We start from the raw sequence: 57,671 nt of genomic DNA, 5'->3' as shown, positions 1-57,671 counted from the left end.
ATCGGTTCCAGCAACAGTTGATCGAATGGAACGCCCGGTGCATAAGCGGCAATGCTGGCGCGCATCTTCTCCAGTGCAGCGCTTACCGCTGCGCCATCCTTGAGATTGAGCGCCACGGCGCCGGCCTCGGTCTTGTGCGGTAGCTGTGCGCTTACCGCTTTCAATACCAGCGGATAGCCCAGTGATTCGGCGTCCTTCAGGGCTTGGCTCGGGGTGCTCAATACGCCGTTTGGCGTCGGCAGACAGAAAGCTCTCAAGGCCTGCTTGGAGTCCCATTCATTGAGCAAACGTCCCTCACCTTCCAGCGCTTGCGGGCACAATGGCACCAACGCCGATTCGCCCAGCGCCAGCAAGGCCTGGCGATTGCACTGATAACCGGCGATGCGGCCCCACGCGGCCAACCCGTCTTCAACGCCCTGCAACGCCGCAACACCTTGCGCGTGCAGACGCTCACGGGCATGGGCCGGCAGCAACTCCGGGAAGGCCGAGGTGACGAAGCCGGTCTTGCCGTGGCGTTGCAGTGCCGCGCAGTACAACTCCAGCAGCAGGTCGCATTCCTTGCGCTCGCCGGTGAACTCCGACGGGTAGTCGAGCACCAGCATCGCCGCGTCGGCTTCGGTGCGCAGCGCGCTGTCGAGCATGCGGTTCAAGGCTTCGCCGTCGCCCCAGATCGCCGTGGTGAAATCCAGCGGATTGACCAGGTTGGCGTAGCTCGGCAGCACTTGCGCGAGTTCGCCGACCTGTCCTTGATCGAGTTTCGGCAGGCCCAGGTCGTTGCGTTCGGCGTAGTCGGCAATCAGCCCGGCATCGCCACCGGAACAGGCCAGCGCGATCAGGCTGTTGCCCGCCGGCAGGTTGCCGCAGGCGGCGGCCTTGAGGGTTTCGACAAAACTCACCGGGCCGCTGACGCGAATCACCCCGAGACGGTCGAACAGCGCGTCGTACAGCGCATCGGAGCCGGAAAGCGAACTGGTGTGACTCAGGGCCAGTTCGGCGCCGATCTGCGACACGCCGGTTTTCAGGGCAATGATCGGGATGCCCTTCTCCAGCGCCTTGTGCGCGGCGCGGGCAAAACCCGGCACGTTCTTCAGGCCTTCGAGGTGCAGTCCGATGGCGGTGACGCGCGGCTCGTCGAGCAACACGTCCATCAGCTCAGCCACGCACAGTTGCGCCTGATTGCCCACCGAAGCCATGTAGGCCACCGGCAGCGAGCGGTCGCTCATGGACAGGTTGTAGGCGAAGTTGCCGCTCTGGGTCAGCACCGCCACGCCCTTCTCCACCGCTTTGCCGCCATGGGCCACCGGCCACAGCGCGGAGCTGTGCAGGTAGTCGAGCAGGCCGTAGCAGTTGGGGCCGAGCAAGGCCATGTCGCCTGCGGCTTCCAGCAGTTTTTGTTGCAGTGCCTGCCCCTCGGCGCCGGTCTCGGCGAAACCTGATGCGTAGCAGATCGCGCCGCCCGCGCCGATGGCGGCCAGTTCGGCGACGCAGGTCAGGGTCAGTTCGCGGTTGGTGGCGATGAATACCGCGTCCGGGCCGCAAGGCAGCTCGGCAACGCTGCGCACGCACGGCACACCTTCAAGGCTGTCGTGCTGCGGATTGACCAGCCACATTTGCCCTTGGTAGCCGCCCTTGGCACAGCGCTTGAGGGCGCGGGCCATGCTGCGGCCGCCGACGAACGCCACGTGTTGCGGCGCGAGCATGCGTTTGAGGTTGTCACGAATGGTTTTGGACATGGGAATTCTCCGGGCCGATCAGCGCAACAGTGGCCGCAGCAGCTCGCGGGAAATGATGTGGCGCTGGATTTCCGAAGTGCCTTCCCAGATCCGTTCGATCCGCGCATTACGCCAGATGCGCTCCACCGGACCTTCGTCCATCAGGCCCATGCCGCCGAAAATCTGCACTGCTTCATCGGCGGTACGGCCGAGCACTTCACTGGCGAACAGCTTGGCCATGCCAGCCTCGCCATCGGTCATGGTGCCCTGGTCCATTTTCCAGGCGGTGTGCAGGGTCAGCAGTTCGGCAGCGCGGATTTGCGTGGCCATGTCGGCCAATTTGAACGACACGCCCTGGTAAGTGCCGATCGGCTGGCCGAATTGCTTGCGGTCCGCCGCCCATTGCAGCGACACGTCCAGTGCGCGCTGGGCCTGACCGACGCAGTTGGCCGCGACCATCACCCGGCCGGCGGTCAGCCAGGCGTTGGCCACGTCCCAACCCTTGCCGACTTCGCCCAGCACTTTGCTGGCCGGCACGCGGCAGTCGTCGAAGAACATTTCAAAGGTGTGATAACCCCGGTTGCTCACGCACTTGGGCCCACGGCGGATGGTCATGCCCGGGGTGTTGCGGTCGACCAGGAACGAGGTCACGGCGTTACGCTTTTTGCCGTTGTGTTCGTAGGTGTCGGTCACGGCGAAGACGATGGCGAAATCGGCATGGCCGGCGTGGCTGATGAAATGCTTGCTGCCGTTCAGGATGAAGTCGTCGCCTTCACGCACGGCGCGGGTCTTGATCGCATTGGCGTCGGAGCCGGCCCCCGGCTCGGTCAGGGCAAAGCAGTCGATCTTTTCACCCTGGATGCACGGCAACAGGTAGTCGTTGATCTGGTCGCCGGTGCAGGCCATGAGGATTTTCGACGGCCGCGCGACGAACACGTGCAGCGCCCAGGACACCTTGGACAGCTCACGTTCGATCAGCGCCTGGGACAGGTAGTCCAGACCGCCACCGCCCACCTCTTCGGGCATGTTGAAGGCGTAGAACCCGGCGGCAATCGCCTTGCCGCGAATCTGTGCCGCCAGTTCCGGGGAAACCTCGTCGGCGCGGTCGACTTGCTCTTCATAGGGCAGCAGTTCCTTCTCGACGAAGCTGCGTACCGAGTCCACCAACATTTCTTGTTCTTGGGTCAGTTGGAAATTCATGCTGCTACCTGTTGTTCGTGTTCTGGGAGATGGAGAGGAATCAACGACCGATGAAGCGTGCCGGGCGTTTTTCCATGGCGGCGCGCAGGGCTTCGTTGCCGTCTTCGCTGCGACCGCAGAGCAGGCCGGCGGCGAGTTCGGCTTGCAGCTGTTCCGGCAGGCTGCGTTCTGCGCCTTCACGCATGAGTTTTTTGGTCTGGGCGAAGGCAAAGGTCGGGCCGGCGGCCAGGCGTGCGGCCAATTCGCTGGTGACCGTCAGCAGTTGATCGTCGGCACAGACATCGCCGACCAGACCGGCGTCGAGTGCACGGTCAGCACTCCACAGTTCATCGAGGAACAGCAGGCGCTTGGCCTGTTCGCTGCCGATCAAACGCGGCAGGTGCCAACTGGCGCCGGCATCCGGCGAATACGCCATGCTGGTGTAGCCGGCCTTGAAGCGCGCCGATTGCCCGGCGATGCGCAGGTCGCAGCACAGGGTCAGGTCCATCCCGGCGCCGACGGCGGTGCCATTGATGGCGGCGATGGTGGGTTTTTCCAGGCTGTGCAGGCGGGTCATCAGGGCGTGGGCTGTTTCGGTCCAGCCATAGGTTTCCAAGGCGCCCCGGGCTTCGGCATCGGCCCATTCATCGAGGTCGGCGCCGGCGCAGAAACTGCGGCCGCTGCCGGTGAGCACCACCACACGCACCGCTGGATCGGCGTTGAAACCGTCGAGCAAGGCATGCAGGTTTTTCAGCGTCGGAATGTCCAGCGCATTGCGCTGGGCAGTGCGATTGAGGGTGATCCAGGCAACGCCTGCTTCGACCTGGCTGAGCAGCGACGATTGAGTGGTCATGGGAATCCTCGAATTATTGTGATTGGTCTGAGGTGATGCGACTTGAGGCCATACTAAACGAGTGTTCAGTAAGGCGGCAATCGGCGGAGAAATGGGCTGTAACAAGCTCAAAAATCATGTAACACATTGGTTTTATTGAATTATTTATAAATGGGCGAGCGTAAGCCATTGGCGCTGTTACAACTTCGAACAACTGGCGACACGTGGTATGTCGCAGCTTTCACATCCACCACAAAACAACTGTGGGAGCGGGCTTGCTCGCGAAGAGGCCCTGTCAGTCAACATTGATGGTGACTGACACTCCGCTTTCGCGAGCAAGCCCGCTCCCACAAGGGGGATGGTGTTTAGTTCAAGGGATCAGGCAGTCGGCAAGCTCGGCGCCAACACGCCCTGACGCTTGCGATGGATCAGGAAGTACGCGCCATAGCACAGGGCAATGAAGCCAAAGCCCCAATACAGCGACGGACGCTGGGTTTCATCCAGGGCCAGGAACACGAACAGCGAGCAGCACAGCGTGATGCACATCAGCGGCAATACCGGGAACCACGGCGCGCGGTATTTCAGATCGCTGAGTTTGCCGCCGTCACGCAAGTACGCCTTGCGGAACTTGTACTGCGCCAGCGCGATGACAATCCAGGTCACGGTGCCGGACATGCCGCTCACCGCCATCAGCACCATGAACAAGGTGTCGGCGGCGACGAAGCTGGTCATCAGCGACACCAGCGCGAAGCACAGGGTGATGCTCAAGGCGCGCAGCGGCACGCCGCGCTTGCTCAAAGGAGACAGGCTTTTCGGCGCCATGCCGGTTTTCGACATCGCCCACAGGATGCGCGTCGAGGCGTACAGGCCGGAGTTGCCCACCGACAGGATCGCGGTGAGGATCACGAAATTCATCAGGTCGGCGGCGTAGGGAATGCCGACCATGTCGAACACCTGCACGAACGGGCTTTCCATCAGGCCCGCCTGCTGCCACGGCACGATGGCCGACAGCACGATAATCGCAAGCACATAGAAGATCAGCACGCGGAACACCACGTTGCGTACGGCGCGGGGAATGCTCTTTTCCGGCTGATCGGTTTCACCGGCGGCCACGCCCATGATCTCGCAACCCTGGAACGCGTAGACCACGGTCATCATCACCGCGAACACCGCCGACAGACCGTTGGGGAACAACGAATCGCCGATCAGGTTGGTCGCCATCGGTGCCGGTGCGCCACTGCTCAGGGGCATCACGCCGAAGATCACCAGCACGCCGACCACGATGAAACCGAGAATCGCCGCGACCTTGATCCCCGAGAACCAGTATTCGGCTTCACCAAAGGCACGGGTCGCCATGGCATTGATAGCGAACAGCACCACCACGAACAGCGCCGACCAGTACCAGATCGGCACGGTCGGGAACCAGCGGGTCATCAGCATACCGGCGGCGGTGAACTCCAGGCCCACGGTGGTGGCCCAGCTCATCCAGTACACCCAGCCGATCATGAACCCGGTGGCCGGACCGATGAATTTGGTGGCGTGGGTCTGGAACGAACCGGACACCGGCATTTGCACCGACAGTTCGCCCAGGCAGACCATCACCAGGTACATCAGGAAACCCGCGACCAGGTAAGCCAGGATCGCCCCCACCGGGCCGCCCTGATTGATGGTCACGCCGGAGCCCATGAACAACCCGGTGCCGATGACGCCGCCCAGGGACAGCATGAAGATGTGCCGGCTCTTCAGGGCGCGGGTCAGCTGTATGCCTTTACGATCAGTATTTTCGTTCATGTCGGCACCTCAGCAGTCAGTGAGGTGTACAGCGCGCGACAGGACGTCACGGCGCAGGGAGGGATCAGCTTTACGGCAATTCATTATTATTATCTCCATTAAGCTTCGAAGACCGCGCTGCGGCGGTTGCGTCGATTATTGGAAAGCCATGTAAGTTCGCGTTGACCGTAAAGATCGAAGTTGTACAAAGTCGTAACAAACTTGTACGTCAGCTCTGCAACAGGCCTTCGAGGGTGTCGAGTGAGTGCTGCAATTGCTCATCGAGCGCGGGGCTCATGCGCTGGATCGCCGACTCATCGTTTGCCAGCGCCAAGGTCTCCAGCGCCCTCAAGGTGCTGGCCAAGGCCCGAAAACCCAGGGAATCGCAGCTACCGGCCAGGCGGTGAGCCAGTTGCGCGACCTCTGTGCAGTCGTCGGCGTCCATGGCTTCATGCAGCGCGTCACGGTGTTGCAGGATCGAGTCACGTAGCACCGCCAGCAGGCCCTGGACCTTTTGCGCGCCGAGCAGGCTGCGATGGGTCTGCAACAGCGGCCAGTCCATTGCCTCATCGCTCGGCAGCGACTCGGCCACAGGCGCATGCCCTTCCAGCACCTGGCGCAGGTTTTCCAGCTTCAAGGGCTTGGCCAGGACACCGTCCATCCCGGCCTCCAGATAACCGCGCAACAGTGCCGGTTGCACGCTGGCGGTCAGGGCGAAAATGCGCGTATGGCGGTTCGGCCCGTCGCTGTGGCGGATCTGCCGGCACAGCTCGACACCGCTGATGCCCGGCAGATGCACGTCCAGCAGCATCAGGTCGAACACCTGCGCCGCGCAGTGTTGCAGCGCCTGATCCGCTTCTTCGGCCAGCCACACCCGGTGGCCGTCCCGTTGCAGCAATCCTTTGGCCACTTCGCGATTGAGTTCAACGTCTTCGACCACCAGGATGTTCAGTGCCGGCCCCGCCGCGCGAACCGGCGCGACTTCAACCACAGCACTGGCCGGCTGCAAGGACAGCTCGAACCAGAAGCAACTTCCGCGCCCCTCTTCACTGTCCACGCCGATGCAGCCGCCCATCTGCTCCACCAGATGTTTGCAGATCGCCAACCCCAACCCCGTGCCACCAAAACGTTGCGCGACTTCTTCGCTGGCCTGGGTGAACCGCTCGAAAATCTTCGCCTGCATCGCCGGGGCAATGCCGATGCCGTCGTCCGTGACACTGACCCGCAGGCGCTGCCCGGTCTGTTCTCCGGTTTCGCTGAGCAGCGCCACCTCGACGCTGACTTCGCCGCCTTCGGTGAACTTGATCGCGTTGGCCAGCAGGTTGCTCAGCACCTGACGCAGGAACTGCTCGGCGCCGTGGTGATGCTCGGCAACCCGCTGATCGATGCGGCAACTGAGGATCGTGTCGTTGTTCAGCGCTCGCGGTTCCAACAGTGTCAGCACCTCGTCGAGCAACTGGCGCAACGAGAAATCTACCGGTTCGGGATGGCTGACGCCCTCCTCCAGCTTGGCGAAATACAGCACTTCGTTGAGGATCGTCAGCAAGCCTTCGCCGGCCTTGTGCAAGGCATCCAGGCGTTTGCCGTCCTGGGCATCCAGGCGCGCGCCGCGCAACAATTCGGCCATGCCGAGAATGCCATTGAGGGGCGTGCGCAGTTCGTGGCTCATGGTCGCCAGAAACCGCGACTTGGCAAGGTTGGCCGCTTCCGCCTCATCTTTGGCGCGCATCAGGCTGGCGGTGCGGCGCTCGACCATTTTCAGCAATTCGTCACGGTTGTCCTGCAGGGCCAGGCGATCGGTTTCCCGGCGTTCGATGTCCCGCAGGATCGCCCGACGCATATCGTCCAGCGCATGGGCCACGGTGTCGATTTCGTCACTGCCGCGACGCTTGTCCAGGTGCAGGGGCTCATGCCATTCACCGGCCGCGATGCGCCGGGCAAACTCGGCCATGACTTTCAGGTGCCGGGTCACCAGCCGATAAAACAGCCCCGACAAGGCAACGGCCAGACCGCAGAGGAACACCGCCATCCACAGCAGGCTGGTCAAACCGGTGGCATAGAGACGCTGGTACACCGCCCCCAGATCCGTGCTCACTTCCAGCTCGCCAAGGTGGCGCAACAGGCCGGACGGTGGCTGATAGTCCAGGGCAAAGCGCTCGATGCGCAGCGGTCCCGTGGGGTGCGGATTACCCTGTACCAGGTCGAAATCGGCGCTGCTCAAGTGCACCCGCGCGACGTCGGAGAAGTCCACCAGCCCGCGCAACTGCACGTTCAACTGTTCCTGGTTCAAGTCCCAGAGGCTGCGTTCCAGGCTGGCCAGGTAGCCAGCGCGGATCAGCTCCATGCGCGAATCTATGTCGCGCATTTCCCGTCGATACTCGATGTACAGTTGCACGCTGCTGGCCAGCACGGTGAAGCACAGGCTGAACAACAGGATGAACAGCAACAGGCGCCGCAACAGTCCACCGGGACGGGCGCGAATCATTGCGCATCCGCCGGCAGGTTGATCATGTCGCGGTAGGTCACTTCGCTTTCGTTGAGCCAGCGCTCGATGTCTCCGGCATCGACCATGCGCTGCAACTGCGCATTGATCTCGGGCATGCGAGCGGCCAAGGGCGAGCGCCGCGACACCGCAACCCGCAGATAATCCACGCTCAAGGCTTTGGGCAAGGCAACGATGTCCTGGCCGCCGGGCAGGTTTTCCACATACAACTGGCCGGTGCGCCGCTCCTGGGTGATGAAATCGATGCGCCCGCGAATCAGCTTGCCGAAGTTCTGGTGGCTGTCGGAAACCCATTCGATATTGTTGTTGCGCGCGACCATGCGATCGAACTCCACGCCGTAACTCTCGCCAAACAACAGGCCGCCACGGTAATGGGCCAAGTCGTCCAGTTGATCGAATTTCACCGGATGCTGGCGGTTGATGAACAATGCCACTTCTTCACGCAAGACCGGCACCGTCGAGAACAGCATGCTCTGCTCCCGTTGCGCGGTGCTGTAGGCCAGCACCACATCGACCCGGCCTTCAGCGGCGTCCAGCAGGCAGCGTTTCCAGTTGCCCAGCACAACCATCTCGACCTCGTAACCCAACTGGCCGAACAGGTTTTTAACCACGTTCGGTGCCAGGCCGCGCACTTGTTTGCCATCGCTCCAGGAGATCGGCGGATACACCGGGTAATCGCAATAGCGAACCTTGTCCGCCGCGACGGCATGGCCGGCCACCAGCACCGCCAGCAGGCAAAGCCATCGCGCCATCAGCTTCAGGCCGCCACGCTGGCGGTGAACAGGTAACCGGCGCCGTGAATGGTGATGATCAATTGGGGTTCGGCCGGATCGTCGTGCAACTTGCGGCGCAGGCGCCCGACCAGCACGTCGATGGAGCGGTCGTTGGGCACCCATTCGCGGTTGCGGATCTGGTCCATCAACTGATCGCGGCTGAGGGTGTGGCCGCTGTTGCGCAGGAACACGCTGAGCAATTGGTATTCGCCGTGGGTCAGCAGGGTTTCGCTGCCGGACGGGTCGATCAGACGACGGCGGTCGGTGTCCAGCGCCCAGTCGGCGAACTGCTTGACCGGCTTGGCCGCCGCGACGGCCGGCGCTGGCGTTTGCGCATGTCGTACCCGGCGAATCAGGTTTTTCGCCCGGGACACCAGTTCCCTTGGATTGAGGGGTTTGATCACGTAGTCATCGGCGCCGCATTCGAGGCCGACAATACGGTCGATCTCATCAAAGCGCCCGGTGATCAGGATGATCCCGACTTCCGAACGCACCCGCAGTTCGCGGGTCAGGGTCAGGCCGTCCTTGCCCGGCAGGCGGATGTCGAGCATCACCAGGTCGACGCTCTGGCTGGCGAGGAAGGTTTCCGCCAGTTCCGCCGTGGCGGCGCAATGGACGTCGTAGCCTTCCTGGGACAGGTAGGCGTGCAGCAGATCGCGAATCAGCGGATCGTCATCGACGATCAATACCCGAGGAGTCATCGCTTGGTGTCCGGCATAGGCCCTGAGGCCAGTTTCTTATTAGAGTGTTTTCCTGCATCGGCGCCAGAGAGTATCGATTGCTGAACGACTGATCAACAGTCGCTCGTCTGCACGCAGAAGCGCTGGCGTCCGCCGGCCTGCAAACCATCGACCCAGGCCTCGCAAATCTGGATGCCCTGCTCCGGGGTGAAGGTGCCGGGGTTCAGCCCGGACTCCAGCCACAAGCCGTCGAGCAAGGCGCTGAGGCTGATGGCGGCGAGGTCGGCGTCGAAGTTTTCCCAGCCTTCCTCCCGGGCCAGTTCCGCCAGCACCTTGCGCAGGATGCCGCGATACTCGCCATAGGAATGATCGTGGGCCTGGTTGATGGCCTCGGCGGTTTTCACCGCGCCCCAGAACGCCAGCCACGCATCGATCAGTTGCGGATCGAGCAGCTCGGCGGAAAACGATCCGCGGAAAAACGCCGACAAGCGCTCCCGGGCATTCGGCGCGGCTTGCTCCATCGCGTCGCGCAGCAGGGTCATGACCCGCCCAGTGATCGCCATGTAGGCCTCGGCCACCAGTTCATCCTTGCCGGAATAGTGATGGCTGATCAGCCCCACCGAGACTCCGGCCTCGGCGGATATCTTGCGGATCGACGCGCCCTGGAAGCCGTGACGCTTGAGGCACACCAGCGTCGCCTCGATCAGGTTGGCTTTGCGCAACTCCGGTTCCATGCGGGAAAAACGGGCTTCCTGGTTCATGGGCGACACGCTCCTTGGTTTAATCGTTTAAGCCCGCGCGGGTTAGCGGCGGGCTGAACGACTGTACAGCAAGAGCGGGCCATTTCTCCAGTCAGTTGCCAGTCTGGTAGACCGTGGTGCCTGCTTCGCGGGCAAGTCGAATCGTCGCACCGCCACTCCCACAGGTTTTTTTGTTGGTCACAGATTTTGCGTACACCTACCTCCCCCTGTGGGAGCGGGCTTGCTCGCGAAGGGGCCAGCTCAAACAACACAGAACCCGGATCAGTCCCGATACCCCGGCGCCACTCGATCCAGCATTCTCAACAACGCCGCCCAGGCCAGTTGCATGGCATCGGGATCACTCAGCTCCCCATCCTCCAACGGTCGCCCCGGATCATTGAACTGCCGCTCGGTATGCGCGCAGACCTCGTGCGACGGCAGCACAACTTCACCGGCGGCTTGGGCGGCCAACTGGATTTCACAGGCTTTTTCCAGGTAGTACATGCGCAGGAATGCCTGGCTCACGGTCTCGCCAACGGTGAGCAAACCATGGTTGCGCAGCATCAGTACCGATTTGTCGCCCAGGTCCGCCACCAAGCGTTGTTGCTCGCTCAGGTCCAGCGCCACGCCCTCGTAGTCGTGGTAGGCAACACGGCCATAAAACTCCATGGAAATCTGGTTCACCGGCAACAGCCCGCACTTCAACGCCGCCACCGCACAGCCGGATTTGGTATGGGTGTGCAGCACGCATTGCGCATCTTCACGGGCGCCATGAATGGCGCTGTGGATCACGAAACCGGCCGGATTCACCGGGTACGGCGACGGCTCCACGGCGTGGCCATCGAGGTCGATCTTGACCAGGTTGGACGCAGTGATTTCATCGAACATCAACCCGTAAGGGTTGATCAGAAAGTGATGCTCCAGCCCCGGAATGCGTACCGAGATGTGGGTGAAGATCAGATCGGTCATGCGAAAGTGCGCAATCAAGCGGTAACAGGCCGCCAGTTCCTCACGCAGGCGCTGCTCGGTGGCGCTGCGTTCAGGGGCCAGGTGGCTGGCGATGTTGTTCATTCTTGTGGTTCTCCAGGCTGATCGGCTGGGGCAGACAGTAAGGCTGGACGCTTGGACACGTCCAGCCGTCCGCGTTTATTTGCTGGCCCAGGCGTTGAAGCGCTCTTCGAGCTCTTCGCCATGATCGACCCAGAAACCGACGTTCATCGACAGCGCGTCCTTGAGGTTCTGCGGCGCCGTGGGCACCCATTGCGCCAGTTTGTCGTCCAGCCGTGCGGCGGCCTGGGTGTTGGTCGGGCCGTAGGGAATCTGCTGCACGTAGTTGATCTGGGCGTCCGGCTGGTTGGCGAAGGCGATAAAGCGCGTGGCCTGATCCACGTGCCGGGAGCCTTTGATGATCGCCCAGTAATCCATGCCGTACAGGCTGCCGGGCCAGACCAGGCCGAGGTGGCTGCCTTTCTGCGCGGCGTCGGCGATGCGTCCGCTGTAGGTCGAGGTCATCACCACATCGCCGGCGGTCAGCCATTGCGGCGGTTGTGCGCCCGCCTCCCACCACTGGATGTAAGGCTTGAGTTCAGTGAGTTTGGCGAATGCCCGGTCCACACCCTGCGGGGTGCCGAGTACCTTGTAGACGTCTTCGGTTTTCACCCCGTCCGCCAGCAAGGCGAACTCCAGGTTGTACACCGCGCGTTTACGCAGCCCACGCTTGCCGGGGGTTTTCTTCACGTCCCAAAAGTCTGCCCAAGAGGTCGGCGCTTGGGCCAGTTTGTCGGTGTCATAGGCAATCGCCACGCTCCACACCAACGCCGCAGACCCGCATTCCTGCGCCGCTTCGGGGATCAACTGGTCGGCGTGCCCCAGGCGGGCCCAGTCCAGGCGCTCGTACATGCCTTCTTCGCAGCCGCGCATCAGGTCCGGTCCTTCGATCTGCACCACGTCCCAGTCGACGTTGCCGGTGTCGACCATCACTTTGATCCTGGCCATTTCGCCGTTGTATTCGCTCTGGATCACCTTGCTTTGATCCACGGCGGCGAAGGGTTGAAAGAACGCCACGTCCTGGGCTTTTTGTCCGGCTCCGCCGTATCCGACCACCACCATGTCCGATGCTGCCTGGGCGCTGCCCAGGCCCATGGCCACGGACAACACCAAGGGATAAAAACCGTGCTTGAGCATGTGCGATTTCATCAGTGGTTCCTCTTGCAGGTGCCACCCGGACAGATGCCGATGCGGCCCTTTTTTATTGTTGTGAGGTTTGGCCCAGGAGCGGGCTCGAGACGAAACTACTGTAAGACACAGTAAAAAAACAAGTTGATTTTTTACTGATGGTAAATTTCTATAGGCAAATAATAACAACGCCGAAACCCGGCCTTTCGGCTTCAGCCTGTCAGGAGTACCCGCCCCATGCCGACCTCGACACCCGCCTTCGCGCACCTGTTCGAACCCCTGGAGATCCGTGGCAAGCGCCTGAAGAACCGCATCATGTCCAGCGGGCACGACACCTCGATGCCCACCGACAACCTGGTCAATGAACAATTGATCGCCTATCACCGGGCGCGTGCCGAAGGCGGTGCCGGGCTGATCGTGCTGCAAGTGGCCGGCGTGCATGACAGTGCGCGCTACACCTCCCACGTGCTGATGGCCACCGACGATGCGTGCATCGAGGGCTACCGCAAACTGGCGCAAACCTGCCACGCCCACGGCACCGTGGTGTTGTCCCAGGTGTTCCATCCGGGGCGGGAGATCATGGAGTCCAGCGATGGCCTGCTGGCGGTGGCCTACTCCGCCTCGTCGGTGCCCAACGAACGCTTCCGGGTGATGCCCCGTGCGCTGGACCAGGCCATGATCGACGAGATCGTCGCCGGTTATGCCGCTGCCGCCCGCCGTCTGCATCAGGCAGGCATCGACGGCGTCGAGGTCGTGGCCAGCCACGGTTACCTGCCAGCGCAATTCATCAACCCGCGGGTCAACCGGCGTACCGATGGCTACAACGGTGAGCTGGAACAGCGTTTGCGTTTTCTACGCGAGGTCATCAAAGCCGTGCGTGCGGCGACCGACGAGCAGTTCATCATCGGCCTGCGCATCTCTGCCGACGAGCGCGACCCTGAAGGCCTGACCGAGGACGAATCCCTGGCCGCCGTGCAGTCACTGCAAGCGCAGCTTGATTACGTGCACATCGTCGCCGGCACTTCGGCATCCCTGGGTGGCGCGGTGCATATCGTGCCGCCCATGGCGATCGAAGCGGCGTACCTGGCCAGGGAAGCCGGGACGTTCAAGGCCAGTCTGAACATTCCGTTGTTTGTCACCGGGCGCATCAACCAGCCCCAGGAAGCCGAGCTGATTCTGGCTCGCGGCCAGGCCGATGTGTGCGGCATGACCCGCGCGCTGATCTGCGATCCGCAAATGCCCAACAAGACCGACACCGGCCGCGTCGAAGACGTGCGGGCGTGCATTGCCTGCAACCAGGCCTGCATCGGCCACTTCCACAAAGGCTTGCCGATTTCCTGCATCCAGCACCCGGAAACCGGGCGCGAACTGATCTTCGGCGAACGCCGACAAGCGCCACAGCGCAAACGCATCATGATCGCCGGCGGTGGTCCGGCCGGGATGAAAGCCGCCACCGTCGCGGCCCAACGTGGCCATGAGGTGACGCTGTACGAAGCCAGTTCGCAACTGGGCGGTCAGGTGTTGCTCGCGCAACTGCTGCCTCGGCGCAGCGAGTTCGGCGGTGCCAGCACCAACCTGCAGCGGGAAATGGAGTTGGCCGGCGTGCGCGTGGTGCGCAATACCCGAGTCGACCGGGCACTGGTGGAGCAGGAAAAACCGGACATGGTGATCGTCGCTACCGGTGCCGAACCCTACTGGCCACCCTTCGAGCGCGGCGGTGAATTGCAGGTGGTGGACGCCTGGCAAGTGCTGCGCGATGAAGTACGGATCGGCCGTTCGGTGGTGGTGGTCGACTGGCGCTGCGACTGGATCGGCCCCGGCATCGCCGAACGTCTGGTCCGTGCCGGGCACCAGGTGCAATTGGCGGTCAACGGCACCCATTGCGGAGAAAACCTGCCGCTGTACGTGCGCGATCAACTGGCCGGCGAGCTGCACAAGCTGGGCGTGCCGATCACACCGTACGCGCGGCTGTATGGCTGCGATGACAACACGGTGTACTTGCAGCACACCGCCAGTGGCGAACCGATACTGATGGAGAACATCGACACCTTGGTGCTGTGTCAGGGCCATCAACCGGTGGATACCCTGGGCGCCGAACTGCAAGGGCTGGTGGAGTTTCGCCGCATCGGCGACTGCCTGGCGCCGCGTACCGCCGAAGAAGCGATTTATGAAGGCCTGAAAGTCGCGTGGGAGCTTTAAGGCTGTTTATACTCCGGGGCTTTTACGGTCCGCGTAACCTCCTGTGGGAGCGGGCTTGCTCGCGAACGCGGTGGATCAATCGCCATTGATGTTGAATGATTAACCGCTTTCGCGAGCAAGCCCGCTCCCACAGGGATTGTGGTCTTTGGCTCAGCCCCCGGTTCGGAATTTTCCATGAGCAACAACAGCAAGACCCCGCCCGCATCAGGCAGCGCCGAACCGCATTTTCTCGGCACGCGCATTCGCGGCCTGCGCAAGCGCCGGGGCATGACCCTGGCGGAACTGGCGCAACAGAGCGAACTCACCGCCGGCTACATCAGCCAGCTGGAACGCAACCTCGCCTACCCGTCGATTCCGGCGCTGTTCAACATTGCCCGCAGCCTCGGCGTCACCATCCAGTGGTTCTTCGCCAGTGAAGCGGTCACCGCGCCCGAAGACGATGGCGTCGTGGTGCGCAAGAACAGCCGCCTGAACGTGCATTACGAAGACGGCATCGTCGACCAGTTGCTGACGCCGCAAGCCAACCACCAACTGGAAATGCTCCACTCGCGTTTCCCGCCCGGCACCTACAGCCAGCAAAGCTACAGCCACGACGGTGAAGAAGCCGGCTACTTGCTCTCGGGGAGTTTCGAGTTGTGGGTCGGCGAGCGCCATTTCCAGCTCAATGAAGGCGACAGCTTCAGCTTTTCCAGCCAGGAACCGCACCGCTACGGCAACCCCGGCGATGTCGATGCGGTGGTGATCTGGGTGATTACGCCGCCGACGTTCTAACGTCGGCTGCGACCTGGGGACGGCGTGACACTCGCACGCTTGAGGGTGTCACTCGGCAGCTCGTTGAACAGCGCGCGGTAGCTGCTGGAAAACCGCCCCAGATGCCAGAACGACCAATGCATGGCGACTTCAGCCACGGTGGTTTGCGTGGGCGTGCGGCTCAGCAGTTCGCGGCGGGCGCTATTGAGTCGGCGCAGGCGCAGCCATTGGGTCGGCGACATGCCCGTGTAGGTCTTGAACGCATGCTGCAACTGGCGCAGTGAAACCCCGGCAACCTGGGACAACTCCAGCAGGTTGAGGTGTTCTTCCGGCGTGTCCGCCGCCCATTCCCCTACCCGCTTCATGATCGCCCGCTCCCCGGCCCGGCGCTGCAACGCACTCTGGTCGAGGCCGACACAGGCGTTGTCGAGGATGAACAGGCAATCTTCCAGCAACTGTTGGGTCAGCGCTTCGCGGCTCGGTGGATCGAAGGTCTGCGACAGCCGCGTCAAGGTCCCGCTGAGCCAACGGCAGAACAGCGCGTTCTGCTGGGAGTTCAGCGGCGCCATGAACAACCCTTCGAGCCTGGCGATGTCGAGGCTGTGGCGCTTTACAAACTCCGGCCCGAACACCACGGCGATTTCCTGGTAGTTCTCCGGGGTGATCCAGATGTTGCGGCTCTCGCCATTCAACACGTACAGCGCGTTGTCGCCACGATCGAAACAGAACGACAACGAGCCCTGGGGCGCGCTGAAATTCTGCTCGACCCGGGTGTTCATCGACTCTTCGTAAATCTCCACGCCCTGCAGATCCAGATAACGCACCAGCCCTGCGAAATGCCCCGGCGACATCTGCTGGTATTGCTGGACCCAGCCCGGCGTGGCGCGGATTTGCTCGGCGACATCGGCGGTGTTGAACGCTTGGACCTGGAGGGAATTGGAACCTGTCATGGGGCGACCTTACGCACTCTTTTGGTGCGCTTCGTGCTGCTTAAAGTGGATAGATGGAACCGCAAGGCTCGCACAAGATAGTCGTCAACGCGCTACAGGGGAAGTGTCCGGCGGATGAAACCGGTCTCTCCTGGCGTTAATAAAACCAATAACGAGGTCTTTATGAATGTCCCTTTCGATCAGCTGTTCACTTGGCTGAAAGATCACAAGATTACCGAAGTCGAGTGCGTCGTCAGCGATCTGACCGGCATTGCACGCGGCAAAATTGCACCGACCAACAAGTTCCTGCATGAGCGAGGCATGCGCCTGCCGGAAAGTGTCCTTCTGCAAACGGTAACCGGGGACTTTGTCGACGACGACATCTACTACGACCTGCTCGACCCGGCCGATATCGACATGGTCTGCAAGCCGGACGCCGACGCCGTCTACGTGGTGCCATGGGCCATCGAGCCGACCGCCATCGTGATCCACGACACGTTCGACAAGTTCGGCAACCCGATCGAACTGTCGCCGCGCAACGTGCTGAAGAAAGTCCTGCAGTTGTACACCGACAAGGGCTGGCGGCCGATTGTCGCGCCGGAAATGGAGTTCTACCTGACCCAGCGCTGCGAAGACCCGGACCTGCCGCTCAAGGCGCCGATGGGCCGTTCGGGCCGTGCCGAAAGCGGTCGTCAGTCGTTCTCCATCGACGCGGCCAACGAATTCGACCCGCTGTTCGAAGACGTCTACGACTGGTGCGAACTGCAAGGTCTGGACCTCGACACGCTGATCCACGAAGACGGCCCGGCGCAGATGGAAATCAACTTCCGTCACGGCAACGCCCTGGACCTGGCTGACCAGATCACCGTGTTCAAACGCACCATGCGTGAAGCGGCGCTCAAGCACAACGTGGCGGCAACCTTCATGGCCAAACCGGTCGGCGACGAGCCTGGCAGCGCCATGCACATTCACCAGAGCGTGGTGGACATCGCCACCGGCCAGCCGATCTTTGCCGATGCCGATGGCAACATGAGCGAGCTGTTCCTGCACCACATTGGGGGCCTGCAGAAGTACATCCCGAAAGTGCTGCCGATGTTCGCCCCGAACGTCAACTCGTTCCGCCGCTTCCTGCCGGACACCTCGGCACCGGTGAACGTCGAATGGGGCGAAGAAAACCGCACCGTCGGCCTGCGCGTGCCGACCTCAAGCCCCGACGCCATGCGCGTCGAGAACCGTCTGCCGGGCGCCGACGCCAACCCGTACCTGGCCATCGCTGCCAGCCTGTTGTGCGGTTACCTGGGCATGGTCGAGCGCATCGAGCCGAGCGCTGCGGTACAGGGCCGCGCCTATGAGCGTCGCAATCTGCGCCTGCCGATCACCATCGAGGACGCCCTGACCCAGATGGAAGAGTGCGACACCATCAGCCGCTACCTGGGCAGCAAGTTCGTGCGGGGCTATGTCGCGGTCAAACGCGCCGAGCACGAGAACTTCAAACGGGTGATCAGTTCGTGGGAGCGTGAGTTCCTGATGCTGAGCGTCTAAAAACCTCGCTCCCACAGGAGGACACAGAACACCAAAGATTTGCCTGAAGAATCCAATAATTCCAAGAGGTATCGATATGCGTCTTTTGAAATCCGTGGTCCCGGTCGCGCTGGCGGTCTTGTTCAGTGCCGTTGCCCAGGCCCAACCCCAGGTCAGCGTCTACAACTGGACCGACTACATCGGCGATACCACCCTCGTCGACTTCCAGGCCAAAACCGGGATCAAGGTGATCTACGACGTATTCGATTCCAACGAAACCCTGGAAGGCAAACTGCTTGCCGGTCGCACCGGGTATGACGTGGTGGTGCCGTCCAACCACTTCCTCGCCCGTCAGGTGAAGGCCGGCGCATTCCTCAAGCTCGATCGCGAGCAACTGCCGAGTTTCAAGAACCTTGACCCGAAACTGCTGACGCTGCTGGAGAAAAACGATCCGGGCAACTCGCACTCGGTGCCGTACCTGTGGGGCACCAACGGCATCGGCTATAACGTCGACAAGGTCAAGGCTGTGCTGGGCATCGACAAGATCGACTCCTGGGCCGTGCTGTTCGAACCGGAAAACATCAAGAAGCTCAGCGCCTGCGGCGTGTCGATGATGGACTCGGCGGACGAAGTGTTCCCGGCGATGCTCAATTACATGGGCATGGACCCACGCAGCGAAAGTATCGAGGACTACAAAAAGGCCGAAGCCAAGCTGCTGCAGATCCGCCCCTACATCACCTACTTCCACTCTTCCAAGTACGTCTCAGACTTGGCCAACGGCGACATCTGCGTGGCGTTCGGTTACTCGGGCGACGTGTTCCAGGCCGCCAACCGCGCCAAGGAAGCCAAGAACGGCGTGAACATCGCCTACGCCATTCCCAAGGAAGGCGCCAACCTGTGGTTCGACCTGCTGGCCATCCCCGCCGACGCCAGCAACCCGAAGGAAGCCCACGCCTTCATCAACTACCTGCTGGACCCGCAAGTGATTGCCAAGGTCAGCGCTTCGGTTGGCTACGCCAACCCGAACCCGGCCGCCAAGCAGTACATGGACCCTGAGCTGGTCAGCAACCCCGAGGTTTATCCGTCCCAGGAAGTCCTCGACAAACTCTACATTTCCACCACGCCGCCGCAGTCGATCATGCGCCTGATGACCCGTTCGTGGAGCAAAGTGAAGTCCAACAAATGAATCAGTACACCAAGGAACACACCCACTCCTATTACGCAGCGTCCGCCAAAGGCATGAGGCAGCGTCCCGCGCTGGCCTCGGACCTGGTGGCCGATGTCTGCGTGGTCGGCGCGGGTTTCACCGGCATCAACACCGCCATCGAACTGGCCCAGCGCGGGCTCTCGGTGGTCCTGCTGGAAGCCCGGCGAATTGGCTGGGGCGCCAGCGGGCGCAACGGTGGCCAGTTGATTCGTGGTATCGGCCATGACGTCAGTGGGTTCGCCAAGCACATCGGCGCCGATGGCGTGCAATACCTGGAACACGCCGGAACCGAATCGGTGCAAGTCGTGGCCAAGCGCGTCCGCGAGCACGGCATCGATTGCGACCTGAGCTGGGGCTTCTGCGAACTGGCCAATACCCCGGCCCAGTTCAAAGCGTTCAAGGCCGAGCAGGCGGAACTGATCGAGTCCGGTTATGCCTTTGAAACCCGACTGGTCGCGCCGGAGCAGATTCGTGAACAAGTAGTGAACTCTGGTGTGTATGCCGGTGGCCTGGTGGACATGGGCTCGGGGCATTTGCATCCGCTGAACCTGGTCCTTGGCGAAGCGCAAGTTGCCGAGTCCCTTGGGGTGCAAATTTTCGAGCAGAGCCCGGTGCTGGAGTTGATCCATGGCAGCACGGTGCAGGTCCGTTGCGCCGGTGGCACGGTGCGCGCCGGCACGTTGGTACTGGCCTGCAATGCGCACCTGGAAGAGCTGGAGCCGAAACTCAGCGGCAAGGTGCTCCCGGCGGGCAGCTACATCATCGCCACCGAACCCTTGTCGGAAGAGGCCGCTGCAAAACTGATCCCGCACAACGTCGCGCTGTGCGATCAGAAAGTCGGCCTGGATTACTACCGGCTCTCGGCTGAACGGCGTTTGCTGTTCGGCGGTGCCTGCCATTACTCCGGGCGCGATCCTTCGGACATCAGCGCCTACATGCGCCCGCAAATGCTCAAGGTGTTCCCGCAACTGGCCGATGTGCGCATCGATTATCAGTGGGGCGGTAAGATCGGCATCTCGGCCAACCGCTTTCCCCAGGTCGGGCGCCTGAGCCTGCACCCGAACGTGTTCTACGCCCAGGGTTACTCCGGTCATGGACTGAACGTGACCCACTGGTGCGCGAAGTTGTTGGGCGAAGCGATCCATGCCGGCCACAGCCAAGGCTTCGACGTGTTCAGCGCCGTGCCGCACATGACCTTCCCCGGCGGACGCGCCCTGCGTTCACCGTTGCTGGCCCTTGGCATGTTCTGGTATCGGATGCGGGAAGTGCTCGGTTGACCGGGTAGCCGTGGCGAGGGAGTTCCCCCGCCTGGCTGACAGAAATGCAGCGGTCTTGAGCAAGACCGCTGCCGCACCGCTAGTTAGGCACCGGGATATTGACGCCCTCCTTCTGCAAGCTTTCCCGAATCGACTGGAATTTCTGGTACTTGGACAATTCGATCGGCCCGTCGTAGCCCATGCTTTGCAGCTTGCGTGGCGGGTATTTGATGTAGGTCTGCATCAGCTTGTTGATCGCCTGACTGATCGGCACCATGGTCCAGGTGCGCTCGGTGACGTTACTCATGAAGATGTCGTAACGCTCCTGTGGATCTTGCAGCAAGTCAAAGACTTGCGGTACGACCGCCACGTACTTCGACTCACCTTTCCAGCCCAGGTTGGTGTCCACGGCCAGGCCACCGGTCGGCACACCGTTGTCGCCACGCAGGTTGAACACGGCCTTGTAGTTGCCTACGCGGGCCGCCCCCGGCGACAACTCGTTTTCGGTGAAATAGAACCACTCTTTACGTGGGTCGGGGCCAGTGCCGGTTATCACCGGGGTCATGTCGTAGCTGTCGAAATAGATCGGCTGACCTTCGCGGTCCTTCTCCGGCAGCTTGATGCCGGCCACCGAGGCGAAGGTCGCCATCAAGTCGAGCCCGCCGAGAATATCGTGGTTCTTGGCATTGGGCTTGATTTTTCCAGGCCAGGTCATGATCGCAGGGACCCGGTTACCGCCCTCGCGCACAGTGCCCTTGGTGCCACGAAATGGCGTGTAACCGGCGTCCGGATAAACGTCCTGCCAGGCGCCGTTGTCGGTGGTGTAAACCACCAGCGTGTTTTTATCCAGGCCCAGCGCCTTGAGCTTGTCCATGATATGGCCGATGCGCGTATCCAGTTCGACCACCGAGTCGGCGTACTTGGACTTGGAGATCGACTTGTGAACGAACTCCGGTGCCGGCAGGTTCGGCTGGTGCACTTTCATGAAGTTGACGTTGATGAAGAACGGCTTGTCGGATTTGGCCGCGGTGTCGAGGAATTCCAGTGCGGCTTTTTCGACATAACCGTCAAAGTAGGGGATCCCGACTACACCGGGTTTGCCATCGATGACCGGCGTATCAACATACTGGCCGTTGATCTTGAACTCTTCGACGGCCTTTTCTCCCGCCTTGCCCGAGAGTGCGCCCTTGGTCACCTTGGTAAACATTTCCCGGGTTTCCGGGTCCATGTCGGGGAACCATGTCGGGTCGGCGTAGGTATAGGCATTGAGGTGATAGAGGCCGACGTACTTCATCACGTCATACCCCTGAGCATTGGGCAACGCATAGTCGGCTTCACCCAGGTGCCACTTGCCGGTGAAGTAGGTCTCGTAACCGCCGGTCTTGAGCACCGAGGCCAGCGTCCACTCGGCGGCGGGCAAACCACCGCCCTGGCCCTGGAAGGCCACGGTGGTCATGCCGCTGCGATTGGGGATGCGCCCGGTCTGCATGGCGGCTCGCCCTGGCGTGCAGCTTGGTTGCGCGTAGAACGAGTAAAAGGTTGTGCCCTCAGCGGCCAGTTCGTCGATGCTGGGTGTCGGCATGCCCCGGCCGACACCGCCACCATACGGCCCCAGGTCGCCGTAGCCGGTATCGTCGGACACGATGAACAGGATATTGGTCTTTTCTGTTTGTGCAGCCTGGGCCATACCGTTAAGCGCTATCAGTAATGAACCTGCAATGTAGAACCTTGAGCGATGCGAGAGTCTTTTCATGGCGACCTTCCTTTATCGGGACGGATCCTTGTGGCCGGCTACTTGTTTTCAAGTAATCCGTGACCGGACCCTGGTGAGTTACCCCCAAACCATGCCTCTGGTTAGTTCCAGGCGTTCAACGACCCAAACAATGGAACTCCCGTTGCTACTCAAGGCACCCGAGTCAGCCTAGTACGGTTATTTTCAAAACGCGCATTGCAGGCAGTGGAATTCGAGGTCGTTCGTCGCTTGCTTCCCATGTAATTCCGTGGGTCGAGCCATCCCCCGGCGGCGGATAGTGTTCAGGTTGCGACTTTCGATTTGCTCAATTGCGAGTCACTTCTATATTGAGGGGGTGCTCTGAACTTCCTGCCTTCTGTTGAGCTTGACCCATGGCAACTACTGATCAACTGATCATCTGCGAGCACTGCGACAGCGTGTACCAGAAAGTAACGCTCGCCAAACATCAAAAAACCCTGTGTACGCGCTGCGGCGGCGTGCTTCAGCGCTATAACGGTCTCACGGTAGAACAGCGTCTTGCGTTGACCTTCACAGCGTTGATGCTGTGGCTGTTCGCCAATTTCTATCCGGTGATGAGCATCAGCTTCAAAGGCGTGAAGAACAGCGCAACGCTCTGGGACTCGGTGCTGGCCCTGAGCCTGGGGCCTATCACGTTCATCGCCATGGTGGCGGCAATCGCCATGATCATCGCGCCGATTTTCCAGCTGTTGCTGCTGATCTGGGTGCTGGGCTTCGCCCTCAGCGGGCGACGCTCGCCCGGATTCAAATTCTGCATGCGCTGGCTGGAAACCCTGAGGCCCTGGAGCATGCTCGAAGTCTGCTTACTGGGTGCCATGGTCGCTGTGATCAAGCTCGCCGGACTGCTCGATGTGCTGCCCGGCATAGGGTTGTTTGCCCTGGCTGCGCTGAGCCTGATGATGATCCGCATCGCCGGGCGCGATATCCGCGAACTATGGGACATAGTATGAGCACGCCTCCTTACGCCGACGAGCTCAACCTGTGCCTGTGTCACACCTGCGGGCTCGCCTGCGACATGACCTTCGAGCCCCACGAATGCGAGCGTTGCGGTGCACCGCTGCACCGGCGCAAAACCAATTCGCTGACCCGCACCTGGGCCTACATGATCGCGTCCCTGGTGTTTTACATCCCGGCCAACCTGTTGCCGGTGATGAACACCGAAATGGTCGGCCATGGCGCCGACAGCACGATCATGAGCGGCGTGCTGGAGTTCTGGGAAGCCGGCGCCTGGGACATCGCCCTGATCATTTTCATTGCCAGTATCGCGGTGCCGGGCATCAAGTTCGTCGCCATCACACTGCTGCTGGTCACCGTGCAACGCGACAGCGAGTGGGCACGTAAAGAACGGTCGACGCTGTACCGCTTCGTCGAGGTCATCGGTTACTGGTCGATGCTCGATGTGATCGTGGTCGCCCTGGTAGCCTCGCTGGTTAAATTCCAGGCCCTGGCCGATATCGAACCGCGCCCGGGCATTCTGTTTTTTGGTCTGGTGGTGGTGTTTACCATGCTGTCGGCAATGAGTTTCGATCCACGCATGATCTGGGATAAAGAACGGGAAAACCCACACAATGAGGAGGTCACGGATGAAGTCACAAGCCACTGACGGGCCGCAAGCCCCTGGGCTCGCGCCGATCAAGACCCGCCGCTTCAGCGTTTCGCTGGTCTGGATCGTCCCGATCGTCGCGGTGCTGGTGGGTATTTCGCTGGTGGTTCACAGCATGTTGCAGCAAGGCCCGACCATCGTTATCACGTTCAAGACCGGGGACGGCCTGACCGCGAATAAAACCGAGGTCAAATACCGCAATGTCGTGATTGGTCATGTCTCCGATGTGGAGCTGGCCAATGACCAGAAGAGCGTCAACGCCACCATCAAACTGGAAAAGCAGGCCGAAAGCTTTACCCGCGAAGATTCACAATTCTGGGTCGTGCGGCCGCGCATTGGCGCGGGCGGTGTGTCCGGTATCGATACACTGCTGTCGGGCGATTACATCGGTGCCGATATCGGCCAGGCCAACGGCCGGGCAAAAAACTTCACGGGGCTGGAGAACCCGCCGCCCATCACCTACGGCGAGCCGGGCAAGCGTTTCACCCTGTTCACCCAGGACCTGGGGTCGCTGGATATCGGCTCTCCGGTCTACTACCGCAAGATCCCGGTGGGCCAGGTGGTGGCCTACGCGCTGGACCCGGATGGAAAGGGTGTGAACATAGAACTGTTCATCCATGCACCCAATGACAAGTACGTCACGGAAAACACCCGTTTCTGGAACGCCAGCGGCATTGACGTGAACGTCGGCGCCAACGGTTTTGCGGTCAAGACCGAATCCTTGTCTGCCTTGCTGGTGGGCGGCATTGCCTTTCGCGCGCCAGACTACAGCCCCAACGATAAGCCTGCTGCCGCAGAGTACGCCTACGAACTGTTCGAAGACCAACAAACCGCCCTCGCCCCGCCAAACGGCAAGCCGCAGTACCTGGCCATGCGCTTCGACCAGGCACTGCGCGGGCTCAAGGTCGATGCCCCGGTGGAATTCCTCGGTGTGGAAATCGGCAAGGTGGTGGCGGTCAATCTGGATTACGACGAGAAAAAACGTTCCTTTCCAATCAACGTCGGCATCGTGATCTACCCGCAACGCCTGGGCCAGGCCCACATCAAAATGCTCAAGGCGCTCAATCATGACCCTAATAACGAAGCCGCTGGCGTACGCCTGATCGGCACCTTCATCGAAAACGGCCTGCGTGCCCAGGCCCGCACCGGCAACTTCCTGACCGGCCAGCTGTACATTGCCCTGGACTTTTACCCCAAGGCCGACAAAGTCGCCTTCGATGCAAACGCGCGCCCGGTCATGATCCCGACCATTGCGGGCAGCCTCGAGCAATTGCAGGAAAAACTCGAATCCATGGTCGACAAGATCAACAAACTGCCGATCGAGCGTATCGCCGGCAATCTCGATGGCAATCTCGTCGAACTGCGCAAAGGCATGATGCAATTCAACGGCAAGATTTTGCCTGTCGTGCAAACCACCTTGTCGGACGTCAGCAAGACGCTGGAAACGGCCAATTCGACCCTGCAATCCGCCAGTTCGACTTTGGCCGAGGATTCGCCGCAACGGGAAAAACTGGGGCAGACCCTGGATGAACTGGGACGCACGTCGAGATCCTTGCGTGATCTTTCGGATTACCTGGGACGGCATCCGGAATCGCTGCTTCGCGGCCGTCCGAACAATGCCGCACCCATGGATCTGCAAGGGCCACCGCGCAATTGAGCACAGGAGCAACACCCATGGCTTTTCCGCTGAAGTTCACATTGGTCACCACACTGTTGCTGCTCGCCGCTTGCCGCAGTGACCCGATTCAATTCCACACCCTGACCCCGGCCCAGGTGGGTGATCACTCCAGGACCACTACCGGGGTGATTCAGATCGAGAGTATCAGCGTGCCGCCCCAGGTCGATCGCGCGCAGATCGTCATTCGCCAGGGCAACAGTGGCCTGGCGATCCTGGAAACACATTGGTGGGGCGCGACCTTTGTGGATGAATTGCGCAGTGCGCTGGCCGATCAACTGAGCGACCATCCTGTACAAGGCAGGTATTCGGTGCGGGTCGATGTGCAGCGCTTTGACTCGGTCCCCGGTCAATACGCATTGATGGACGTGAAATGGCGCCTGCGCGGTGCCGGCGAAAGCGAACCTGCAAGGGTCATTTGCCGCAATACCTTGCAAACCCCTTCAGGCGCGAACATCGATGATCTGGTGCTTGCCCAGCAAAACAACATCAAGCGCCTGGCCGCGCTGATCAGCCAGGCTGCCGCCGGAACACGGGCTGGTTGCCCGTCCTCTTGACTTCGGATTCCCCCACCCCCGTCGATTCAACGGCGACAAGTTCGCCGTTGAATCCAGTCCCGTTAGCCGCGTTAGTTTCCCGCTGCCATTCCACGCAGGAACAAAGGATAATAATTCCCAATAACCAACTCATTACCCGACCGAACCTTCTCAGCAATTTTTTCACATTCCTTTCACCGCTCCGACACCTGCGCAGATTTACTTTGTGCAGCAGTAAATTCTCTGAACTTAGTCTCGGCGGAAATCTTTGTGCTGTTTCAGGTTTTTTTAACGGCACGTTCCCTGGCGCTCCAATTGGTGGACAAACTTGATCAACTCCGTCTCGCGTAAACCGTCGTCGCGACTCTTCAAATCGGTAATGGCCATGGGTGCCCTGACCGTTGCCGCAGTGGTCACCGGCCTTATCCTGTGGCCAAAATCCCCGCCCAATCTGGCCCATGAGGGCGCGCAAGCCCGGGCTCAATTACTACAACAATGGAGTGCCGGCGAGATTGCGGTACTGGTCCGTCATGCCGAGCGGTGCGACCGTTCCAGCAATCCTTGCCTGGGCCCGGCCGACGGCATTACCCGTGTCGGCAGTGAAGCGGCCGCCGGTGTCGGGCAAGGCCTGGCACGCCTGGGTCTGACGCAAACCGACATCCTCACCAGCCCGGTGACGCGCACCGTGCAGACCGCGCATTACATGTTCAACAGCGACCCTCGGACCCAGGAGTGGCTGGCTACGTGCGGCACGACCTTGCGTAACGATGTCGTGGCGCACAAGGTTGCCCAGCGCAACCTTGTGTTGGTGACCCATAGCGGTTGCATCGCGGATTTTGTAAAGCAGACCGGCATGAAGCATGCGGCGAAGGACGCGGAGTACGGCAGCGCGCTGTTTGTCCGCATCGATGGCAATGGGCAACTGCAAGTGCTCGGCATTGTGAATGCCGAAGACTGGAACACTCTGTTACAAGAAAAAAACTGAAGTCGCTACGGATCGAGAACTTTGGCACTAAGTTGTTTCAAACCGGACTGAATGAACCCTGAACAAAACGGGAGAAGTGTGATTGAACTTCTCTGCGTTCAATATCATTCCGGTTTTCTCTCTGACAAGTTGCATACCACTCTTCAAGCAGCCTTTCTCAGCGCAAGGTCGAGTCATGACGTCAAATCAGCCATTGCCAGATTTTGTTGGCCATTCTTCCCGCCTGCACGCCCCAACAGCACCGGCCAACGAGCGCTGGATGCTGTTCGCCCTGGTACTGGCGTTCATCGCGTTCTACTTGCTGCCGCTGATGAGCCACGGCCTGTGGATTCCCGATGAAACCCGTTATGCCCAGATCAGCCAGGAAATGCTGCAGGGCGGGAACTGGGTCTCGCCGCACTTCATGGGCCTGCGTTATTTCGAAAAACCGATTGCCGGGTACTGGATGATTACCATCGGCCAAGCGGTGTTTGGTGACAATCTGTTCGGGGTGCGCATCGCGTCAGCGCTGAGTACCGGGCTGAGCGTGTGGCTGACCTACCTGATTGCCCGCCGGTTCTGGGGCGATCCACGTAAAAGCTTCGCCTGCGCGCTGCTCTACATGAGCTTCGGGCTGATTGCCGGTCAGGCCGGGTACGCCAACCTCGATCCGCAGTTCACCCTCTGGGTCAACCTGAGCCTGGTTTCCCTGTGGTTTGCCATCGACTGCCGCACCACGCGTGCCCGGCTGGGTGCCTGGGTGGTCCTGGGCATCGCCTGTGGCATGGGCTTCATGACCAAGGGCTTTCTGGCCTGGCTGCTGCCGGCGGTGATCGCCCTGCCCTTCATGGTCTGGCAGCGTCGCATGGGCGAATTGTTGCAGTACGGACCACTGGCTGTCGTCGTCGCCGCAGCGGTCTGCGTGCCTTGGGCATTGGCCATTCATCATCAGGAACCGGATTTCTGGAATTTCTTCTTCTGGAACGAGCACGTACGCCGCTTCGCCGCCGACAATGCGCAACACGCCCGTCCGTGGTGGTTCTACTTGCCGATGCTGGTTGTTTCCGCCCTGCCCTGGGCCGCGTTGTTGCCAACGACATTCATCCAGGCCTGGAACGACAAGCGTCAGCCCGTCGGTGGTTTTCTCCTGCTCTGGTTGTTGTTGCCATTGGCGATTTTCAGCATGAGCAGCGGCAAGCTGCCGACCTACATCATGCCGTGCCTGTTGCCGATGGCACTGCTGATGGGGCATGCGCTGACGGGCCTGGTGGAACAATCCAAATCACGGACTATTCGTTTCAACGGTTGGCTCAACGTCATCATTGCCACGACAGCCCTGGTTGCATTGCTGTACCTGCAACAGAGCAAGGAAATCTACGAGAACACCGAGATGTTCAGCCTGTCCCTGGCGTTCATCGTGCTGCTGGGCTGGATCATCGCCAACGCCCTGCAAATCCTGCGGCCATTGACGTTATGGGCGATGCCGGCCCTCGGCATCTGGCTGCTGGTGGCGCTGCTTCCCGCCGCCATGCCGGGCCAGATCGTCGACAGCAAGATGCCCGACCGGTTTATCTCCGAACACCTGGACAGCTTGAACCAGACTACCACGCTGTTGAGCAACGACCTGGGGGCGGCCTCGGCCTTGTCGTGGCTGACCAAGCGTCCGGAGGTAGCACTCTACAATGTCATCGGCGAGCTGAAGTACGGCCTTTCGGATCCGGCCGCGGCCTCGCGTAAAGTGACCCAGCATGACGTCGGCCAATGGATGACCGAGGCGCGTAAGAAGGGCTCGGTCGGGGTGGTGATGCGGGTCAACAGCGTCGACGAGATTCAGGAGGTCGAGGCGCTGCCCACCGACGGCAAGCGCTATCAGCGCGGCAACATGCAGGTCCTGATCTTCCCGCAAATCCAGCCCTGACAGACAAGACGCAAAAAATGGCCGGCAAGGCATCCGCAGCTGCGTCATTTCCTGATCGACATCATCCTTTTATGGACGAGTCGAACCACTGTGGGCACAGTGCTGCTAATCTGAATGAAAATTACATGTATTAACGGTTTTTTTGACGTTATTTTCTCATTTGGATCTCTACATTCCCTGCCATTCAAAACATGCAAATGATTCGCATTGGTTTACAAGCCTTTCAATGCGTATGACTTTCAAAAAAAATGCACCAGGAGCAGCCCGCAGAATGATTCCCAACATCCCTTCGTTCTTGAAAAAGGCCCTGCTGGCCACCGCTTTGCTGAGCGCTGGCCAGATCTATGCAGCCGACTCCGTCGGTATCGTGGTGTACAACGCGCAACACGAAGGCCTGACCAAGGCCTGGGTCGAGGGCTTCACTCAGGAAACCGGTATTCCCGTCACCTTGCGCAACGGCGATGACACCGAGATGGGTAACCAGATCGTGCAGGAAGGCACCGCCTCTCCGGCGGACGTATTCCTGACCGAAAACTCCCCGGCCATGGTCCTGGTCGACAACGCCGGGCTGTTTACGCCAGTCGACAAAACCACGCTGGAACAGGTTGACTCCGCCTACCGCCCGGCCCACGGCAAATGGGTCGGGATTGCCGCGCGCTCCACGGTGTTCGTCTATAACCCGAGCAAACTGCCGGAAGCCGACCTGCCGAAATCGATCATGGACCTGGCTTCGCCGAGCTGGAAGGGTCGCTGGGCTGCATCGCCAGGCGGTGCTGACTTCCAGGCCATCGTCGCGGCCATCCTGGAGCAAAAAGGTGAAGCGGCAACGCTGGAATGGCTCAAGGCCATGAAAACCAACTACGCCAACTACCGTGGCAACAGCTCGGTACTTAAAGCAGTGAATGCCGGGCAGATCGACAGCGGCGTGATCTACCACTATTACAGCCTGGTGGATCAGTCCAAGACCGGTGAAAACAGCAAGAACACCGCCCTGCACTATTTCAAGCACAAAGACCCGGGCGCTTTTGTTAGCATCTCCGGCGGCGGCGTCCTCGCTTCCAGCAAACACAAAGAACAAGCCCAGGCGTTCCTCAAATACATTACCGGCAAGGATGGCCAGACTGTCCTGAAGAACGGCAAGTCGTTTGAATACGCCGTGGGCAAAGGTGCTGAATCCAACCCTAAACTGGTGCCACTGAATCAACTCGATGCGCCGACTGTCGATGCTTCCAGGCTCGACAGTAAAAAAGCCGTGGAGCTGATGACACAGGCCGGATTGCTCTAAATTGATGCCAGAAACCCTGCCTGCGGGGGTCGCTGAGGCGACACCCGCACATTTGCGTCGACGATCCCGCGGAGTCTTTGCGGGACGTGGCGGTGTATGGGTGATCGGTTTGTCGGTGCTGGTTTCATTACTGGCACTGCTACCGATCGCCTATGTTATTGGCGTGTCCCTGCAGACAGGCTGGTCAACCGTAGTGGCCCTGGTGTTCCGCCCTCGTGTCGGTGAACTGCTGGTCAACACCGTGTTGCTGGTGCTGCTGACGATTCCCTTGTGCGTGGCACTGGGGGTGACATTGGCCTGGCTGACTGAACGCACGAACTTGCCCGGACGGCGCTGGTGGTCGTTGCTGGCCACCGCACCGCTGGCGGTGCCTGCGTTCGTTCACAGCTACGCCTGGGTCAGCCTGGTGCCACCGATTCACGGCTTGTTTGCCGGTGTCCTGGTCTCGGTCATCGCCTACTTCCCGTTCCTGTATTTGCCGGTAGCGGCCACTTTGCGCCGGCTCGATCCGGCCATCGAAGACGTCGCCGAATCCATGGGACTCAAACCCTGGAAAGTGTTTTTCCGCGTGGTGTTGCCGCAATTGCGCCTGGCGATCTGCGGTGGTGCGCTGCTGGTCGGCCTGCACCTGCTGGCCGAATATGGCCTGTACGCCATGATTCGCTTCGACACCTTTACCACCGCGATCTTCGATCAGTTCAAATCGACCTTCAACGGTGCGGCAGCGCACATGCTGGCCAGTGTGCTGGCGCTGTGTTGCCTGGCGATGTTGACGGCCGAATCCGCGGCACGGGGCTCAGCACGTTACGCTCGAGTCGGTTCGGGGAGCGCCCGGGAGCAACGGGTCGTGTGCCTGAAACCGGCATCCACCCTGCTCTCACTGATGCTGCAAATCGTGACCTGCGCCCTGGCCCTGGGCGTGCCCTTGATCACCTTGGGCAAATGGCTCATCGCCGGCGGTGTGGAAGTCTGGGACATGGCTGAATTGCTGCCCGCTCTGGAGCAAACCCTGCTACTGGGTATCGCTGGCGCGGCGCTGACCACCTGCGCGGCGATCCCGATTGCCTGGCTGTCGATCCGCTATCCCGGTCGACTGCAACGGGTACTGGAAAGCTGCAACTACATCACCAGTTCCTTGCCGGGAATTATCGTGGCGCTGGCACTGGTGACCGTCACGATCCATTTTGCCCGGCCGATCTACCAGACCACCTTCACCGTGCTGCTGGCTTACCTGTTGATGTTCTTGCCTCGTGCCCTGGTGAGCCTGCGCGCAGGCATTGCCCAAGCCCCGGTGGAACTGGAAAACATTGCCCGCAGCCTTGGCCGCTCGCCGGCCCGGGCACTGTGGCTGATCACCTTGCGCCTGGCTGCCCCGGGAGCAGCCGCTGGCGCGGCGCTGGTGTTCCTGGCGATCACCAACGAATTGACCGCTACCCTGTTGCTGGCCCCGAACGGCACGCGCACCCTGGCGACCGGGTTCTGGGCCATGACCAGCGAAATCGATTACGCGGCCGCTGCGCCCTACGCCTTATTGATGGTTGTGCTGTCGCTGCCGCTGACCGGACTTCTTTATCACCAATCGAAAAAAACGGCTGGCCGATGAACACTCTTGAATTGAATGCCCTCTACAAGTCCTATGGCGCCCATTGCGCCCTGGACAACGTCAGCCTGTCGGTGCCGAGCGGCAGTCGCACGGTCATCGTCGGCCCTTCCGGCTCAGGCAAGACCACGTTGCTGCGGATGATTGCCGGCTTCGAATTCCCCGATTCCGGGCGTCTATCGCTCAATGGCCAGACCCTGGTCGACGGCACCCACGAAGTGCCGGCCCATCAACGCCTGATCGGCTACGTGCCGCAGGACGGCGCACTGTTCCCGCACATGACCGTGGCGGCGAACATCGGCTTCGGTTTGCCCACCAAGGGCACTGAAAAACAGCAGCGCGTCGCCGAGCTCATGGACAGCGTGGCGCTGGACGCGAAGATGGCCGAGCGCTGGCCTCACGAATTGTCCGGTGGCCAGCAACAGCGCGTGGCCCTGGCCCGGGCGTTGGCGCAACAGCCACGACTGATGCTGCTGGACGAGCCGTTCTCGGCGCTCGATACCGGCTTGCGTGCGGCGATGCGCAAGATGGTTGCGCGACTGCTGGAAGACGCGGGCGTCACCACCATTCTGGTCACCCATGACCAGAGTGAAGCCTTGTCGTTCGCCGACCAATTGGCGGTGATGCGTCATGGCCGATTGGTACAGTCAGGGCACCCGCTGGACCTTTACCGTTACCCCGAAGACGAACAGACTGCGCTGTTCCTGGGGGATGCCGTGGTGATGCCCGCCCGCATCGAGGCCGGTTGGGCCCATTGCGACCTGGGGCGGATTCCGGTCAACAACCACCGCAACAACAGCTCGGCGCAGATCATGCTGCGACCCGAACAACTGCAACTGGCCAGCATCCTCCCCAGTGACCCGGAAGCCAGCGGTTGCCGGGCGGTGGTCACCGATCGGGATTTCAGCGGCAACACCTGCACGCTGACGGTGGAGCTCCAGCCATTGACCCGCAACGAGCAATCGGGCCGATCACTGCTGGTGCGCAGCTCAGGCATGTATGCACCACCCGCCGGCAGCTCGGTTCAGGTCTCGACCATTGGGCATGCCCATGTACTGAGCGAGATGTGATCGTTCACAGGTCAAATCGATCCACCGCCCGACGCCGCTCGTTGTCATCGCGCACATCGTAGTTGGCCGTGGTCTGGATGTTGCTGTGGTGCGCCAGCTTCTGCGCAATCGACAAGTCATACTCTTCGATTACCCGGGTGATAAATGAACGCCGGAAGTCGTGGGGCATGATTTTCACCCCGACCTGCGCGCCCCTCTGCCGGGCGATGTAATAAATCGCATGTTTGGTGATGCGCTCACGGGTGATATGGCTGCCACGGCGGATGCGGTTGAACAGAAACGGGTCGTCCGACTCGCCGTCCTTGAGCAGCGAACGGCGCAGCTCAAGCCAGGCTTCAAGCTTGGCGAAGGCCCAGGCCGGCGCGTACTTGATCAACTGCTTGTTGCCCTTGGCAGTCACCCGCAGGCTGCGCTCGGTGAAATCGACCTGATTCAGCTCCAGGTTCACCGATTCGGACTTGCGCATTCCCGAACCGTACAAAATCCCGATGATCGCTGCATCCCGCAGGCCTTGTGGCCGCGGATCGGCGGCGCAGACCGCCATCAGTTCCTGAATCAGCGTGCGCCTGAGATTGCGCCCCTGGGACAGCCGAGTGCCGGCCATGCCCTTCACCGTACGCATCTTTAACAGATGCTCCTGAGAGATCAGGCTCATGCGCCACGCTTCGTTCATCACCCCGCGCACCGCGTTGACATAGAGCGAAGACGTGTTCGGCGCATAGCCATCCGAACGCAAGGTGGCCACCAGCGCGATCACGTTTTCGGGCTGCAGGTTGTGCCAGGGTATTTCCTCGATATCTTGGTCTTCGAAGCCCAGGCGGTCGGCGGCATCCTGCAGCACATAACGCATGGTCAGCTGGCTGGATGGCGCCAGTCGCGCCAGATACAGGGTCAGCGGATTGGTGAGGGGTGAGCGTGAGTCAGTAACAGGTAAGTCAATCAAACGAAACAGCCTTGAATGTAAACAGTTCAATGAAACAACTAAGAAGTGAAATAACGACGATGTAAAAGACAATACACTTGTAGGACTTTTCCTGAAAAACGCGATAAACGGAAGAAGTCTGAACAGCGGCTTAATAGCCTTCAGATAAAATGATTCCCCAACCGTTTTTTCATGTTCCTTTCACAAAATCGGGCATAACCTTCTATAAACTCGGCGCTGCCCAGACGGATGCCCAACCTGCCGGCCATCGCGGAAAAAGTCAACTGACGCAGTTTTTTGCTTCCATCCAGTAACTAGTTGATTTGATGTAGATTCTGATTTAGCGTCTATGATGATTTTTGGATCCCTTTTAGCCTCAAAGGCTATTTTCGTTTTCAGCCCCTGAGGTGCCCATGAGTCAGGCGTTTCTCCCTTTCTCCCGTCCCAGCATCGGCGACGAAGAAATCGCTGCCGTAGAGCAAGTATTGCGCTCCGGCTGGATCACTACCGGACCGAAGAACCAGGCACTGGAAGAACACTTCGCCAACTACGTCGGTTGCCGACATGCCGTGGCACTTTCCTCGGCCACCGGCGGGATGCATATCACCCTGCTGGCGTTGGGCATCGGTCCCGGCGATGAAGTCATTACGCCGTCGCAGACCTGGGTGTCCACCGCCAACATGATCACCCTGCTGGGTGCCACGCCGGTGTTTGTCGACGTCGACCGCGACACGCTGATGACCGACGTGGCCACTATCGAAGCCGCGATCACCCCGCGCACCAAAGCCATCATCCCGGTGCATTACGCCGGTGCGGCATTTGATCTCGATCCGCTCTACGCCCTGGCCGACAAACACGGCATTGCCGTAATCGAAGACGCCGCCCACGCCGCAGGCACTTTCTACAAAGGTCGTCACGTCGGCGCCAAAGGCACGGCGATCTTTTCGTTCCACGCGATCAAGAATATGACCTGCGCCGAAGGCGCCATGTTCGTCAGCGACGATGAAGCCCTGGCCTCGCGGGTCCGCATGCTCAAGTTTCACGGGCTGGGGGTTGATGCCTACGACCGCCTGACTCACGGCCGCAAGCCCCAGGCCCAAGTAGTCGAACCCGGCTTCAAGTACAACCTGGCCGACATCAACGCCGCCATCGCGCTGGTGCAACTGGAACGCCTGGACGAGATCAACGCCAGGCGCACTCAACTGGCCCAGACCTACCTGCAGCGCCTGGAAGGCTTGCCGGTGCAGCCGCTGGCCGTCCCCGCCTATTCGCAAAAACACGCCTGGCATCTGTTCATCCTGCGTATCGATGCCGAGCGCTGCGGGCTGGATCGCGAAGCGTTCATGAAAGCCCTCCTGGAACAGAATGTCGGCACAGGTATTCACTTCATTGCAACGCACCTGCACACTTACTACCGCCAGCGTTACCCCAACCTGTACCTGCCCAACACCGAATGGAATTCGGCGAGGCTGTGTTCGATCCCGTTATTCCCCGACATGACCACCGATGATGTCGAGCGCGTCGTCGGTGCCATCGAAAACTGTATGGACAGAAGCCTTTGAGACCTTACCCAATCAACTTCGTTTCGATCGTCATTCCGGTCTACAACGAACAGGAAAGCCTGCCTGAATTGCTCCGGCGCACTGAAGCGGCTTGCCAGCAGTTGCACCAGGCCTATGAAATCGTGCTGGTCGACGATGGCAGCCGTGATGACTCCGCGCAGATCCTGGAAGACGCCGCCTCCCGTGAAGGCAGCCCGGTGGTGGCGGTGATCCTCAACCGCAACTACGGCCAGCACGCGGCGATCATGGCCGGTTTCGAACAGTGCAAGGGCGATGTCGTCATCACCCTCGATGCCGACCTGCAAAACCCGCCCGAAGAAATCCCGCGGCTGATAGCGCAGGCCGAACTTGGCTATGACGTCGTCGCGACGGTGCGCAATAACCGCCAGGACTCGGCCTTGCGCCGCTGGCCATCGAAGCTGATCAACCTCGCGGTGCAACGCTCCACCGGCGTGGCCATGAGCGATTACGGCTGCATGCTGCGCGCCTACCGTCGCACCATTGTCGACGCCATGCTCGCCTGCCGTGAGCGCAGCACCTTCATTCCGATCCTGGCCAACAGCTTTGCCCGCCATACCACGGAAATCCTCGTGACCCACGCCGAGCGTGAACACGGCGATTCCAAGTACAGCCCCATGCGCCTGATCAACCTGATGTTCGACCTGGTCACCTGCATGACCACCACGCCGCTGCGACTGCTGAGCATCGTCGGCGTCGGCATGGCGGCCCTGGGCGTGCTGTTCGCTATCGCACTGATCCTGCTGCGCCTGGTGTTCGGCGCTGGCTGGGCCGGTGGCGGTACCTTCGTACTGTTCGCCGTGCTGTTCGTCTTCACCGGTGGTCAATTCATCGGCATGGGCCTGCTGGGTGAATACCTGGGCCGCATGTACAGCGACGTGCGCGCACGCCCGCGCTTTTTCATTGAAAAGGTGCTGCGTAGCCAGCCCGAATCCCCCTCTTCCGTTGTTACCGTCGACGGCCTTACTTCCACTTCTTCAGATCAGGTTCCTTCATGAGTGCAAAAGCTGTTGTCTTCGCCTACCACGATATTGGCTGCGCCGGCATCGAATCCCTGCTCTCCTCCGGTTTTGAGATCGCTGCGGTGTTCACCCACGCCGACGATCCGAAGGAGAATGCGTTCTACGGTTCCGTCGCACAGCTTTGCGCCCGCCACGGCATTGCGGTGCATGCACCGGAAGATGCCAACCATCCGTTGTGGATCGAGCGTATCGCCAAGCTCGATCCCGACTACATTTTCTCCTTCTACTACCGCAACCTGCTGAGCGAACCGCTGCTGGCCACGGCGCGCAAAGGCGCGTTCAACCTGCACGGTTCCCTGCTGCCGCGCTACCGTGGTCGCGCACCGGCCAACTGGGTGCTGGTCAACGGCGAAACGGAAACCGGCGTGACCCTGCACCGCATGGTCAAGCGCGCCGATGCGGGCGCCATCGTTGCCCAGCAAAAGGTCGCGATCGAGCGCAGCGATACGGCGCTGAGCCTGCACGGCAAACTGCGCCTGGCAGCCTCTGACCTGCTGCGTGACACCTTGCCGGCGCTGCTGCAAGGCAAAGCCAGCGAAACACCGCAAGACGAAACCAAGGCCACGGTGTTCGGCCGTCGCACCCCGGCCGACGGCAAACTGGTCTGGGCCAAACCGGCCGAAGAACTGTTCAACCTGGTCCGCGCCGTGACCCAGCCGTACCCGGGCGCCTTCTGCGCGGTGGGCGAGCACAAGCTGATTGTCTGGAGCGCCGAAGTCGCCAAGGGCAACGAAGGCCTGGCGCCGGGCCGCGTCATCAGCGTTGACCCGCTGCGCATCGCCTGCGGTGAAGACTCGCTGATCATCAACGCCGGCCAGCGCAACGACAACGGTCTGTACCTGAGCGGTCCGCAACTGGCCAACGAACTGGGCCTGGTGGACGGTTCCGTGCTGCGCGGTGCCGAATCCGGTCGTGCCCCGCGTCGCACCCGCGTGCTGATCCTCGGCGTCAACGGTTTCATCGGCAACCACTTGTCCGAGCGCCTGTTGCGCGACGACCGCTACGAAGTCTACGGCCTGGATATCGGTTCGGACGCCATCGACCGCCTGCGCAGCCACCCGAATTTCCACTTCGTCGAAGGCGACATCAGCATCCACTCCGAGTGGATCGAGTACCACATCAAGAAGTGCGACGTGGTGCTGCCGCTGGTGGCCATCGCGACGCCAATCGAATACACCCGTAACCCGCTGCGTGTATTCGAACTGGACTTCGAAGAGAACCTGAAACTGGTTCGCTACTGCGTCAAGTACAACAAGCGCGTGATCTTCCCCTCGACGTCGGAAGTCTATGGCATGTGCCAGGACAACAACTTCGACGAAGACAACTCCAACCTGGTGGTCGGCCCGATCAACAAGCAACGCTGGATCTACTCGGTCTCCAAGCAACTGCTGGACCGCGTGATCTGGGCTTATGGCCAGAAGGGCCTGAATTTCACCCTGTTCCGTCCGTTCAACTGGATGGGTCCACGCCTGGACCGCCTGGATTCAGCCCGTATCGGCAGCTCCCGCGCCATTACCCAGTTGATCCTGAACCTGGTGGAAGGTACGCCGATTCGGCTGTTCGACGGTGGCGAGCAAAAACGCTGCTTCACCGACATCGCCGACGGTGTTGAAGCCCTGGCGCGCATCATCGACAACGACAACGATGTCTGCAACGGCCAGATCATCAACATCGGCAACCCGGACAACGAAGCCAGCATCCGCCAGTTGGGCGAAGAGCTGCTGCGTCAGTTCGAAGCTCACCCGCTGCGCGCCAACTTCCCTCCGTTCGCCGGTTTCCGCGACATCGAAAGCAAGGCGTTCTACGGCACCGGTTACCAGGACGTTTCGCACCGCAAGCCAAGCATCGCCAACGCCAAGCGTCTGCTGGACTGGACGCCAACCGTGGAGATGAGCGAAACCATCGGCAACACCCTGGACTTCTTCTTGCGCGAGGCCATGCTCGAAATCGCGGACAAGCGCTGATGCAGGCGGGACTGCGGATCGATGTCGACACCTACCGGGGCACCCGTGAAGGGGTGCCCCGGCTGCTGGAAATCCTTGATGAGGCACAGGTCAAGGCGACGTTCTTCTTCAGTGTCGGGCCGGACAACATGGGGCGCCACTTGTGGCGCCTCATCCGTCCACAGTTTCTCTGGAAAATGCTCCGCTCCAACGCAGCCGGCCTGTATGGCTGGGACATCCTGCTGGCCGGCACCGCATGGCCTGGAAAACCGATCGGCCGGGACCTGGGGCACTTGATGCGCCAGGCCCGGGATGCCGGGCATGAGGTTGGCCTGCACGCCTGGGATCACCACGGCTGGCAAGCCAACGCCGGGCGCTGGAGCGAGGCACAACTGGTCGAACAGATACGCCGTGGCGTGGACACCCTCAGCGACATTCTCGGGGAAAAGATCACCTGCTCGGCGTCTGCCGGCTGGCGTGCCGACGAGCGTGTGATTGAAGCCAAGCAGGGTTTCGGCTTTCGCTATAACAGCGACTGTCGCGGCCTGAGCCTGTTCCAGCCGCGATTGGCCGATGGTCGCCTGGGCGCACCGCAAATCCCGGTGGACCTGCCGACCTTCGACGAAGTGGTCGGGCCGACCGTCGCCGCCAAGGATTTCAACACGTTCATCCTGGACCGGTTCACACCGGAAAAACTCAATGTCTACACGATCCATGCCGAGGTAGAAGGGATTCTGATGGCCAACGATTTCCGTCAACTGCTGAGCGATGCGCGTCAGCGGGCTATACATTTTCAACCCTTGGGCGACTTGCTGCCCAAGGCACCTGACAGTTTACCGATCGGCCGCGTGGTACGCGGTGCACTCGAAGGTCGCGAAGGCTGGCTGGGAGTACAAGGGGCATGAGCAAGCGCTGGGCTTTGCCGTTATTGCTGGTCATGGTGGCGCTGGCGTACCTGCTGCCACTGGGCAGTCATGGCTTATGGATTCCTGACGAAACCCGCTACGCCCAGATCAGCCAGGGCATGCTCCTGAGCGGCAACTGGGTGTCGCCGCATTTCATGGACGTGCGCTATTTCGAAAAACCCGCGGCCGGCTACTGGATGATCGCCATCGGTCAGGCGCTGTTTGGCCAGAACCTGTTCGGGGTGCGCTTCGCCTCGGCCCTGAGCACCGGCTTGAGCGTGCTGCTGTGCTACCTGGTCGCCCGCCGGATGTGGAACGAACCACGCAAAAGTTTCGCCTGCGCGCTGCTGTACATGAGCTTCACGGTCATTGCCGCTTCGGCGGGGTATGCCAACCTCGATCCGCAATTCACCTTTTGGGTCAATCTGAGCCTGGTGGCGCTATGGTTCGCGCTCGACAGCACGAGCCGCGGGCAACGCCTGATCGCGTGGGCGGTGCTGGGTCTGGCTTGCGGCATGGGCTTCATGACCAAGGGTTTCCTGGCCTGGTTGCTGCCGGTGCTGATCGCCCTACCCTGGATGATCTGGCAAAAACGCTGGCGTGAACTACTGGTCTACGGCCCGGTGGCGGTCGTGGTCGCCATCGTCGTCAGCCTGCCATGGGCGCTGGCAGTGCACGCCCAGGAGCCCGACTACTGGCGGTTTTTCTTCTGGCACGAACACATCCGCCGTTTTGCCGGGGACGATGCCCAGCATGACGCGCCATGGTGGTATTACCTGCCATTGCTGGTGGCTTTCAGCATGCCGTGGGTTGCATTGCTGCCGCCGGCGCTGAAGCAAGCCTGGCAGACCCGACGCCAGTCCAATATCGCGTTCCTGCTGCTGTGGCTGTGGATGCCGTTGTTTTTCTTCAGCCTGAGCAAGGGCAAGTTGCCGGCCTACATCCTGCCGTGCCTGTTACCCCTGGCATTGTTGCTCGGCCATGCACTGGCTGACCGATTGAAGCTGGAGCAAGGTCGCGTCCCGGGCATCAACGGCCTGCTGAACCTGGTGGTGGGTGTGGTCACCCTGCTGGCCCTGGTTTATCTGCAATTGAAAAAGCCGATCTACGATCATGAACTGCACAACCTGGTGTTGGTGTTCATCGGCTTGATCGGCTGGATCATGGCCAACCTGCTGCAGGCCTTCCGCCCGTTGCAGTGCTGGGCAGCCCCGGCTTTTGGCAGTTTGTTGCTCGTCGGTTTGTTGCCTGCCGGACTGCCCAACTCCGTAGTCGCCAATAAAACGCCTGACCAATTCATCCTCGATCACGCCCAGGAGCTCGGCCAAAGTGCCAAGTTGTTGAGCAACGACCTGGGGGCCGCGTCGGCGTTGTCCTGGCGGGTGAAACGGCCGGAGGTGGCTTTTTTCAACACGATAGGCGAATTGAAATATGGCCTTGCCTATCCTGATTCGCTTAAGCAGCGCGTCAACCCCGATCAGGTGCAACAGTGGATGCACGACGCCCGCCAGCAAGGCTCGGTGGGTGTGGTCATGCGGGTCAAGGGCGAAGAAGAGCTGCACGAACTTGAACAGTTGCCCAAAGAGGGCAAGCGGTATGAACAAGGCAATCTGGTGATTTTGATTATCCCTCAGGCGACACCATGAGCCTGCTATTGCTACTGGTGGCCTGTCTGCTGACCTGCCTGGGCCAGATCGCACAGAAATATGCGGTAGAAAGCTGGCGCGGCAAACCTTCCGGGTGGACGGACAAACTGCGTTCGCCCTGGCTTTGGCTGGCCCTGGCTTCTCTAGGGCTGGGCCTGCTGGTGTGGTTGCTGGTGCTGCAACGCCTGGAAGTCGGGATTGCCTATCCGATGCTGAGCCTGAACTTCGTGCTGATCACCCTGGTGGCGCGTTTCGTGTTCCACGAAACCATCGACCGCCGCCACTGGCTGGGTGTGGCGCTGGTGATCGGCGGCGTGGCATTGCTGGGGCAACACGCATGAACCTGAGTCGCGGCATTACCTTCGCACTGGGCAGCGTGTTGCTGGTCAGCGCCGCCCAGCTGGGTATGCGCTGGAGCATGAGTCACCTGCCACAACCCGAACAATGGCTCAGCGCCCCCATCGACCTGACAGCGGTTGCCGTGGTCCTCCTGGCCATCTTCGCCTACGCCTTGTCGATGCTCTGCTGGCTCGCCGCCCTGCGGGACCTGCCCCTGGGCCGGGCCTACTCGTTGCTGAGCATCAGCTACGCGCTGGTGTACCTGCTGGCCGCCAGCCTGCCGCTGTTCAACGAAGCGTTCAGCCTTACAAAGAGCCTTGGCGTGGCATTAGTCATCCTCGGCGTCATTACCATCAATTCTCGACCTGCTCGTGCGCCCGAATCTAGGAGTGCCCCATGAAAATCAGTGTGTTTGGTAGCGGTTATGTTGGCCTGGTGCAGGCAGCGGTACTGGCGGAAGTCGGTCACGACGTGGTCTGCATGGACGTTGACGAGAAAAAAGTCGAACTGCTCAAACAGGGCCACGTGAGTATCTTCGAACCCGGGCTGGCCAGCCTGGTACGCGAAGGCCTTGACGCCAAGCGGTTGCAGTTCACCAGCGACGAAAAATTCGCCGTCCAGCACGGACAGGTGCTGTTCATCGCAGTCGGTACTCCGTCCCGGGACGACGGCTCGGCGGACTTGCGCTACGTGATGTCGGTAGGCGACGCGGTAGCACGGCATCGCGAGCAACCGGCGATCCTGGTGGAAAAATCCACCGTCCCGGTCGGCACCGGCGATGCCCTGCGTGCACACATCGACAAATGCCTGCTCAATGCCGGGCGTGTATTGCAATTCGATATCGTCTCCAACCCGGAATTTTTGAAAGAAGGTTCGGCCGTGGCCGACTGCCGACGTCCGGACCGTATCGTCGTCGGCTGTGAACGCGATGAAGTGCGCGACGTCATGCGCGACCTGTACTCGCCCTTCAACCGCAACCATGAACGCATCATGTTCATGGACCTGCGCAGCGCCGAGCTGACCAAGTACGCCGCCAACTGCATGCTGGCGACCAAGATCAGCTTCATCAACCAGATCGCCGAACTGGCCGAACACCTGGGTGCCGACATCGAATCGGTGCGCCTGGGCATCGGCGCCGACTCGCGTATCGGTTACCACTTCATCTACCCCGGTTGCGGCTACGGCGGCTCATGCTTCCCCAAGGACATGCGCGCCCTGATCCACAGCGCCGAAGAAGCTCATTGCTCCAGCGACCTGCTGCAAGCGGTGGAAGCCATCAACGAGCGGCAGAAACACAAGCTGTTCGAGCGCATCAACGCATTCTACAAGGGCGACTTGCGTGGCAAGACCTTTGCCTTGTGGGGCCTGGCATTCAAGCCCAACACTGACGACATGCGCGATGCACCGAGCCGGGTATTGCTGGAATCGTTGTGGGCCGCCGGGGCGAATGTCCGCGCATTCGATCCGGAAGCCATGCAGGAAACCCAGAAACTGTATCCCGACGAATCGAAACTGATGCTCATGGGGACGCCTGAGTCGGTCTTGTCCGGCGCCGATGCGTTGATCATCTGCACCGAATGGCAACAGTTCAAGGCCCCGGATTTCGAGTTGATCCAGCAGCGGCTCAACGCCCCGGTGATCTTCGACGGCCGCAACCTGTACGACGCAGACCGTCTGGCACGCATCGGTTTCACCTACTTCCCGATCGGCCGCGGCGAGTCGCGCAAATTGCCGATTCCGTACCAGCAATGGTCAACCGAATCAGTGGTCGCCTGAACCTCATGATCCCTCACATCCGCCAACAGTCCCTCGCGCTGGGTCTGTTGGCGCTGTTGTTGTTCTGCGCCGGGATGTATCAGCAGGCAGCCATCGGCTTCGATTCGCGCTTCGTGCTGTTCGCCCAGGAGATGCTGCGCAATGGGCCGTCGTTTTTTCCGACGACCTATGGCCAGCCCTACGCAGACTATTCGGGACTTTCAACGCTATTCATCTGGCTGCTTTCGCTGCCGTTCGGCCAGGTCACCAGCCTGACCGCATGGCTGCCGAGCGCCATCGCCGCAGCGGTCATCGTCACCTTGATGTACCGCTTGCTGGCGCCCTACTCCACGCGTTGGGCGCTGCTGAGCATCGCCTTGATGCTGCTGACCAACACCTTTATCACTGAAACCCGCGCCGTTTCCCTCGACCTGATGCTGGCGGCCGTCGCGTTCAGTGTGTTTTACCTGGGTTATACCGCCGATCACTTTGCCGCTCCGCGTCGCTGGGCCTTGATCTACGCCTTGTTGCTGCTGGGCTTCTGGATTCGTGGGCCCATCGGCCTGGTCATTCCTACGGGGATGCTGTGCAGCTATTTCCTGGTAAATCGCCAATGGAGACGAATGCTGGTCTTCGGATTGCTGGCGTCCATGCTGTTGGCGGTGTGCGTCGGGCTTTTGTTGTGGCTGGCGGACGTCAGTGGCGGCCCGGCCTTTTTGCAGGACGTGATTCGCATGCAGTTCATGGGACGCATGGACGGCAGCGAGGGCTCCAACGAGGTGTTGTATTACTTCACCAGTTCGGTAGGCAACTACGCACTGGCCTGGCCACTGGCAGTGCTGGCGCTGGTGGCGGTCGCCGCTTCTGGCCGACAACAGTCAGGCCCGGCATTGCGCCTGACGCTGTACTGCGCAGCTGCCGGATTGATCGTGATGGTCGGCCTTTCCGTCCCGCAGGCAAAAAAGGCCCGTTACCTGCTGCCGATTCTGCCCATGGCGGCGATCATGGCGGCTTATCCGTTTTACGCCGTGCAAGGTCGGCTGTTCGGTTGGCTGCGCGTATTGATGCAGGGCTTATGGCTGCTGATTCCGGGGTTGCTGATCGTGACCTTGCTGGTGATACAGCGAAGATTCCCCGAAGACGTGGCCCATCTCACGTCGTTGTTCATCATTCTCGGCGCGCTGCAAGCGGTCGCCGTCGTAGCGCTCAGGCATCCCCGCTGGCGCGCGCAGACTCTCGCCCTTTGCGCAGTCCTGGCACTGTGGTCGGTATATATCCTGCAGTTCGAGCCGATCCAGCGACAGCTTTACGACACCCGGACCTTCAGCCACGAAGCGTTTGAACTCGTGCAAAAAGACCCCGCACCACTGGTGATGCACGCGATGGGCAAGGATGCCAAAGCCATCAAGTTCATGGTCAACATCAATCAAGGCCTGCAACCGGAGTTCACCGATTCACACCAGGAACTTGACGCCCTCAAGGGCCCGGCGTGGCTGATGATGGACCTGAACGTTTACAAGACACTGCAAGGCACGGCTATAGGTGCATTGCCACCCGTGTTGAGCGGGCGTTTCGACAAGAATGATTTCGTGCTGCTGCACCTCAAGCAAATCCCGTAGCAACGACCGAGTGTCCGACTGCTAGAGTAGCGCTCACGATCGGGCTGATGCCGGCCCGATCGAATAAGGATATTCACGTCGTGACCAGCTACTCCCCCCTCATCCGCCGCCTGCTGATCTGCTCGCTGACCATCGTCGTCAGCCGCGCCATCACCAGCCCGTTGCTCACACTGTTCGTCAGCGACAAGCTTGGCCTCAACCAACAGGACGTTGGCTTGCTGCTCGGCATTGCGGTGTTCGTCGCCACCCTGCTCTCCTTGTATGGCGGCTACATCATCGATCGCTTCGAAAAACGCCGGTTGCTGATTCTCTCGATGGCGTCCAGCGCTGTCGGTCTGGTGTTGCTGACCTTTGCTGAAAACCTCTACCTGACCACGATCACCCTGATCGTCACCGAAACCGCTTCATCGCTGTTCCTCATCGGTTCGAAAGCGATCCTCAGCGACAACCTGGCGGTGGGTCAGCGCGCCAAGGCGTTTTCCCTGAGCTATACACTGACCAACATTGGCTACGCTGTCGGGCCGATGCTCGGTGTGCTGATTGCCGGCGTCTTTGCCAGTGCACCGTTCCTGATCGCTGCGGCCATCGCTTTTTTCAGTATTTTCCTGATGACCGGAATCGCGAAGGCCCCGGCGCGTTTGTCTGTCACCGGCCAGGCGCAAAGTTTCCTCAAAACCCTGATCACCCTGAAAAACGACCGCACCCTGATCCTGTTCACCGCCGGTTGCCTGCTCAGCACCGTGGTGCACGGGCGATTTACCTTTTACCTGTCGCAGTATTTGCTGGTAACCAGCAGCCCCCAGCACACCATGGAAATCATGGCCGCCCTGCTCGCCTGCAACGCCATCAGTGTGATCTTGTTGCAATACCAGATCGGGCGTTTTCTCAAGCGCGAGCAACTGCGCCAATGGATCGTGGCCGGCACCGGCCTGTTCATCCTCGGGCTGATCGGCTTCAGCCTGGCGGACAGCCTGGTGAGCTGGTGCGTGGCGATGTTTATCTTTACCCTCGGTGAAATCATCATTTACCCGGCCGAGTTTCTCTTCGTCGACACCCTGGCTCCGGAAGAACTGCGCGGCAGTTACTACGGCGCACAAAACCTTGCTGCACTTGGCGGTGCGTTGAGCCCGGTGATTTGCGGCTTCATGTTGATGCACACCCCGGCGCCGACGATGTTTTATGCCTTGAGTGCACTCGCTGCCTTGGGTGGTTTGCTGTGCTACATCAGCGGCCGACGGGGCAACTTACAGCAAAATTAATGCACTGAAAGCTCATTAATATGAATTTGTCAGTAGATGGATTGAACGGCACACTGTGCGCGTTCCTCCCCCAACAGTTGGAACACCTTCAAGGGCTTTCTGGGTTTCCCAGCTAAGCCCTTTTTTTGCCTCGAATTTTTCTTGCCGGAGTTTTCTCGGAATGCTTGCTCGCTGGTTGCCCGCCGCCATCAACACCCGCCCCACCGAATGGAGCCGCGCCGCCATCGGCATGGCCTTGGGGACACTGATGAGCGTGTGGCTCTGTAGCCAGGTGTTCGGCATTGAGGTGGCCCAGCACCTGATCGGCCCGCTGGGGGCGTCGGCGGTACTGTTGTTTGCCGTGTCTTCGGGCGCGCTCGCGCAACCCTGGTCGATTCTGGGCGGCTACTTGAGCGCCGCGGTGATTGCGTTGCTGGTGGCCCATGTGTTGGGCCGAACCCTCGGGAGCGCTTGCCTGGCGGCAGGCATGGCGTTGATCCTGATGTGCTGGCTGCGGTGCCTGCATCCACCGGCCGGTGCATTGGCCCTGACCTTGGTGCTGGCCGATCCGGCAACCATTGCAATGGACTGGAGAGCCATTGAACCGGTGATGCTCAGCGCAGCGACGATGCTGTTCTGCGCCTTGGCCTACAACAACCTGACCCGCGTTCGTTACCCCAAGAGTGCCAGCGAACCGGTGGCCAGGATTCATGCCGATCACCCGCCGGTCGACCGTCAGGCCATCACTGCCGAAGACCTGAAACTGGCGTTGGCCGACATGGAAGCGTTCTACGACGTCACGCCCGAAGACCTTGAACAGTTGATCCAGGCCAGCCAACTGCACGCCAAACGCCGCAGTGTGGGCGAGGTGCTCGCCCCTCGACTGTAAGTCGCTGTTTTGGAGGTTCTTTTGCCGTGGCCGGGCGGTTCTGGCATCCTGCGCCTCCATTTTCTGACCCGGCCCGCCTTCTGGCACGCAAACCACCATGACCGCCTCCGAAAAAGCCCCCGCTCCACGCCACAGCGACCTGATTTACGGCCTCGATGACCGCCCGCATCTGACTGCCACCCTCTTCGCCGCCCTGCAACACGTGCTCGCAAGTTTCGTCGGCATCATCACCCCGACGCTGATCATGGGCAGCACCTTGGGCCTGCAAAGCGAAATTCCTTATCTGATCAGCATGGCGCTGTTCGTTTCCGGCCTGGGCACCTTCGTCCAGGCGCGGCGCTTCGGTCCGGTGGGCTCGGGCCTATTGTGCCTGCAAGGCACCAGTTTCTCGTTCATCAGTGTGATTTTGAGCGCCGGCTTCATGGTCAAGGCCCGGGGCGGCGGCACCGAAGAGATCCTCTCGACCATCTTCGGTGTGTGCTTTTTTGCCGCGTTCATCGAGGTGGTGCTGAGCCAGTTCATCGGCAAACTGCGCATGCTGATCACCCCGGTGGTGACCGGGACGATCATCACGCTGATGGGCTTGTCGCTGATCAAGGTGGCGATGACCGACATCGCCGGAGGCTTCGGCGCCCCGGATCTGGGGGCGGCCAGTCACTTGGCCCTGGCGGCGCTGGTGCTGGGAACCATCGTGGTGTTGAACCGGGTGGACGTGCCGTTTCTGCGCCTGGGAGCGATTGTCATCGGCCTGACCCTGGGCTACGGGGTGGCATGGCTCATGGGCCAGGTGGATTTCAACAGCCTGCCCGAAGTGCCGCTGATGAGCGTACCGGTACCCTTCAAATATGGGTTCTCCTTCGATTGGGTGGCGTTCATTCCGGTGGCGGTGATTTTCCTCGTGTCGCCGCTGGAGGCCGCCGGCGACCTCACGGCCAACTCGATGATCTCCCGGCAACCGGTCAAAGGCCCGGTGTACATTCGCCGGATCAAGTCCGGCCTGCTCGCCGATGGCCTCAACTCGGCCATGGCCGCGGTGTTCAACAGCATGCCGATGGTGACCTTCGCCCAGAACAACGGGGTGATCCAGCTCACCGGCGTGGCCAGCCGCTACGTGGCGTTTTTCATTGCCGGCTTGCTGGTGGTGCTTGGCCTGTTCCCGATGATCGGCGCGGTACTGCAACTGATGCCGAAACCGGTGCTCGGTGGCGCCGAACTGGTGATGTTCGGCACCGTCGCCGTGGCCGGGATCAAGATTCTGGCCGAGGCCGGCCTGCATCGGCGCAACATGCTGATCGTGGCGATTTCCGTCGGCATGGGCCTGGGCGTGGCCGCCGTACCGGAAGTCTTGCGTGAACTGCCCAAGGCCCTGCACAACATTTTCGAATCGCCCATCACCGTCGGCGCGCTGTGCGCTATCGTTCTTAATATCTTCCTGCCCGAGGAATTCATCGAACTGGAAGAGGACGAATTCGATCCGGAAGCCTCCGTGCTTCAGGTGATGCAGAACCCCGATGTGACCGTCAGGGATGAACCCGCAAAGGCTGCGGTGGTCGCACAGTCAAACCGCTAGACCGGCTCAAGGGCTGAGCCGCTGACGGTTCAGCCCTTTTTCAGATGAGAGCACGTCCATGCGCAGCGCCCACGCAGTCCTGATTTCCCTCCTGCTCTGCCTGAGCGCCTGCTCCTCTCTGCCCAATCGAGACCCATTGAAAATCAACGTCGTGGGCGTCGAGCCCTTGCAAGGCGAGGGCATGGAAGTACGCTTTGCCGTGAGAATCCGCGTGCAGAACCCCAATGACATCACCGTCACCTACAGCGGCGTCGCGCTGGACCTGGACATCAACGGCCAGCCCTTCGCCTCTGGCGTCACCGATGAGAGGGGTACGATCGGGCGCTTTTCCGACACCGTCGTCAGCGTACCGGTCAGCGTTTCGGCGTTTTCGATGGTCCGCCAGACCTATGGCATCAGCCAAATGAAAACGCTCAACAACATGCCTTATATCCTGCACGGCAAGCTCTCGGGTGGCCTGTTCAACACCATGCGCTTCGTGGACAGTGGCACGCTCAATCTGCCAGGGCCAATCACTGGCAGCCGTTAACAGCCTGGGAAGAAATGACCGTTGCGCCGCTGAACCTACTCGGTGTCATTGAGAATCAGGCTGCGGTAATGCCCAGGATTTGACCCCGACCATTTGCGAAACGCCTTGTAGAACGAACTGACGTCAGCGAACCCGAGCCGCGTGGCGATTTCGCTGAAGCTGATCGCCGGCTCCGCCAGCCAGACAATCGCCAGCTCCTTGCGCACGCCGTCCTTGAGGCCTTGATAGGTTTGCCCTTCTTCGGCCAATCGGCGGCGCAAGGTTGAAGCCGACATGCACAGGCGTTGCGCGAGGGCTTCGGTTTCCGGCCAGTGTTCGGCCGGCAGGTGGCGCAGGTCGTGTTTGATGCGGCTGGCCAGGCTCTGCGGATCGCGGTACTTCACCAGAATGTTCGCCGGCGCACGGGCCAGGAATCGCTCGAGTTCTTCAGGGCTGCGCTTGATCGGCAGGTCCAGGTAATCGGCGGAGAAAATCATCCGCGTGCGTGGGCGGTCGAAGCGCAGGTTCTCGGAAAACATCACCTGATAGTCATCGCAGAAATCCGGCTTCGAACAGCGTAGTTCGATGGCCAGGATCGGAATCCGCCGTCCTGCCAGCCAGCAGGCAACGCCGTGCACGATCATCCAGTAGGTGAAATAGGTGAAGGCCCGGCGCGGGTCTTTGTCGTCCTCCAGCAGGACGATTTCCGCCAGGCTTTGCTGACGCACCAGCTGCGCCGGCAAGTGCTCAAGCATCAACGACAGAAAGTCCAGGCCGCAGGTCAGTCCCGCCGCCACGTTGGGCTGGAGCATGGCCGTGCGACACAGAAAGGCAAAACTGCCGGACTTTAGCTTGCGCGGGTCCATGCCAAAAAACTCGTCATCCCCGCGCCGTGCCAACAGCCGCCAGCACTTCGCATAGGTGGTGGCCGGCAGGCGGGCATCGCTGCTGTCCAGTAACCGCGGGTCGATTCCGAGCTTGTGCAACACCTCTTCGGTGGCGGCTCCCGGGGCGCAACTTTGCAGCAGTGCTTCACGCAGCAGTTGTGCGCTGATGGTGTCTTTTTCCGACATGGATCGCGGCAAGGCCTGTTCTTGTTCGAGTGGGGGGCATATTAGCTGAAACCGCTCGCCTGACGCTGTTCCTGTGGGCAACGAAACCCTGCGGGTGTTGGATTGGCTGAAAAATCTGTAATCGATCAATTACACCTGTAGGAGCGAGCTTGCTCGCGATGGTAGTGAACGATGGCATGCGCTTCCTGGATAAACGCGGTGCTCTCGGGTTCTTCGCGAGCAGGCTCGCTCCTACAGGTAATTGGCAACCTGAAAAGTCAGTGCCTGCGCAACCACTCGATAAACAGCGCAAACAACTCTGACTGCGAGCCCTCTTCCTCAAAGTGATGATGCCGGAATCAGCACCGTTCCCCACAGTCCAGCCGCAACCGCGCCACCACTGTAGATAAATTGCGACCCGGCACCGCGCCGAATCGCCTGCGTCCCGGCAGCTATGGCCAACCAAGACGAAGCACAGCCTGGATGACCCAACATTGCATCAAGGTCGCACAATCCCGACCTATCGACAGACATGGGGACTTCAGTCATCACGCGTGCAATGGCGGCCTTCCCCCGAACATCAATACCTGCTCGCCAAACCTGTTCGACTGATCTCGTTTCAAGCGGCGCCCACTCAATCGCCTGTCGCGTAGCGTAAAGCAGGTCATCGGAGATGGGCTTGCGCGCCTGCTCCGGCCGATGAAGTAAGGCTATCGGCGATAACGTGGTTTGCGTCAGACGGTTACCAAACAGCAACCCGACGGCAACTTCCGCCGTGCCATCCGGCTGCTGCGGCGCAAAGTGCACGGCCAAAACCAACAACAACTCCCGATCAGCAATACGCTTGTCCAGCCACTGGTCCAATGCAGTCAGCCCGCGACCATCGACGGGGGTTATGAGTTGGCGAATACCGGATTCGCGCCATGCCTGTCGCCACACCCGGCGCCATTGCTGCTCCGGCAAACCGGTATCGACATCCAGCAACAGGGCCAACGGTTGATCATCAGGCAACTGCGCCAAAGTCGGCGCCAGGTCGGCGAGTGTCTGCGCCCATACACTCAGCAATATTGCTTCCGGGTTTTCATCTGCATCGTTAGATAAACAACTATGGCGAAGTATTGATCCATCCACCCTGGACGCTTGTGACTTCAGCGCCTTCGTCCCACTCAGCAGAGCGTCCAGCTGTATTTCCGGATCATCCGCAGGTTCTGCAAGAGCAGTCTGCACGCTCACGCCCAACACCTGTTGCGAGCGACGCCCCTGACGCATCTTTCGGCTCATGTCTTTTTCGCGAGCCTCATCCCAGCCATCGGCGGCACCCTCTTCACCGGTGTACAACAGCACTCGCCCGAATCCCAGCACGCACCAACCCAGGATTGGGATGCCCAAGGCCAGGCTCCAGAAATCCGAAGGCCGCTGGGGTACGGTTTCGTCGCCGAACAACAGCGTGCCTCCGACGCCCAGCAAACAGAACAGCAACAACAGGCCGAGCCAAAGTAAAAATCGAGGTGGTTGAGGACGCAGTGCGAGAGGCAGAATTTTATCCAGTCTGATTGGCATGACTTCACCTAACTCGCCGAAAAATTTATCGACTTGCATTGCACCCACTTTGTAATTATTTCAACTTTCGCTTGGTATGAGACCTTGCACCATCCGCCCCACGAATCCTCCACTAAAACTTTGTCCCCCTTAATTAAATACATCTTTGGTGAATACTGCAGCAACGGTTCCGAACCGCCATCATAAAGAGATGCTTTTTCCATAATGGAGCCGTTTATTACTTTGCCAGTAAGGATGGTTTGAAACAAAGGCGACCCCGCCGTCTTCTGAACACTTTTTTTGTCTTTATACGGATACACATACGTAGTTCCCCCTTGCTTATCCACCTCATCCCCACCCAAATGAAAAAAACGAGTGAGCTTCTTGTCCAGAATTAGAGTATCCGCCTCCAACCTAAAAACACTTACATCGTAAATATCGCTTGCCGGATCCCATATTTTTGGCATCTCCATGCGATGTACGACGAACAACAGTTCTTCTCCCCCTTCACCAACGGGAAGAAAAAATGCGTCAGTGATTACTCCTCCCGTACCCAAGTATGGAAACTCATAAACAAGCTTTGGGTTTTCAGATAAAATAACTGAATAAAGGGATATTCCATCAGTCTCACGAAACAATTGCGCATCTGCTTGCAAATTAGTTTTTGTGTAGACAATACATGCATTCACTCTATCTAGCTCCATAGAGCTATAAGCCTCCCGAAGACCAATACCGCTGCATTTATTCGCCCCGGATATTTTTTTTGGGCCAAGCTCTATCGTTTGGATGCCTCGATATGCACTATCGGGTAAATAATTTAAACCAGGGAGATCACAATTTTTATTGAAAACCTTTTCACCTTGTTTTTTTGCAACAACTTTATAGCTCAAGGAGTTCAGACTTTCGAAGGAGTACAGGTAATTTCCCTTTGTAAAGCGAAGAGCCACCCCGTTACTTTCATGGTTTGTCGAATTGTAAATCGTGAATATTCCTTTGGGAGGTGTTTTTTTCTCTGGATACTGCAACTCTACGCTTGCCGGACCAAGACCGTAGGACGGTTTACCAAAGCGATACTGTACATAGCCACTATCAGGAGATGTATTGGCCTTCGCGCAAATTGACGCAACTCTCCCTACATAGTTGTATTGATCCTGACCGGGATTAAATGCGCAACTAATGTAAATATCCTCCCCTTCAGTGCACATTGTTGAATTTATGTCTACGTATGGATCCCTCGCCCAAACCTTAAGACTCACAAAAGATGCAACAGCCAAAAAAACCATCAGTATTTTTTTCAATTTAAACTCCCTTTCCTTAACAGGTCAACAAAGTACTCCCTTCTATCTGGGTGGCTCGCTGTATGTTTATTTACAACAGTGGTTATTGAATCCACAACATCCAAAGCGCTGCCTTTATCTGCTATTTTATATAACTCATTATTCAGCCAAAAACTCGCAGCCGATCGAACTGCATATTTCATCTCCAACAACAAATCAGGATTCACAACAAAATCTGCATTATCGTTTGGCCACTGCGCCGAATACTTTGAGTGCCAACGTTGAAATAGTGTGTAATTGTGTAACCCTGTCAACTGCTTCAAACCTCGCCCTCTATACCTCCACCCATCACCGCTTGAAACCCCTCGATTGCCAAGTTCGGTACGCCCCCCATAGGCGCCATTAGCGATGGCCTCGTAATCGACTCGGGTCATAGGCGCGCCGTTTTCTTTGATTTTTTCTGTCTTAATTTTGTACCCGTATCGCCCGGCTTCTTCCGGGTTACTCCGAAAATAACTGAACAAGTCAATCAACGCGCTGGATTTATACGCGAAACTTTCATCTACCGATAAATCCTCCCCTGTTTCTTGTTTTATCTGTGCAAAAAAATGAGCTCTTCGCAACGGAGTATCTAACTTGAAAAAATCGAGATTTGCGTTTAACTCGTCAGCGATTTTCTGCAAATCACCGTATCGATCTTCACGGAGCGTCGGATAAATGCTTTTCATAGTTTCAAGGGAAAACTTAAATCGGTTACTGCTAAAAATCCCCACCAACCCAATCGGATGAAAGTGATAAGCACTCCCCCAAGAAGGCAACCCGACCTTTTCCGCAACCTCCCTCCACCACCCCATCTGCGCAATCCGCTGCTTCTCCGCCAGCCAATTCAAGTGCGGTGTCGAGCCGCTATGGCCTAGCAACTCATCCAGTGCGTCCCATATCTTCGGCTGCTGAAACCACTCGCTTTCCTTGTACAGGATCATCTGCGAAATCGACTGCGCATGAGCCGGTCGCTCAAGGGCCGCCAGCAATTCAGAGACCGTTAGCGTGCCGTCGGGGTTGCGACCGATGATTTCGTACAACCGCCTTTTCATCGGGCCCTTGTCGTCTTTTTCGGCAATGGCACGATAGCGCTCGCGTTCCTCGTCGCTGAAACGGCCAATGGTGCTGAGAAAAGAGGCCAGCAAGTGTTTGGGTCTGCTGTAGTCGATGATGACGTCATAGCCTTCCCAGGCCCACGGACTGACCCAAGGCGTTACGCCTGGCTCTTCACACACCCAGCCATCAAGAAGATTGTTGTCGGCGTCGTGAAGCAAATGTTTCAGGTAATACCAGGTGCGAGCTTTGCGTGTCGGGCTCGCGGGCACCTGGATTTTTCGGTCCGCCGGCAGATCATCGAGCAGCTTCTTGGGGACCAGCAAATCGGCAGCACTGCGCGGGCTGGAAGCACTCGATGCCTGCAATAGCGCAGCCGTGGTATTTCCTTCAGGAGGTACTACGGGCGTGCCCATAGGGAGCTTCAGCCAGGTCCTGTCTTTCTCCGGCAGGCGTTGGGCCCACAATCGACTGGCTTCGATGAATTCCTCAACGTCATCACCACTGAAGGTTTCCAGGTGGAGCTTCTCGTCCGGCTGATTCGCGCCGCCGTCCTGATACAGGCCAAGATGGCCGATGAGGTCACCTGCCTTGATTGCGACAGGCTGGTCAAGCACCACGATCTGATCTGTCGCTACCGGCTCAATGGCACTTTCCAGCGAGTCAAAATGTACATACTGGTTGATGCGTTCGAGCTTGCGAAACTCGCCTTCGCCACTGACCGTGGCTTCCGACTCAAGCGGTAAATCGAAAATTACGTTATCGGCAATAACCGGTTCGGCCCGAACGTTGACTGTTCTCTTCGACGAACTGATGCGGGTTTCGTTGCGGTCTGGGTGTTTGAGCACCTGAGTGGAGAGATAGCCCTTGATCGAGCCATCGGGGTTGAGCAGTTTGGCCGGTCCCAGGCTGCTCTCCAACTTGCGAAATGGTCCGGTGCCACTGATAGCCACTTCGGCGCCTCGCGGCAGAAAATCGATTAGCTGACCATGCGACTTGTTGTACACCTTCAAACCAAGCTGCTCAGGCTGGCCGGGAAGGACGTCATTTGCCGTCTGCTTGACGCGAAAGGTCGGATGCTCGGGCCAGAATTTCGGGCGAGCGAGGGTGGAATCCTTCTGGTACTTCGCCCAATCTTGCAGATGCATGTAGAGGCTATAAAAAGTCAGGCTCGGTGGAGTGTCCAGGCTGCTTTCGATCTTCGGCGGTTGAAGGTGATGGCGAACCAATACGAAGTTGCGCGAAAAGGGTTTCTCGATTGTTCTGTCTTTGTCGAAATAAGCGGTAGTCGGCGAATCCGTATCGATACGGTAGGCCACCACTTCGCCGTCGGCCAGACAATGCACGCTGGATTGCTTCAGGGTGCCGGCGGTGCCGCTGTCGAAGTGCACGCCGCCGTGCCACAGGCCGCTACGTCCAAGTGGGTAATAGCCAGCCACCGCTTTGGCCAGTTGGGTCAGTTGCATCAGCGGATCGCGGGTGTCCTTGAACGGATGGCACCAGTTTTCCACGGGGCGCAGTGTATTGGGGGCAGGCTCTGCCAAAGGCGATGTAGAGAGAGAACGGCTATCAGGTTCGGGCAAGTTAGAAACCTGCGATGCATCAGACCGCGAAGTAGCGTCGTACTTGTGGAGTCCAAACAGTCGAGAAAGAACGCTGGCCATGTTGTATGTCGCTCCTTGTTTTGCAAAAGGGGTCAACCAGAGAGATGCGTACGTCCCAGGGGATCAAATTCATGCTCGGTCAATGCAGAGCGATGACGGCCCGACAGCTTTCTAGAAGCTGGTAAGCGTTCAAATAGGAAATATCTACAAGGCACGTAGGATGGGTCCGGGAAGGCTGCGCGCCCGGTCCGTCAGTTTTTGTACGGTCTTGTCGACTGGTTGTGGTGAGGGGTTTTCGGCGTTTGGTTTCAGCGGTTTTGCGAGCGAGCGGCTACTTGTTTAAACGCCTTCGAGGTTACTTCACGAAAGCTACATCACCTTGCGTCGTTGCCTACGGTTACGCCAGAATCCGCCGGCTTGTGCGCCCTGGGACCGCTCGGTAACTTGATTCGCGTCACTGATTGTCAGTGATCGGGTTTAGTAGCCCGTGGTTAAATCTAAGTCGTACAACGCTTCTATCAGTCAGGCATTGCGCCTGCGGTTTGATGGTGGCTGTACGTAGGGCGCCCTTGGGCGCGCCGGCTTCTTAGATTCCCCGGTCTACTAACCTGCGTACAGCTGCCACCCCTTTCTTTAGTAGGGAACTGGTGCCGGCACAAATCAGGAATCTAAGAAATGTTCAAGGTAACGCCAAGCCCGCCGGATACTGATCCGACAACGTCCTCCAGAACCAATAATCCCCTCGACCCCACCGCCACCATTCCCTCTGCAGCCGATATCCGAGACGCTCCACGCAAACTATGCACGATGTTTTTCGTTAATCCTGAACTCGATACCGAAAGCCTCCTGGCCCACGCGTGCGAATCGCTGGCCTCTGCCAATGTCATGACGATGGATCTGGCGGACCGGACGGAGGGATCGAGTCGCAATACGCTCTTGGGTATCGCGCAAGTCATCATGCTGGGAGAACTGGCGGTGAATCGGGCGCTGGATCGAATTGATCCGCCTGAGTAGAAGAGCAAAAGATCGCAGCCTGTGGCAGCTCCTACATGAGTCCTGTGCAACCGCCATTTTGCGGGTGTACGCAAGACCTGTGGGAGAGACTGCCAGCGATGACGCCTACCAGCCGACCAGGTTTTTCACAGGCGAACGAATTCCGCGATCAGGCCGGCCGGTAGGCCGCCTCGCTTTGGCTTTGGTTTTTGATCTTCTTGCCCCCTCGAGAGGCCGAGCGCAGGTTCTGCTCAGTGGGTAACCCGGCATGGATGCCGGGTTAGCCGCCCCCGGCCATGGATGGCCGATGGCGGCGGGCCCACGGAGCAGGACCGGAGCGAGGGCATGCCGAGCCTAGGCGAGGCACCGAACGACAGGGGCAAGAGCCCTTTGGTTACTTTGGGGCTTTTCCAAAGTGACCCGCTGTAAGAGCGGAACCATAAGTGGCCATGACCGCAGCAACGGATATGTACACCTCATGGAAAATAGTCGGCAATCAGGCCGCCATCGCTGGCAAGCCAGCTCCTACAGGGCAAAGCGTGATCTTCAGGATCGTTCAGCTTAGGTTCAGGTAATTGCCAATCAATACCATATGGGAATGAGTGTCATTATGTTACAACTTAGCTCCCTAACTAAGTTCGAGACGCCGCTGAATGCTTGTTCCTTTCCTGATCATGCTGCGCGAAGGTGTCGAGGCCGCGTTGATCGTTGGCATCATCGCCGGTTACCTCAAACAGACCGGTCGCGGCCAATGGCTGCCGGCGATGTGGATCGGGGTGTTTCTTGCCGTCGCCCTCGCCTTGCTGGTGGGCGGTGGCCTGGAACTGGTCAGTGCCGAGTTTCCGCAGAAACAACAGGAGCTGTTTGAAGGCGTCGTCGGGCTGGTGGCCGTCGGCATTCTCAGCTCCATGGTGTTCTGGATGCGCAAGGTGGCGCGCTCGATCAAGCATTCGCTACACGAATCCCTCGACCACGCGTTGAGCGGTTCCAGACACCAGGTGATTGCACTGATCGCCATGGTGTTTTTCGCCGTGGCCCGCGAAGGCCTGGAAACCGTGTTCTTCCTGCTCGCGGTATTCCAGCAAAGCCAGGGCCCGGCGGCACCGATCGGCGCCCTGCTCGGCCTGGTCCTGGCCATCGTCATCGGCTTGCTCATCTACAGCGGCAGCATGCGCCTGAATCTTGCGGCGTTCTTTCGCTGGACCGGCCTGTTCATCCTCGTGGTGGCGGCCGGCATCCTCGCCAACTCGGTGCAGGCGCTGCACGAAGCCGGGCTGTGGAACCACCTGCAAACCGTGCTGTTCGACTTCAGCGCGACGCTGCCGATGGACGGCCCGTTGGGCTCGGTGCTGGCCGGCATGTTCGGTTACCAGGATGCCCCGACCGTCAGCACTCTGGGTGCGTATCTGATCTATCTGCTGGTGGCGCTGGTGATGTTCTTCTCCCCGGCCGGCGCACCCGCCCGGCAATCCTCTTCCGTTTCCAGCCAGTAAGGGCTCCCATGCCAAATCAAGCCCCACCCCAGGC

The 57,671-nt window shown here is 59.9% G+C and carries 46 protein-coding genes (1 of these 46 running past the window's edge); 29 read left to right on the top strand and 17 right to left on the bottom strand.

From position 1 onward, the window contains the following. The 10 genes from KGA85_RS12555 to KGA85_RS12510 all read right to left on the bottom strand — a co-directional run. Positions 1-1,733: the 5' portion of an acetate--CoA ligase family protein gene (locus tag KGA85_RS12555; RefSeq protein WP_223543154.1), read on the bottom strand. The gene continues 367 nt to the left of window position 1, outside the view; the window shows 1,733 of its 2,100 coding nt (coding positions 1-1,733); the start codon lies at positions 1,731-1,733; its stop codon lies beyond the left edge, outside the window. 18 nt (positions 1,734-1,751) lie between these two features. After that, complete coding sequence (locus KGA85_RS12550; protein WP_007981552.1) at positions 1,752-2,912, bottom strand: acyl-CoA dehydrogenase family protein; 1,161 nt, start codon at positions 2,910-2,912, stop codon at positions 1,752-1,754. A gap of 40 nt (positions 2,913-2,952) precedes the next feature. Then, a complete protein-coding gene (locus KGA85_RS12545) occupies positions 2,953-3,744 on the bottom strand; it encodes an enoyl-CoA hydratase/isomerase family protein (RefSeq protein WP_223461209.1) in 792 nt (263 codons plus the stop codon). A 357-nt stretch (positions 3,745-4,101) separates the two neighbouring features. Continuing rightward, on the bottom strand, positions 4,102-5,514 hold the full coding sequence (locus KGA85_RS12540) for an amino acid permease (RefSeq protein ID WP_223461207.1): 1,413 nt from the start codon (positions 5,512-5,514) through the stop codon (positions 4,102-4,104). A gap of 208 nt (positions 5,515-5,722) precedes the next feature. Further along, entirely contained in the window at positions 5,723-7,978 is a 2,256-nt protein-coding gene (locus KGA85_RS12535) for an ATP-binding protein (protein WP_223461205.1), read from the bottom strand. Next, positions 7,975-8,748, bottom strand: a complete 774-nt coding sequence (locus tag KGA85_RS12530) for a substrate-binding periplasmic protein (protein WP_223461203.1) — start codon at positions 8,746-8,748, stop codon at positions 7,975-7,977. Before KGA85_RS12530 ends, KGA85_RS12535 begins: the two co-directional genes overlap by 4 nt. Before the next feature lie 5 nt (positions 8,749-8,753). After that, complete coding sequence (locus KGA85_RS12525) at positions 8,754-9,470, bottom strand: response regulator (protein WP_223461201.1); 717 nt, start codon at positions 9,468-9,470, stop codon at positions 8,754-8,756. Between the two features lie 92 nt (positions 9,471-9,562). Further along, on the bottom strand, positions 9,563-10,210 hold the full coding sequence (locus KGA85_RS12520; protein WP_110659255.1) for a TetR family transcriptional regulator C-terminal domain-containing protein: 648 nt from the start codon (positions 10,208-10,210) through the stop codon (positions 9,563-9,565). A 261-nt stretch (positions 10,211-10,471) separates the two neighbouring features. Next, positions 10,472-11,260 carry a class II aldolase/adducin family protein gene (locus tag KGA85_RS12515; RefSeq protein WP_223543153.1) on the bottom strand — a complete coding sequence of 263 codons (789 nt, stop codon included), beginning with the start codon at positions 11,258-11,260 and terminating at the stop codon, positions 10,472-10,474. A gap of 75 nt (positions 11,261-11,335) precedes the next feature. Further along, complete coding sequence (locus KGA85_RS12510) at positions 11,336-12,385, bottom strand: ABC transporter substrate-binding protein (RefSeq protein ID WP_223533665.1); 1,050 nt, start codon at positions 12,383-12,385, stop codon at positions 11,336-11,338. 216 nt (positions 12,386-12,601) lie between these two features. Here KGA85_RS12510 and KGA85_RS12505 point away from each other — a divergent pair, with 216 nt between their 5' ends. After that, on the top strand, positions 12,602-14,563 hold the full coding sequence (locus tag KGA85_RS12505) for an FAD-dependent oxidoreductase (RefSeq protein WP_223461195.1): 1,962 nt from the start codon (positions 12,602-12,604) through the stop codon (positions 14,561-14,563). Positions 14,564-14,737: 174 nt separating this feature from the next. After that, positions 14,738-15,334: a helix-turn-helix domain-containing protein gene (locus KGA85_RS12500; RefSeq protein ID WP_223461193.1), complete on the top strand. Its 597-nt coding sequence runs from the start codon at positions 14,738-14,740 to the stop codon at positions 15,332-15,334. Here KGA85_RS12500 and KGA85_RS12495 read toward each other — a convergent pair. Next, positions 15,331-16,263: a helix-turn-helix domain-containing protein gene (locus tag KGA85_RS12495; RefSeq protein WP_223533664.1), complete on the bottom strand. Its 933-nt coding sequence runs from the start codon at positions 16,261-16,263 to the stop codon at positions 15,331-15,333. The genes KGA85_RS12500 and KGA85_RS12495 overlap by 4 nt on opposite strands. A 162-nt stretch (positions 16,264-16,425) precedes the next feature. Between KGA85_RS12495 and KGA85_RS12490 the strand changes: the two genes are divergently transcribed. The 3 genes from KGA85_RS12490 (at position 16,426) to KGA85_RS12480 (ending at position 20,247) form a co-directional block, all read left to right on the top strand. After that, positions 16,426-17,784 carry a glutamine synthetase family protein gene (locus tag KGA85_RS12490; protein ID WP_007974329.1) on the top strand — a complete coding sequence of 453 codons (1,359 nt, stop codon included), beginning with the start codon at positions 16,426-16,428 and terminating at the stop codon, positions 17,782-17,784. 76 nt (positions 17,785-17,860) lie between these two features. Then, positions 17,861-18,949 (top strand): polyamine ABC transporter substrate-binding protein, encoded by a 1,089-nt coding sequence (locus tag KGA85_RS12485; RefSeq protein WP_223461189.1) that lies wholly within the window; start codon positions 17,861-17,863, stop codon positions 18,947-18,949. Continuing rightward, positions 18,946-20,247, top strand: coding sequence for an NAD(P)/FAD-dependent oxidoreductase (locus KGA85_RS12480; protein ID WP_223461186.1), 1,302 nt, complete (start codon positions 18,946-18,948; stop codon positions 20,245-20,247). The genes KGA85_RS12485 and KGA85_RS12480 overlap by 4 nt, the downstream gene beginning before the upstream one ends. Before the next feature lie 79 nt (positions 20,248-20,326). Here the strand turns inward: KGA85_RS12480 and KGA85_RS12475 are convergent, their stop codons facing one another. Further along, on the bottom strand, positions 20,327-21,979 hold the full coding sequence (locus KGA85_RS12475; protein ID WP_223461184.1) for an arylsulfatase: 1,653 nt from the start codon (positions 21,977-21,979) through the stop codon (positions 20,327-20,329). Positions 21,980-22,350: 371 nt separating this feature from the next. Here KGA85_RS12475 and KGA85_RS12470 point away from each other — a divergent pair, with 371 nt between their 5' ends. The 9 genes from KGA85_RS12470 (at position 22,351) to KGA85_RS12430 (ending at position 32,648) form a co-directional block, all read left to right on the top strand. After that, positions 22,351-22,947 carry a paraquat-inducible protein A gene (locus KGA85_RS12470; protein ID WP_223461183.1) on the top strand — a complete coding sequence of 199 codons (597 nt, stop codon included), beginning with the start codon at positions 22,351-22,353 and terminating at the stop codon, positions 22,945-22,947. Then, positions 22,944-23,600 carry a paraquat-inducible protein A gene (locus KGA85_RS12465; protein ID WP_223461181.1) on the top strand — a complete coding sequence of 219 codons (657 nt, stop codon included), beginning with the start codon at positions 22,944-22,946 and terminating at the stop codon, positions 23,598-23,600. Before KGA85_RS12470 ends, KGA85_RS12465 begins: the two co-directional genes overlap by 4 nt. Beyond that, positions 23,581-25,257 (top strand): intermembrane transport protein PqiB, encoded by a 1,677-nt coding sequence (locus KGA85_RS12460; RefSeq protein WP_223461179.1) that lies wholly within the window; start codon positions 23,581-23,583, stop codon positions 25,255-25,257. Before KGA85_RS12465 ends, KGA85_RS12460 begins: the two co-directional genes overlap by 20 nt. A 17-nt stretch (positions 25,258-25,274) precedes the next feature. Then, positions 25,275-25,832 (top strand): membrane integrity-associated transporter subunit PqiC, encoded by a 558-nt coding sequence (locus tag KGA85_RS12455; RefSeq protein WP_223461177.1) that lies wholly within the window; start codon positions 25,275-25,277, stop codon positions 25,830-25,832. A gap of 307 nt (positions 25,833-26,139) precedes the next feature. Further along, on the top strand, positions 26,140-26,796 hold the full coding sequence (locus KGA85_RS12450) for a histidine phosphatase family protein (RefSeq protein WP_223461175.1): 657 nt from the start codon (positions 26,140-26,142) through the stop codon (positions 26,794-26,796). A 175-nt stretch (positions 26,797-26,971) separates the two neighbouring features. Beyond that, positions 26,972-28,693: a lipid IV(A) 4-amino-4-deoxy-L-arabinosyltransferase gene (gene arnT / locus KGA85_RS12445; RefSeq protein WP_223461173.1), complete on the top strand. Its 1,722-nt coding sequence runs from the start codon at positions 26,972-26,974 to the stop codon at positions 28,691-28,693. Between the two features lie 271 nt (positions 28,694-28,964). Then, positions 28,965-29,978, top strand: a complete 1,014-nt coding sequence (locus KGA85_RS12440) for an iron ABC transporter substrate-binding protein (protein ID WP_223461171.1) — start codon at positions 28,965-28,967, stop codon at positions 29,976-29,978. A gap of 4 nt (positions 29,979-29,982) precedes the next feature. Further along, positions 29,983-31,581 (top strand): ABC transporter permease, encoded by a 1,599-nt coding sequence (locus tag KGA85_RS12435; protein WP_223461169.1) that lies wholly within the window; start codon positions 29,983-29,985, stop codon positions 31,579-31,581. After that, entirely contained in the window at positions 31,578-32,648 is a 1,071-nt protein-coding gene (locus tag KGA85_RS12430) for an ABC transporter ATP-binding protein (protein WP_223461167.1), read from the top strand. The genes KGA85_RS12435 and KGA85_RS12430 overlap by 4 nt, the downstream gene beginning before the upstream one ends. 4 nt (positions 32,649-32,652) lie before the next feature. On the opposite strand, the gene xerC is transcribed toward KGA85_RS12430, so the two are convergent. Next, a complete protein-coding gene (gene xerC / locus KGA85_RS12425) occupies positions 32,653-33,591 on the bottom strand; it encodes a tyrosine recombinase XerC (RefSeq protein ID WP_223461165.1) in 939 nt (312 codons plus the stop codon). 392 nt (positions 33,592-33,983) lie between these two features. Here xerC and arnB point away from each other — a divergent pair, with 392 nt between their 5' ends. The 13 genes from arnB (at position 33,984) to KGA85_RS12360 (ending at position 48,605) form a co-directional block, all read left to right on the top strand. Next, positions 33,984-35,132: a UDP-4-amino-4-deoxy-L-arabinose aminotransferase gene (gene arnB / locus KGA85_RS12420; RefSeq protein ID WP_223461163.1), complete on the top strand. Its 1,149-nt coding sequence runs from the start codon at positions 33,984-33,986 to the stop codon at positions 35,130-35,132. After that, positions 35,129-36,148, top strand: coding sequence for an undecaprenyl-phosphate 4-deoxy-4-formamido-L-arabinose transferase (arnC, locus tag KGA85_RS12415; RefSeq protein WP_223461161.1), 1,020 nt, complete (start codon positions 35,129-35,131; stop codon positions 36,146-36,148). Before arnB ends, arnC begins: the two co-directional genes overlap by 4 nt. Then, positions 36,145-38,136, top strand: a complete 1,992-nt coding sequence (gene arnA, locus KGA85_RS12410; protein ID WP_223461159.1) for a bifunctional UDP-4-amino-4-deoxy-L-arabinose formyltransferase/UDP-glucuronic acid oxidase ArnA — start codon at positions 36,145-36,147, stop codon at positions 38,134-38,136. The genes arnC and arnA overlap by 4 nt, the downstream gene beginning before the upstream one ends. After that, positions 38,136-39,020 (top strand): 4-deoxy-4-formamido-L-arabinose-phosphoundecaprenol deformylase, encoded by an 885-nt coding sequence (arnD, locus tag KGA85_RS12405; protein WP_223532012.1) that lies wholly within the window; start codon positions 38,136-38,138, stop codon positions 39,018-39,020. The genes arnA and arnD overlap by 1 nt, the downstream gene beginning before the upstream one ends. After that, entirely contained in the window at positions 39,017-40,666 is a 1,650-nt protein-coding gene (arnT, locus tag KGA85_RS12400) for a lipid IV(A) 4-amino-4-deoxy-L-arabinosyltransferase (protein WP_223461155.1), read from the top strand. The genes arnD and arnT (KGA85_RS12400) overlap by 4 nt, the downstream gene beginning before the upstream one ends. Further along, positions 40,663-41,007, top strand: a complete 345-nt coding sequence (gene arnE / locus KGA85_RS12395) for a 4-amino-4-deoxy-L-arabinose-phosphoundecaprenol flippase subunit ArnE (protein ID WP_223461153.1) — start codon at positions 40,663-40,665, stop codon at positions 41,005-41,007. The genes arnT (KGA85_RS12400) and arnE overlap by 4 nt, the downstream gene beginning before the upstream one ends. Continuing rightward, the gene (gene arnF, locus KGA85_RS12390; protein WP_223461151.1) at positions 41,004-41,405 is read left to right on the top strand and encodes a 4-amino-4-deoxy-L-arabinose-phosphoundecaprenol flippase subunit ArnF; all 402 of its coding nucleotides are present in this window, start codon (positions 41,004-41,006) and stop codon (positions 41,403-41,405) included. Before arnE ends, arnF begins: the two co-directional genes overlap by 4 nt. Continuing rightward, positions 41,402-42,781 (top strand): UDP-glucose dehydrogenase family protein, encoded by a 1,380-nt coding sequence (locus tag KGA85_RS12385; protein ID WP_223461149.1) that lies wholly within the window; start codon positions 41,402-41,404, stop codon positions 42,779-42,781. Before arnF ends, KGA85_RS12385 begins: the two co-directional genes overlap by 4 nt. A 5-nt stretch (positions 42,782-42,786) precedes the next feature. Then, positions 42,787-44,379, top strand: a complete 1,593-nt coding sequence (locus KGA85_RS12380; RefSeq protein WP_223461147.1) for an ArnT family glycosyltransferase — start codon at positions 42,787-42,789, stop codon at positions 44,377-44,379. 80 nt (positions 44,380-44,459) lie between these two features. Further along, positions 44,460-45,638, top strand: coding sequence for an MFS transporter (locus KGA85_RS12375; protein ID WP_223543152.1), 1,179 nt, complete (start codon positions 44,460-44,462; stop codon positions 45,636-45,638). Positions 45,639-45,798: 160 nt separating this feature from the next. Further along, a complete protein-coding gene (locus tag KGA85_RS12370; RefSeq protein ID WP_223461145.1) occupies positions 45,799-46,506 on the top strand; it encodes an HPP family protein in 708 nt (235 codons plus the stop codon). 97 nt (positions 46,507-46,603) lie between these two features. Next, positions 46,604-48,076, top strand: coding sequence for a nucleobase:cation symporter-2 family protein (locus KGA85_RS12365; RefSeq protein WP_223461143.1), 1,473 nt, complete (start codon positions 46,604-46,606; stop codon positions 48,074-48,076). 58 nt (positions 48,077-48,134) lie between these two features. Beyond that, positions 48,135-48,605 carry an LEA type 2 family protein gene (locus KGA85_RS12360; protein ID WP_223461141.1) on the top strand — a complete coding sequence of 157 codons (471 nt, stop codon included), beginning with the start codon at positions 48,135-48,137 and terminating at the stop codon, positions 48,603-48,605. A 35-nt stretch (positions 48,606-48,640) separates the two neighbouring features. Here KGA85_RS12360 and KGA85_RS12355 read toward each other — a convergent pair whose 3' ends face one another. From KGA85_RS12355 to KGA85_RS12340, 4 genes are all read right to left on the bottom strand, one after another. Beyond that, the gene (locus KGA85_RS12355) at positions 48,641-49,657 is read right to left on the bottom strand and encodes an AraC family transcriptional regulator (protein ID WP_223543158.1); all 1,017 of its coding nucleotides are present in this window, start codon (positions 49,655-49,657) and stop codon (positions 48,641-48,643) included. A 318-nt stretch (positions 49,658-49,975) separates the two neighbouring features. Next, positions 49,976-51,235: a hypothetical protein gene (locus KGA85_RS12350; protein ID WP_317850332.1), complete on the bottom strand. Its 1,260-nt coding sequence runs from the start codon at positions 51,233-51,235 to the stop codon at positions 49,976-49,978. After that, entirely contained in the window at positions 51,205-52,473 is a 1,269-nt protein-coding gene (locus KGA85_RS12345; RefSeq protein ID WP_223543151.1) for a hypothetical protein, read from the bottom strand. The genes KGA85_RS12350 and KGA85_RS12345 overlap by 31 nt, the downstream gene beginning before the upstream one ends. Next, on the bottom strand, positions 52,470-55,211 hold the full coding sequence (locus KGA85_RS12340; RefSeq protein WP_223543150.1) for a glycoside hydrolase family 19 protein: 2,742 nt from the start codon (positions 55,209-55,211) through the stop codon (positions 52,470-52,472). The genes KGA85_RS12345 and KGA85_RS12340 overlap by 4 nt, the downstream gene beginning before the upstream one ends. A gap of 615 nt (positions 55,212-55,826) precedes the next feature. Between KGA85_RS12340 and KGA85_RS12335 the strand changes: the two genes are divergently transcribed. Further along, on the top strand, positions 55,827-56,165 hold the full coding sequence (locus KGA85_RS12335) for a DUF6124 family protein (RefSeq protein WP_223543149.1): 339 nt from the start codon (positions 55,827-55,829) through the stop codon (positions 56,163-56,165). 632 nt (positions 56,166-56,797) lie between these two features. After that, entirely contained in the window at positions 56,798-57,637 is an 840-nt protein-coding gene (efeU, locus tag KGA85_RS12330; RefSeq protein ID WP_223461140.1) for an iron uptake transporter permease EfeU, read from the top strand. Positions 57,638-57,671 lie beyond the last annotated feature (34 nt).

This window comes from Pseudomonas sp. GL-B-12, from assembly GCF_019955895.1.
Lineage (GTDB): Bacteria > Pseudomonadota > Gammaproteobacteria > Pseudomonadales > Pseudomonadaceae > Aquipseudomonas.
The sequence above is the reverse complement of the archived record's forward strand: the minus strand, read 5'-3'. Positions and strand labels throughout refer to the sequence as shown.

Excerpts from the sequence above, each read along its gene's own strand:
- KGA85_RS12465 (WP_223461181.1), top strand. The coding sequence starts at position 22,944 with ATGAGCACGCCTCCTTACGCCGACGAGCTCAACCTGTGCCTGTGTCAC.
- KGA85_RS12440 (WP_223461171.1), top strand. The coding sequence starts at position 28,965 with ATGATTCCCAACATCCCTTCGTTCTTGAAAAAGGCCCTGCTGGCCACC.
- arnD (WP_223532012.1), top strand. The coding sequence starts at position 38,136 with ATGCAGGCGGGACTGCGGATCGATGTCGACACCTACCGGGGCACCCGT.
- arnA (WP_223461159.1), top strand. The coding sequence starts at position 36,145 with ATGAGTGCAAAAGCTGTTGTCTTCGCCTACCACGATATTGGCTGCGCC.
- KGA85_RS12495 (WP_223533664.1), bottom strand. The coding sequence starts at position 16,263 with ATGACAGGTTCCAATTCCCTCCAGGTCCAAGCGTTCAACACCGCCGAT.
- arnT (WP_223461155.1), top strand. The coding sequence starts at position 39,017 with ATGAGCAAGCGCTGGGCTTTGCCGTTATTGCTGGTCATGGTGGCGCTG.
- KGA85_RS12550 (WP_007981552.1), bottom strand. The coding sequence starts at position 2,912 with ATGAATTTCCAACTGACCCAAGAACAAGAAATGTTGGTGGACTCGGTA.
- KGA85_RS12515 (WP_223543153.1), bottom strand. The coding sequence starts at position 11,260 with ATGAACAACATCGCCAGCCACCTGGCCCCTGAACGCAGCGCCACCGAG.
- KGA85_RS12480 (WP_223461186.1), top strand. The coding sequence starts at position 18,946 with ATGAATCAGTACACCAAGGAACACACCCACTCCTATTACGCAGCGTCC.
- arnE (WP_223461153.1), top strand. The coding sequence starts at position 40,663 with ATGAGCCTGCTATTGCTACTGGTGGCCTGTCTGCTGACCTGCCTGGGC.
- KGA85_RS12435 (WP_223461169.1), top strand. The coding sequence starts at position 29,983 with ATGCCAGAAACCCTGCCTGCGGGGGTCGCTGAGGCGACACCCGCACAT.
- KGA85_RS12530 (WP_223461203.1), bottom strand. The coding sequence starts at position 8,748 with ATGGCGCGATGGCTTTGCCTGCTGGCGGTGCTGGTGGCCGGCCATGCC.
- KGA85_RS12470 (WP_223461183.1), top strand. The coding sequence starts at position 22,351 with ATGGCAACTACTGATCAACTGATCATCTGCGAGCACTGCGACAGCGTG.
- KGA85_RS12335 (WP_223543149.1), top strand. The coding sequence starts at position 55,827 with ATGTTCAAGGTAACGCCAAGCCCGCCGGATACTGATCCGACAACGTCC.
- KGA85_RS12535 (WP_223461205.1), bottom strand. The coding sequence starts at position 7,978 with ATGATTCGCGCCCGTCCCGGTGGACTGTTGCGGCGCCTGTTGCTGTTC.
- KGA85_RS12430 (WP_223461167.1), top strand. The coding sequence starts at position 31,578 with ATGAACACTCTTGAATTGAATGCCCTCTACAAGTCCTATGGCGCCCAT.
- KGA85_RS12490 (WP_007974329.1), top strand. The coding sequence starts at position 16,426 with ATGAATGTCCCTTTCGATCAGCTGTTCACTTGGCTGAAAGATCACAAG.
- KGA85_RS12385 (WP_223461149.1), top strand. The coding sequence starts at position 41,402 with ATGAAAATCAGTGTGTTTGGTAGCGGTTATGTTGGCCTGGTGCAGGCA.
- KGA85_RS12370 (WP_223461145.1), top strand. The coding sequence starts at position 45,799 with ATGCTTGCTCGCTGGTTGCCCGCCGCCATCAACACCCGCCCCACCGAA.
- KGA85_RS12485 (WP_223461189.1), top strand. The coding sequence starts at position 17,861 with ATGCGTCTTTTGAAATCCGTGGTCCCGGTCGCGCTGGCGGTCTTGTTC.
- KGA85_RS12355 (WP_223543158.1), bottom strand. The coding sequence starts at position 49,657 with ATGTCGGAAAAAGACACCATCAGCGCACAACTGCTGCGTGAAGCACTG.
- KGA85_RS12455 (WP_223461177.1), top strand. The coding sequence starts at position 25,275 with ATGGCTTTTCCGCTGAAGTTCACATTGGTCACCACACTGTTGCTGCTC.
- KGA85_RS12360 (WP_223461141.1), top strand. The coding sequence starts at position 48,135 with ATGCGCAGCGCCCACGCAGTCCTGATTTCCCTCCTGCTCTGCCTGAGC.
- KGA85_RS12545 (WP_223461209.1), bottom strand. The coding sequence starts at position 3,744 with ATGACCACTCAATCGTCGCTGCTCAGCCAGGTCGAAGCAGGCGTTGCC.
- KGA85_RS12380 (WP_223461147.1), top strand. The coding sequence starts at position 42,787 with ATGATCCCTCACATCCGCCAACAGTCCCTCGCGCTGGGTCTGTTGGCG.
- KGA85_RS12460 (WP_223461179.1), top strand. The coding sequence starts at position 23,581 with ATGAAGTCACAAGCCACTGACGGGCCGCAAGCCCCTGGGCTCGCGCCG.
- KGA85_RS12505 (WP_223461195.1), top strand. The coding sequence starts at position 12,602 with ATGCCGACCTCGACACCCGCCTTCGCGCACCTGTTCGAACCCCTGGAG.
- KGA85_RS12500 (WP_223461193.1), top strand. The coding sequence starts at position 14,738 with ATGAGCAACAACAGCAAGACCCCGCCCGCATCAGGCAGCGCCGAACCG.
- arnB (WP_223461163.1), top strand. The coding sequence starts at position 33,984 with ATGAGTCAGGCGTTTCTCCCTTTCTCCCGTCCCAGCATCGGCGACGAA.
- efeU (WP_223461140.1), top strand. The coding sequence starts at position 56,798 with ATGCTTGTTCCTTTCCTGATCATGCTGCGCGAAGGTGTCGAGGCCGCG.
- KGA85_RS12340 (WP_223543150.1), bottom strand. The coding sequence starts at position 55,211 with ATGGCCAGCGTTCTTTCTCGACTGTTTGGACTCCACAAGTACGACGCT.
- KGA85_RS12520 (WP_110659255.1), bottom strand. The coding sequence starts at position 10,210 with ATGAACCAGGAAGCCCGTTTTTCCCGCATGGAACCGGAGTTGCGCAAA.
- KGA85_RS12350 (WP_317850332.1), bottom strand. The coding sequence starts at position 51,235 with ATGCAAGTCGATAAATTTTTCGGCGAGTTAGGTGAAGTCATGCCAATC.
- arnF (WP_223461151.1), top strand. The coding sequence starts at position 41,004 with ATGAACCTGAGTCGCGGCATTACCTTCGCACTGGGCAGCGTGTTGCTG.
- KGA85_RS12525 (WP_223461201.1), bottom strand. The coding sequence starts at position 9,470 with ATGACTCCTCGGGTATTGATCGTCGATGACGATCCGCTGATTCGCGAT.
- KGA85_RS12475 (WP_223461184.1), bottom strand. The coding sequence starts at position 21,979 with ATGAAAAGACTCTCGCATCGCTCAAGGTTCTACATTGCAGGTTCATTA.
- arnT (WP_223461173.1), top strand. The coding sequence starts at position 26,972 with ATGACGTCAAATCAGCCATTGCCAGATTTTGTTGGCCATTCTTCCCGC.
- KGA85_RS12540 (WP_223461207.1), bottom strand. The coding sequence starts at position 5,514 with ATGAACGAAAATACTGATCGTAAAGGCATACAGCTGACCCGCGCCCTG.
- KGA85_RS12510 (WP_223533665.1), bottom strand. The coding sequence starts at position 12,385 with ATGAAATCGCACATGCTCAAGCACGGTTTTTATCCCTTGGTGTTGTCC.
- KGA85_RS12365 (WP_223461143.1), top strand. The coding sequence starts at position 46,604 with ATGACCGCCTCCGAAAAAGCCCCCGCTCCACGCCACAGCGACCTGATT.